Consider the following 57,671-nt stretch of genomic DNA (forward strand, 5'->3'; position numbering starts at 1 on the left):
ATGACGATTCCGAAGCACGACGTACGCGAGGTCTTCGACCGGGCGATAGAGCATACGCGCAGGCTATCGCCGGCCACCTTCGACCAATGGTTTGGCGGGGTGCAGTTTGACGACTTGACCGACGGCGTTCTCAGTCTGCGCGTCCAGAACGAGTTCGTTCTGGAGTGGGTCAGGGACAATTTCCTGCCCACCCTCACCGAGAAGATCCGGGAGCTCACCGGCTGGTCCGTTCAGGTGGCGTGGACCTTGGATCCAGCGCTGGTGACCCCGATCGCGCAGCGCAGCGAGGTTGCCCCCGTGCGTCCGCGTCCCATTGCGCTTCGTCCCGTTCCGACGCCAGTCCCGGCGTCGGGCCCGCCCTCGCCCCGCCTCGAAGTCGTCCGTCGTCCCCCCCCTCCGGACGAGATGAACCCGAAGCACACCTTCGCCAATTTCGTGGTCGGTCCGTCCAACCAGCTCGCCCACGCGGCGGCCATCGCGGCGGCAGGCGGCGGAGGACGACGCTACAACCCGCTCTTCATCTGCGGTGGCACCGGCCTCGGCAAGACCCACCTCGTCCACGCGATCGCCCATCGCGTCTACGAAGAGCGCCCCGAGGCGCGGATCATCTACGTGTCCGCCGAACGCTTCACCAACGACTTCATCACGGCCATCCAGCACCACCGGATGGACGACTTCCGGACCAAGTACCGGCAGAGCTGTGATCTCTTGCTCGTCGACGACATCCAGTTCCTGGCTGGCCGAGAGCAGACGCAGGAAGAGTTCTTCCACACCTTCAACGCCCTCCACGCGCTCGACCGCCAGATCGTGGTCACCAGCGACAAGTACCCGCAAAACCTCGAACGGATGGAAGAGCGGCTCGTCTCGCGCTTCTCCTGGGGGCTCGTCGCGGACATCCAGGTCCCGGAGCTGGAGACCCGGGTCGCCATCGTCCGCAACAAGGCGGCGCAAGAAGGCATCGTCCTCAGCGACGACGTGGCGCTCTACCTGGGTCAGATGATCCGCTCGAACGTGCGCGAGCTCGAGGGCACGCTGATCCGCCTCGCCGCCAAGAGCTCCCTCACGGGCCGCCCGGTCGACCTCGCCTTCGCCCGTGCGGAGATCACGGCAACCTCTCCGCCCCGCGCGCAGACGATCAGCGTGGAGGACATCCAGCGCGCGGTCTGCCATCACTTCCACCTGCGTTCGACGGATCTCACCTCCAAGGATCGCCACAAGAGCGTCGCCTTCGCGCGCCACGTGGCGATGTACCTGTGCAAGCAGCGCCTGAAGTGCAGCTTCCCCGAGATCGGTCGCGCGTTCGGGAACCGTGACCACACCACGGTGATGAGCGCCGTCCGCAAGATCGAGGCACAGCGGGACTCCGATCCGCAGGTCCGCGCACACCTGGAAGCGCTCGAAAAGAAGCTCGCCGCTGACGAGTGACGGCACCGCCCTGACGAAGACGCGGGGCGCATCCGCCGCCGAGGCCGCGCCCCACCGCCGTCACCCCCTTACTGCCATCGTACCCGTCACCCCGGCAGCTCGAGCAGCGCCTCGCGTGCGTCCTCCGCGATGAGCCGGTAACCGTAAGAGAGCGCCATCCGCTGGGCTTCTTCCAGCTCTCGCTGTCCCTCGTCGCCCAGGCCACGCCGCACGAGCAAGGCGCCGAGCAAGAAACGACCTTCGAGAGCATCGGTCCAGTACGCGCGGCCATCGGCGTACCGGATCAGCTCACGGAGGAGCGTGTCGGCGCCCGAGACACCGCTCAGGCCGTCCAGATACGCGAGGTGCATGCGGTTCAAGGACAGGAGCCGCTCGTTGCCGAGCGCCTCGGCGATCTCCTTCGACTCCGTCAGCGAAGCGTAGGCACGCTGGAGATCACCGAGGCGCCGCGCGCCATCGCCCAGGTTGTGGAGGGCGGCCGCGATCTCGTAGCGGATGCCGGTCGCGCGGGCGAGTTCGACCGCCCGCGCCGATGCGTCCATCGAAGCGGCGATGTTCCGCGAGTACGCATAGATCAACACCCGGTGCTTGGCGCGCTCGCAGGCCGCAGCGACGTCACGCGGATCGCTCAACGCCTCCGCGCGATCCAGCGCGGCGAGGGCCGACTCGGCGTCACCGAACGCGGCGCGCACGTCACTGATCGCCATGAGCGTCTCGGCGTCGTGCTCTGGCCCCATCGCCTCCAGCTGCTCCGCCGCCCGGGCTCCCCGGTTGAAGTCACCGCTCCGGGTCGCCATGTTGATCTCGCAGAGGAGCGCGCGCCGGCGAAGCTCGTGTCGCTCTCCCACCAGAGAGAACGCCTCTTCGAGCTGGAGGTAGGCCGCATCGAACAGGTTGACCGCGCCCAGCGCCCGCGTCGCATCCAGCCTGACGACGACCCGCGCCTCGACGTCCCCTCCCGCATCGACGCGGCGGAGGACCCTGGCGAGAAGCTCCGACAGCTCGGGGGAGACGCGGACACGCCCGACCGCGTCGGCGAGGCCGCGAAGCCATGCGGTCAGCTCGTCGACGTCGCGTCGCTCGTGCTCGGCGAGATCGAGCGCCCGGTAGAGTAGCCGCACCGCTGGCTCCACCTGATGCGCGCGGACCTTGTGGAACGCCGCACGCGCGAAGAACGTGGCCGCCCGATCCCGATCCCCTGCGTGGTAGAGGTGCTCACCGACGCGCTCCGCGTGCTCCACTGCCAGCTCGCCCACGACGTCCACGTAGGCCGCCGCCGCCGCCGCGTGCATCGCTCGCCGCGCTTCGGCCGGCATCGCATCGAGGACGATCTCTCCATGGATCGGAGACGCGAAGCTCGCCTGCGCTGGCGCCGTGCTCCGGAGCAGCTCCCGCGCCACCAGCCCCGACACCACCCGGCTCACCGCCGCCACCCGCTTCTGGAGCATCGCCGCCAGCACCTCGATCAGCACGGGCTCACCGAGAATGGCCGACGCCTGGAGCACCGCTCGCTCTTCCACATCCATCCGACGCATGCGCGCCGAGATGAGCATCCGCAGCGAGCGCGGGATCGCGAACGCCCCTTCCAGGCGCGACTTGATCACCCCTCCTGCAGAAGCGATCGCCCCCGAGTCCAGAAGCTCGCGGATCAGCTCCTCCAGAAACAATGGATGACCACCAGCCCGCTGCTGGCAGAAGTTCAGGAGTTCCGGAGGGAGCACCGAGGCTTCCATCCGCGTGGCCAGGAGCCTCGCCGCGTCTTCCTCGGACAGCTCTCCGAGCTGGATGCGATGGAAGCAAGGATGCCCGGCCAGGAGGGGCGAAGCCTCTCCGCACGTCGCCAGGACGAACACGGCGCGCGTGCCCGAACGCGCTGCCGTAGAGGCGATCGCCTCGAGGGTGAGTGGATCCAGCGCCTGGGCTTCGTCCCAGCAGAAGCAGTGCAGCCGATCCTCGCACAGGCTCTGCACCATCCGGGTGAACGCCGTCCGCAGCGCCGCGTGCACCTCGGACGACGACCGCACCGGCTCGCCCAGCTCTGCACCGAGCTGACCCATGACGGCGGCCGCCTCCTCGTCACGCAACCCCAGCGCGCGCAGCCTTGGCAGCAGCGCCCGGATCCGCTCCTCCTCGTCCCCTTCCTGGATGCCACAGAGAACCTGCAGCATCGCGGTCAACCCGCTCCAGGGAGCGTCGACGCCGTTGCCAGGGCACGCCGCACGGTAGAACCCGACGTTGTAGTTCCCCAGCGAAAGACGTCGATCCATCTCGGCGAGCAGCCGGGTCTTGCCGATCCCTCGCTCTCCCTTGATGACGATGATCTGCGAGCGCCTCCGGGTCGCCGCGGCGAGGATGTCTCCCAGGAGCCGCAGCTCCTCCCGACGGCCGACGAACCTCCCGTACGCGACCGACGGCGGGAGCGTACCCGTGACCAGACGGCTGCCCTCCGGCACCGCGAGCCCCGTGCTGGGCAGGTCCTCCGTGACGAACACGCTCCGCACGACCCGCGCTGCCAGACCCGAGATGGCGAGCTGCCCCTCGCTCACTCGCGATAGCGCCTGCGCCGAAGCGACCAACGCGCCAAGGCGCTCGTCCCGGCTCGGAGTCCCCGCGGCATCGACGAGCACGCGCCCCAGGTGAATCCCTGCGGACGTCACCCCGCTCCCACCGCGCAGGAGAACCAGTCCCGCGAGCACGGCCGCCTCCGTGTCCCGTCCGTCGGCATCGCCCAGCCCGAACAGCGCGACCACCTGGCAAGGTTCCCGCTCCATCACGACGGCGCCGTAGCGCGCGAGCACCCCTTCGGTCCGCGCGATCGACTTCGCGGCGGCCGCTTCGTCACCGCGGTCCAGGCCGAGCACCAGCGACGTCACCTCGCGACGCTCGCCCACCGACTGACTCCTCGCGCCGTCGGTCCCCTCCCCGGACGGCGCAGCGCCGCCCCGCGCCCGGCTCCGCGCGCCGGTCGACGTGAGCCCTTCGACCGGCGTGTGCTCGTCCGCGACCGCCGGCTCCTCTTCGAGCACCGCGCCGCCCGCGAACTCGCCGCTCATCGTCGGCTCCCGGAACGGTTCCAGGAAACGCGCCAGATCGCTCGCGCCATACCGCTCTCCGGTCGCGTAGAAATACCCGAGGAGCGCCTCGTGCAGCCGACCGACGTCGGCGAAGCGCGCCTCGACGCTCCGGGCCAGCACCTTCGTCACGATCTCCAGGAGCTGCTGCGGGACATCGGCGCGCACGAGCGAGAGTGGAGGAAACTCGCTCGCCTGGAGACGCCGCGACACCTCGAAGGCCGTCGGCGCCGAGAACGGGTTGCTCCCGGCGAGCATCTCGTAGAACACCGTCCCCAGCGAGAACAGGTCGCTGCGGCCGTCGATCGCGTCCCCTCGCGCCTGCTCGGGGCTCATGTACGCGAGCTTTCCGCGCACCCGTGTCGCGCGCGTCTCGCCGACCTCCTCGTCGGTCATCGACTGCGTCGCCTTGGCGATCCCGAAGTCGGTGACCTTCACCTCGCCCTCCCACGAGATGAGGATGTTTTGAGGCGAGATGTCGCGGTGCACGATCCCGAGCGGGCGAGACTGCTCGTCTCGACGTCGGTGCGCGTGATCCAGCGCCTTCGCCACCTCGGCAGCGATGAACACTGCCATCCCCACGGGGAGCTGACGCCGCATCCTCCGGCAGCGCGACAGGAGCGACGCGAGGTCCATCCCCGGCACGTATTCCATCGCGATGAAGTACGTGGTCGCTTCCCCAGTCGGCGGATCCAGCCGGCCCAGATCGAACACCTGCACGATGTTCGCGTGCGACAGGCGCACCGCCAGCTTGGCCTCGTGGACGAACATGTCCACGAAGCGCGTCTGCGCCGCGAGCTTGGGCAAGATGCGCTTGATGACGAGGACCTTCTCGAAGCCCTCCACACCAAAGCTCTTGGCCTTGAACACCTCGGCCATCCCGCCCTCGCCCAGCCGCTCGAGCAGACGGTAACGACCAAAAGGCTCGGAGTAGGAACTCACCCCGTGGCCTCGTGTGCGGCGAGACCCTCAGGTCTCGATGGCCTCGCTCGCCCCACCCTCATCATCGCCTCCGTAGATCGACTCCGCGATCCGGAACGCTGCGGACTCCAGACGCGCATACGCCGTCCGCATCGCATCCAGATCTCCCCCACCCTCGAGAAGCTTGCGCAGCGCGGCGCAGGTTCCGGAGACTTCCTCGAACAACGCCGGCTCGAGCAGATCGGCATAGCCCTCCATCGCCTGCTCGGTGGTGTACACCAGGGTCTCTGCCTGGTTGCGCAGCTCGACCAGCTCGCGCCGCAGACGATCGGTCTCCTTGAACCGATCCCCCTCGTCCACGAGCCGATCCACCTCGTCCGAAGACAGACCGCTCGTCGGCGTGACCTTCACCTCCTGCTTGCGGCCCGTCCCGAGATCCTTCGCCTCGACACGGACGATGCCGTTCTCGTCGATGCGGAACGTGACCTGGATCTTCGGCACGCCACGGGGCGCCGGCGGGATACCCGTCAGCTCGAAGCGCGCCAGGCTCCTGCAGTCGGCGGCCATCTCGCGCTCGCCTTGCAGCACGTGGACCGGCACGAAGTTCTGCCCGTCCACGCTCGTCGTGAAGATCTCGGACTTCTCGGTGGGGATCGTCGTGTTGCGCGGGATGAGCTTGAACATCACGCCCCCGCCCGTCTCCACGCCCAGCGACAGCGGCGTCACGTCGAGCAGCAGCACCTCGTCGACCTGACCCGACAGCGCAGCGCCCTGGAGGGCCGCGCCCACGGCCACCACCTCGTCCGGGTTCACCCCCTTGTGCGGCTCTCGCCCGAAGAACTCACGCACGGCCGCCTGCACGGCGGGCATGCGGGTCATCCCGCCGACGAGCACCACGTTCTTGATCGCCGTCACGGGCAGCTTCGCGTCCGCGAGGGTGCTCTTGCAGGCGGCGATGGTCCGCTCGACGAGGTCGGCGCAGAGCAGCTCCAGCTCGTTGCGCTTGAAGGTGCGCTCGAGATGCAGCGGACCGCCTCCAGGGCCGACCGCGATGAAGGGGATGTTGATCTCGGTCTCCAGCGACGAGCTCAGCTCGTGCTTCGCCTTCTCGGCCGCCTCCTTGAGCCGCTGCAGCGCCATCCGGTCACGGCGCAGGTCGATCCGGTTCTCTCGCTCGAAGTCGTCGGCGAGCATGTCGATGATGCGCTGGTCGAAGTCCTCGCCGCCCAGGTGGGTGTCGCCACCGGTCGCCTTCACGCTGAAGACACCGCCCGCGATCTCCAGGACGGAGATGTCGAACGTGCCACCGCCGAGATCGTACACCGCGATGATCTCGGCCTCCGCCCGGTCGAGGCCGTAAGCGAGCGCCGCCGCGGTCGGCTCGTTGATGATGCGCCGCACGTCGAGCCCGGCGATGCGGCCAGCGTCCTTCGTCGCCTGCCGCTGCGCGTCGTCGAAGTACGCGGGCACCGTGATCACCGCCTCGGTGACCGGCTCGCCGAGATGACGCTCGGCGATGGCCTTCATCTCCGTCAGCACCATCGCCGAGATCTCGGGAGGGGACGAGCTGCGCCCCTTCACCTCGATCCAGGCATCACCGTTCGGCGCCTCGATGATCTTGTAGGGGGCGAGAAGGATCTGCTTCGAGACCTCTGGCGCCTGGAACTTGCGCCCCATCAAGCGCTTGATGGCGTACACCGTGTTCTGCGCGTTGGTGACCGCCTGCCTGCGCGCGATCTGACCGACGAGGCGCTCACCGCTCGCCGGGAAACCGACGACGGAAGGCGTCGTACGCGCGCCCTCGGCATTGGGAATCACGCGGACCTGAGACGCAGACGCCACCCCCGTCACTTCGACGACGGCAACGCACGAGTTCGTCGTCCCGAGGTCGATACCGATCACCTTCGCCATGTCGGGCCGAGGATACACCAGGAGGTTCCGCGCCTGGCGCGTGCTACGGCGCTCGACGCGAGAAGCGTGCGTGTGCTCTCTCGGACCTCAGGCGGTCGGGGACACGAAGAGCTGGGTCGGTCTCCGGGACGCCGACATCAGAGGTGAGGTCGGGTACACTGCGGCCTGGTTCAACGTCCCCCGCGCTCGTTCCACGGCCTGGTAAGGCGCGCGTCGACGACCTCGAGGGCAGCGACCAACCGAAGCAACAGGGACCGATGGGTCCCCGGTGCCGGTACTACGCAGCGTCAGTTGGCGACGTCGCCGCCAGCAGCGGCGGGAGGCCCTTTCGAGACCACCACCTGAGCTGCCCGGACGAGGTAGTCGCCGAGCACATAGCCAGGCAGGATCTCTGCCATGACCACACCCGCCGCGTGCTCGGTCGACTCGATCTGCTGAATCGCCTCGTGGACGGTCGGATCGAAGGGGTGTCCCACCGACGGGACCCGCTTGATGCCCATCCGATCCAGGGTGTCGGTGAACTGGCGGGTCACCATCCGGATGCCCTCACCGAGGGACTTCACATCGCTGGCCGTGTCCGCGTGCATGGCAGCGCGCTCCAGGTTGTCGAAGACCGGCAGGAGATCCTTCACCACCGTCTCCCGGCCACGCCGCTGGGCGTCATCCACCTCGCGCCGGGTGCGCTTGCGGAAGTTCTCGAAGTCAGCGGCCGTGCGCAGGAGCTGGTCCCGCGTGCGCGCCGCCTCCGCCTGTACCTCGGCCAGCTTGGTCTCCGGGGTCACCGTGGACGCGGCCGGTGGGGTCGACACGACCTCTGCGGCCTCCCCCGTAGCCTCCGTCCCTTGCAGCATGGCGTCCCCGTCCTGCCCGTCACGTTCCGCTTCGCTCATGGTTCGGCGGCACTATAACCACCCCCGATCCAGAGGCAATCGTCCGCGCACCCCGGAGGGTTTGCTCCGGCCTCCGGGCCGGCGTAGATCGGCACCATGACGATCGCCACCCCGGACTTGCTCGCCCTCGGTGAAACCCGGCTCCTCGGGAACTACCGGCAGGCGCCGTTCGTGCTCGAGCGCGGCGCCGGGTGCGAGCTGTTCGATACGGAGGGGCGCCGCTACCTCGATCTCTGCGCCGGCGTGGCCGTCAGCGCACTGGGCCATGCCCACCCGCGCCTCGTGGCGGCGCTGGCTGCCCAGGCAGCGCGCCTCATCCATACGTCGAACTACTTCTACAACCGAGAGAACCTCCTCCTCGCCGAGGAGCTCTGCCAGAAGACCGGCTTCGACCGCGCCTTCTTCTGCAACTCGGGCGCCGAGGCCAACGAGGCGCTGCTGAAGCTCGCCCGCCGCTACCACTTCAGCCGTGGCGAGCCCCACCGCTACCGCGTCATCGCCTTCCACAACGCCTTCCATGGCCGCACCCTCGGCGCCGTCGCGCTCACCGGGACGCCCAAGTACCGCGAGGGCTTCGGGCCGCCGCTCCAGGGCGTGACCCACGTCTCCTATGGAGATGTGGAGGCAGTGAAGGCCGCGATGGGTCCGGACGTCGCAGGCATCCTCGTGGAACCCGTACAGGGCGAAGGAGGTGTCCTGCCGCCTCCCGAGGGGTTCTTGAAGGCGCTGCGCGACATCGCGGACGAGCACGGCGCGCTCCTCCTTCTCGACGAGGTCCAGACGGGCATCGGGCGCACCGGCCACTGGCTCGGCTGCCAGCACGACGGTGTGCTTGGCGACGCGGCCGCGCTCGCCAAGGGACTGGGGGGCGGGTTCCCCATCGGAGCCCTGGTGCTGCGCGAGCACCTCAACGCAGCGCTCCCGCCTGGCTCTCACGGCTCGACGTACGGTGGTGGTCCGCTCGCCTCCACCGCAGCGCGCACCGTGCTCGCCGTCATCGAGGAAGAAGGACTCTGCGAGGCCGCCCGACGCAACGGCGAGCGGCTCGCCCGCGGCCTTGCTGGCATCGCGGCACGCCACCCCCGCATCGCCACCGGCGAGCGCGGCCGCGGCCTCTTGCGAGCGCTCGTCCTCGCCGAAGGCGTCGACCCGCGCAAAGCGCTCGGTGCCGTCCGCGACCGAGGCATCCTGCTCACCGTCGCCGGTGCCGACGCCTTGCGGTTCACCCCACCCCTCGTCATCAGCGAGGCGCAGATCGACGAGGCACTCCACAACGTAGAGATCGCACTCGCCGAAGCATTCGCGTAAGAGAGCCTCGTTGGCCGAAACGCGCGCTAGAGGACCCGCCGTCGATCCCCTCCCCTGCTCGGGCTGCGGCAAGCTCATCGATCCGCTCCGGGCCGGACAGGTCGCGATCTTCGATCTCCGGTTCCATTACTTCTGCACCAGCCACTGCCGCTTCGCCTTCCTCGGCGAGCCGGTGCCGCAGCTCGCGCCGCTCCATCCCCGCGCGCTCCGTGGTGATGAGCCACGCGCCAGCGCGCCCTCCTTCCCGGAGCTGCCCGTCGCCTCTCCCCGGCCGACGATCGCCGCGGCTCCGCTGGACGAAGCGGTCCGCGAGCGCACCACCGACGAGCGCCCATCGCTCGATCGCATCTCCATCGAGCGTGTCTCCGGGCACCGCTTCGATCCCCCCGCGCGCCCTACCGAACTCGACGCACCCATCATCGACGCCTTCCCGCCGGTCCCTCTGGATCAGAGCTTGCCCGAGCCGCCGGTGGTCGACGACGACCGGGCCCTGCTCGAACCGCTCGGTCAGACGATCCTCGACGCGGGCGGCACGGCGATCGTTCCGTTCGGGGACGAGTCCCTGCGCCATGAGCCCGAGCCTCGTGACGTCGGCGCCCTCCTCCTCGTGCTCGCGATCGTCGCCGGTGCCCTCGCCGTGGCGCTCGCGCTCGCCGGAGAGGCGACCATCGTCATCGGCGCGCGCATCGTCCTCGCCGCGGTGAGCGCCGGCATGCTCGTCGGTCGCGCCGCCACCACGCCACGCGAAGCGACCGATCCTCACCCCGCGGCCATCCTCACGCCCGTGCTCACCGGGCTCGTCGTCGCCGCCTGGGCGCTCGTCGGCGTCGACCGGTCTCTCGCGGCCGAGGCGGCCTCGCTCGCTGGCGTCATCGCCACGGCCAGCGCCGTCAGCGCCTGGCTCATCGAGAGCGCGCGACAGCGCATCGCCGCCGAGCGCGCCTGGATCGCCAGCGTCCTCTCCGTCCCAGGACGCCGCCCCATCGACGACCCAGGTGCAGAGACGGCCAAGGAAGAGGTCTGGGATCTCCGCCCCGGCGAGCAAGTCCAGGTCGAGCCAGGCGAGATCGTCCCCGTGGATCTCACCATTCTTTCGGGCGACGTCGAGGTGCTGCCCTGGATCGGCGCGACGACACCCGTGCGCAGGCGCGCCGGGGATCCGGTGATCGCGGGCTCCACCGTCATCCGTGGCAGGCTGCGCGGCGCGTGCACCTGGTCCGGCATGGACCGCGCCATCGCGCGTGTCCTGCTCGATCCACGAAGGCGCGCCGACGCGCTTGCACCGATCGCACACGCATCTCGCGCGCTCACCGAGCGCTGGGCTTTCGCGGCCGCGGCCATCGGCGCGCTCTCCGCGTTCGTCGCTGGACGCAGCCCCGTCGAGATTGCCATGGTCGCGGTGGCCGTCCTCGCGGCGCTCACCACCGCGGTCACCGCAGCGATCACCTCGGTCCATGTCGCGCGCGGCATCCTCCTCGCGCTGCGACGAGGCATCATCTACAAGAGCGCCGACGCGTGGGATCGCGCCGGGCGCGTCACCGTCGCCGTCTTCTGTGCGCGCGGTACGCTCCTCCTCGGTGAGCCGGAACTCGCCGAGCTCGAAGCGACCGGCAGCAAGCTCGACATCGAAGGCATCCTCGCGCTCGCCGCCGGCGCCGAGCGCACCGAGGAGCACCCGGTGGCGACCGCCATCGTCCGCGCTGCGCGGAGCCGAGGCGTGCGACCGGATGGCGTCCGCAACCTGAGCAGCTTCCCGGGGCTGGGCGTCACGGCGGTCACGTCGGCGGGCGAGGAGCTGTGCGTCGGCAGCCGCGCGCTGCTGCTCGAGCAGCGCGTGTCGATCGCTGCCGCGGAAGAGCGAATCGCCGAGCTGGAAGCCCTCGGTCGTACGGTGGTCCTCATCGCCGTCGGCAGTCGCCTCGTGGGGCTCATCGGCCTCCAGGACGGCCTGCGTCCTGGCGCGCGCGCCGCGATCCAGCACCTGCTCGACGCGCAGATCGAGCCGGTGCTGATGTCCGGCGATGCACGCGAGACCTGCGAGGCCATCGGTCGCTCCCTCGACATCGACCACATCCGTCCCGAGATCCTGCCTGCGCACCGCGGGGCAGAGGTGCGTCGCCTCATCGATGCCGGCATGAGCGTCTCGGTGCTCGGTCATGCGAGCGCCGACGACGCCGCGCTCGCAGCCGCCGATGTCTCGGTGGCCCTCGGCGCTGCTGGCTCCACGCCTGGCGACTTCGCCATCGCGCTCGCGTCTGACGACGTCCGTGACGCCGCTCTCTCGGTGGCCCTCGCGCATCGCACCCGACTCGAAGCGCGCGTCGGGCTGTCGCTCTCGGTCGTGCCCGCGCTCCTCGGAGCCGGCGTGGTCGCGGTCGGGCTCTTGCCTCCCGCGTACGCCCCGATTGCATCGCTCCTCGGCGGGATCGTCACCGTCGTCCATGCCCGCGCGCTCGACGCCAAGAGCTGAATCAGGTTCAGGCTCGCTTGGCGTCGAGCCAAAGATCCGAGACGACCTCTGGGAGTTTCCAACTTCGGGGTGAAGAAGGGGCTGACGTCACTGTCCAACAACGGCTGACATCGACCGTGGGAGAGGCGAAAATCGGGATCGCCCCATGTCCTTGAGGCGATGTTCGAACTTCTCCAAGAAGGTCGCCGGACTTCCTCCACGAGGTCGCCGGACTTCCTCCAGGAAGGTCTCGGACCTCCCTCAAACGAGGTTCTCGTGCCTGTCGAGGAGGCTCCCGACCGTCTTCACGGAGGGCTTCCGACCTCTCCGAGGGGCCTCTCGACGCCCTCCGTCACGCATCCCGACCTCACCGCGATGTACTCACGCACACGGCCTCATCGGAACTCCGGCCCCGGCGTGCGTGTGCCATCGGTGTGACCCGCTACTCGTCCAGCTCGTCGAGGTCTTCGCCGGACTCTTTCCGGGCGCGCTGACAGTCCGCACAGTGCCCGTACATCTCGTGCTTGTGCGAGGTGATCAGGAAACCGTACTTCTCGGCGATCTCGTCCTGGAGCTGCTCGATCCGCGGCTCCTCGAACTCGATGATCTTCCCACACCGCAAGCAGATCAGGTGGTCGTGGTGCGCGCTCGCCTCGTCGGCCAGCTCGTAACGACTCAGCCCGTCACCGAACCGACGCTCGGAAGCGACCCCGCACTCCGCGAGCAGCTTCAGCGTCCGGTACACCGTCGCGTAGCCGATGCCCCGATCGTGGTTCCGCACCTTCTGGAGCAGATCTTCGATGGTCATGTGGGGCGCCCCCTCGAAGAACGTGTCGATGATCAGGCGACGTTGCGCGGTCGAACGCAGCCCCTTCTTCACCATGTACGTCTGCAACCGCGTACGCAGCGCCTCGAGGGCGGCCGGATCGACGTGGGCTCCCCGCTCCTCGTTCGGTGCAACGACCATGGGGGGAGTTATCCCGCGGCCGAAGGGCGCGTCAAGAGTGCGTCCGCCACGCTGGGCGCGAAGTGGGGATGCGTGGAAAAACGCCTCAGCTTCCGATCAGCGGAGAAATCTCTCCACGCTCCAAGGAATTCACTCCACGAGCTGCGCCAGGTAGCTCACACGCGCCGCGGTTCCACCGAGCGGATTGAGGATGTTCACGGGCGGACTGACCAGCCCTGCGGCGCTCGTGTTGTCGATCACCACGTAGTAGAGCCCCGGCCGCAGCGGGTATCTCCGGCTGTCCACGGTGCCAGGCTGCAGCGGACCTCCCGCTTGCACCGGCCCCATCGGCGGGCCGAGTGGCTTGCCGGTCTGGTAGGCCTCGCGCCAAGCGTCCCCTGTTCCCTTGTCGACGATCATCACGTCCACGGGCGCGCCCTCGGTGCTGATCTTCAAGAACAAGGACTGCCCGGCCTCCACGATCTCGAACGGCCCCAGGTAGTCGCGCTGCTGCGCGTTCACCTCGATCACCTCGTTCGCAAACGTGAGGTACGAGGTCGAGGTCACGTCGAAAGGTCGGTGCGGCTTCGCTGGTGGAAGGATCGTCCCCAGGGTGAACTCCTTGCCGGTGTCCTCGTTGTAGACCACCGTGAAGCCCTGGCTCAGCATCCCGGCGACCACCTGGTTGCCGAGGAAGTTGGCGATGTTGCCGAAGGGCGTCACGTTCGCCATCACATCCACCACCGGGTTCTCCACGTAGCCGAGCTGGAAGTTGGGGCCCTGCACCACGCGGTTCAGCTTTCCCCAGATGTAGATGTCGTCTCCGGCGATCTGAAAGTCGGGGCGGTACTCCACCGAAGCCGTCAGCGAGAAGCCCACACGCTTCGCGGGCATCACGTAGCCGTAGCCCGTCCCTCCGATGTTCACCGTCACCGTCTTCGTGCTGTCGTCGACGTTGTACGAGCACTGCATCGGGAAGAACCTCCCGATGGCCGGTGAGCGGTCCTGCAGCTTCAGTGACATCCCCGACTTGAGCATCTCGGGGCATATCTTGCTGGCGCCGAAGTTCGAGAACAGGAACCACCGCAGCGCAGGGCTCGCGTTGACCGGGCCGCTGATGCAAGGGCAGCCCGCGAACGAAGTCGCCACGGCCATGGCAGCGATCGTCAGTGCTGCTCCGCGGGTTCGGGAAGACTTTCGGGCGGTCACGCGCGTAAACATAGCCGGCTTACCTCCGATGCGTCACGCCGCTCATCCTTCTTAACGAAGGAGCTCCCATTGGACGCCTGGCGTCACCTCGAGATGCAGGTGGTTTTTGTGCGCTCGATCGTAGTTGGGGGTGAGGATCGAGGTGAACAGGTGGCGCGAGGCCGCCTCACAAACGATGGCCCGCAGCGTTTTTCCCGCTGGAGTGAGCGCATTCTGCCCCGCACCGCAGACCGGCGCCCCGATCACCCCGCCGAAATCGTGCTCCACGTCGAGCCACGCTCGCCCTCCACCCCCCGACGTCCCCCGATGCGACGTCCCACGGCCCGAGGTCTCGTGGACCGAGGTCCCATGGCCCGACGCGCTGCCGCTCGGCCTCCCGTCGTCCGACGCGCTGCCGCTCGGCCTCTCGTTGCCTTCTTCCGTCCCGACACCGAACCGCAGGACATCCACGGCCAACCCGCCTTCGTGCCGCAGCAGGTGCTCGTGCAGCCCCAGGGGGCTCCGGGCTCGGCGTGGACGAAAGGCCGACGCGATCTCCACCTCTCGGATGCCGTGCGCTCGCAGGATGGCGCTGAAATCCTGCAATGCCAGCGCCAGGCGACAGTCCATCACCTCACCAGGGTGACGAGCACGCACATGCGCAGGCGCCCTCGTCCGGTAGAGCACGCCGCCCGCCCCCTCGGGCAGCCGCACGGGCGAGAGCACACCGGGCGCGTCCTCGACAGCGAGCGCGCGCACACCGCGCTGCCTCAAGGTGGCCACACACTGCGGCCCCGCCATCGCTGCGTACCGCGCCCAGGGATGCTCGGCCCAGCCCTCTCGGTAGCGCACCTTGGGTTTCCCCGAGACAGGGAAGGCGCTGACGAGGACGGCCACAACCGCAGCGATGACGAAAACGAGGCGTCCCCTCATGACCTGGACAGGCCAGCTGGAAGAAGCCGGGTGGGTGGGGTCGCATCTCGCGTGTGCCGGACCATCAGCTCATCCACCTCTCCCGGGGTCGGCAGCTCACCGCCAGGTTTGACCTGTACACGGGGAAAGCTATAAAAATCAAAGCACTGAGCGACTCTGTGGCTGCATCATGAGTGACCTGTCGAAGCATGACCTGTCGGTCCGCGCGCGTAAGATTCTCCTCGCTGCGGTGACCGAGTTCATCTCGACGGGCATGCCCGTGGGGAGCAGGACGCTGGCGCGCCGCTACGGGCTGGATCTCTCGGCAGCGTCGATCAGGAACGTCCTCGCCGATCTCGAGGAGGCGGGCTACCTGCAGCAACCCCACACCTCGGCAGGCCGCGTCCCCACCGACAGCGCGCTCCGGATGTTCATCGACACGCTGCTCGAGGTGCGCGCGGTGCAGCCGCAGCAGCAGGCCGAACTCGGGGCGCGCTTCCAGGAGATCTACAGCCACGCCAGCGACCCCCTCCGCGAGACCGGGCGTTACCTCTCCGAACTCTCCGGCGCCGCCGCCGTGATCGCCGCACCGAGCACCGCCGTGCGCGCGCTCTCCACGCTGCGCTTCATCGCCACGCGCCCGAACCAGCTCCTCGCCGTCCTCGTCTTCGCGGACGGGACCGTGGAGAACCGCTTCATCGTCATCGACGCACCGGTGAGCGAGGAGGAGCTGTCGCGCATGCACAACCTCCTCGCCGACGTCATCGGAGGGCGCACGCTCGGCGAGGTCCGCGACATCTTCGCCCGTCGCCTCGCCGACGAACGCCACGAGCTGGATACCCTGCGGCGACGGGCCTTCGAGCTGGGTCAGCTCGCGACCGCGGACATGGTCCGGCGCGGCGAGGTCGTCATCGAGGGACAGAACCGCCTCCTCGATCTGCCGGAGTACGCGGACGTGGAACGCTTGAAGATGCTCATGAAGGCGCTGGAGGAGCGCGAAGAGATCCTCGACCTGCTGGATCGCACCCTTGCCGCGGGCAGCGGCGCCATCGCCGTCTTCGTCGGAAGCGAGGCCGGGATGGCCGGAGGACAGCTCAGCGTGGTCGCGGCTCCTTACACGGAGAACGGTCGCATCGCGGGCACGGTCGGCGTGATCGGGCCGACGCGCATGGACTACGCGCGGGTGATGCCCCTCGTCGACGCGACCGCTGCCGCCGTGAGCGAAGCCCGAGCGCGGCTGCCGCGCTGAACGCCCGCAGCGGGATGCCTCGACGCCCCGGTCGGGTCAGCCCGTCCCCGTCCCTCCCGTCCCTGCCCTGCGCAGCCGCTCGAGGACCTTCACGAAGTCCGGGGGAGGCGGGATGTCGAAGCGCATCGCGCGCCCCGTCGACGGATGCACGAAGCCGAGCTCCGCGGCGTGCAGCATCGGGCGCGGTGCGAGGAGTTTCTCCCCGGGGTAGTCCCGCACGTAGACCTGCTCCCCCACGATCGGATTGCCGCGCTCGGCAAGGTGGATCCGGATCTGGTGTGTCCTTCCGGTCTCCAGCCGGCAGGCCACCAGCGTCGCGCCTCCGGGCAGCACCTCCAGGGCTTCGACGTGGGTCACCGCCACCTGCCCTTCGCGCATCCCTCGCGACGCCGACCCCCGCAGGCCGTCGCCTCGGTTCTCGACGAGGTACGACTTCACCGTGCCCGACCGCACCACGCCGTGCGCGATGGCCAGGTAGCGCCGGTGGGTGGTGTGCTGGCGGAGCTGCTGGCTCAGGTGCTGCTTCGCGGCCACCGTCCGCCCGAAGACCAGCAGCCCACTGGTACCTTTGTCCAGGCGGTGCACCACGCCGAGCGGCGCGCGGCCGCGGATGTGATCCCGATGGGACAGCACGTCGCGCACCAGCGCGTCCAGCGTCATCTCCTCGGAAGGTTCGTCGCCGAAGGGCACGGTGCTGATGCCGGCGGGCTTGTTCACCACCACCACCGCCGCGTCCACATGGACCAAGAGTTCCCCTTCGGCCTGCTTCCGGCGCGTCGTCTCGGGACGCGGCGCCCGCAGCCGGAGCGACAGCGTGGACCCCCGGCCGACGAGGCGTCGCGCGTCCGTGACCACCGCCTCGCCGACCCGGATCTTGCCGGACGCGACCAGCCGCCGCGCCTCTGCCCAGGTCACCCCGAGCAGCGAGCGCACGGCGCCGTCCAGCGGCTTGCCTCCGAGCTCCCTGGGCACGACCCACTCCCCATCCCGCAAGGGGGCCTCCGGATCCCGGGGCGCGCCGGGCAACTTTTCGGCGGCCTCGGTGGGTCCACCGAGCGGCTCAGGCACCGCCTCGGCCTCCTCGGCCTTCTCCCCGGCGGGGAAGGTCTCCTCGGCCTTCTCCCCGGCGGGGAAGGTCTCATCAGGGGTCACCTTGTGGGAGCGATCGGAAGGTCGTCGGCGCATGAATGAAGGGCTCGTGGGACGTCCGGACAGGGAGGGCGAAACACCGCGATGTTGACACATCGCGCGGCAGGGGCCGAAGATAGCGGCGCAGGCTGATTGTCAGGCCGCCTGAGATCAGGCCAACCGAGAGGAGCTCCCTTCGTGCCCAGCACCGTCCTCGCCGTCGACGACAGCGTGACCCTTCGCAAAGTGCTCGAAATCACCTTTGCGGGCCCCGAGTTTCGCGTCGTCACGGCGAACAGCCCCGACGCCGCGCTTCAGAAACTGAAGAGCGACAAGCCCGACGTGGTCATCGCCGACGTCTCCCTGGAGCCGAAGAACGGCTACGACCTCTGCAAGGCCATCAAGCAAGCCTCTCCAGGGACCCCGGTCCTGATTCTCTCGTCCAAGCAGAACCCGTTCGATCAAGGCAAAGCATCGGCGGCGCAGGCCGACGATCACATCGACAAGCCCTTCGACACGCAGATGATGATCGACAAGGTCAAGAAGCTGCTGGGCTCGAAGGGCGAGGCCAAGCCCGCTGCCGCCGCGCCTGCCGAGGCGCCGGCCCGGGCTCCGGCAGCCGCTCCGGCGGCCGCCGTGGCGCAAGCGCGTAGCCCGGCCGCCGCTCCGGCGGCTTCTCCGGGTGCGGGTGCGACGCCCGGGAGCCCCCTGGCCCGCGCGAAGACCCTCATCTACACGGCAGGCGCAGGAACGCCGGCGCCTGCGGCCCAGCCTGCACAGGCTCCTGCAGCAAGGACGGCTCCGGCAGCCGCAGCCGCTCAGGCCCCGGCGCGCCAGGCCGCTCCCGCAGCCGCCGCCGTGGCAGCACCGGTCGCCGCCGTCGCCGCCTCGCTCGCTGGAAATGGTCAGCTCACCTCGCGGCTCGAAGGGCTCGGCCTCACGCCTGCCCAGGTCGATGCCGTCGCTGCCATCTCGCGCGACGTGGTCGAGCGGGTCGTCTGGGAGGTCGTCCCCGTCCTCGCCGAGACGATCATCAAGGAAGAGATCGCGCGGCTCACCAAGTAGTCCTCGCCGCTGTCCGGCGGCCACGCCGACCCTTCGCTCTGCTCCCGTTCAGCCCCGTGGTCCCCAGCTCGCACGAGCCCTGGACGCGACCACGGGCCAGGACGTACACAACGCCCTGCCGGCTTGTCGTCGGCCACGCCGCGCTGTGGCAATCTCCCCCGCACCTCTCGAGGCGGCACCTGCCGCATCCCCTTCGAGGCGGCACCTGCCGCATCCCCCATGAGCACTGATCTCGCAAAAGCCTACGAGCCCAAGGACGTCGAAACCCGCTGGTACGCCTACTGGACGGAGAACGACGTCTTCGCCGCCAGCGACGCCCCGGACGACGATCGCCCGGTCTACGTCCTGCCCATGCCGCCGCCGAACGTCACCGGCTCGCTGCACATGGGGCACGCCCTCTTCTGCACCATCGAGGACATCCTCACGCGCTACCACCGGATGACGGGGCACAACACGCTCTGGCAACCGGGAACGGATCACGCCGGCATCGCCACCCAGACCGTCGTCGAGCGCTTGCTCAAACGAGAGGGCACGGACCGGCACGCGCTCGGTCGCGAAAAATTCATCGAACGCGTGTGGCAGTGGCGGACCGAGGCAGGGGATCGGATCCTCCAGCAGCAGCGCGTCCTCGGCGTGAGCGCCGACTGGAAACGGTCGAAGTTCACGATGGATCCGGATCTGTCGCGCGCCGTGCGCGAGGCGTTCGTGCGCTTGCACCGTGAAGGCCTCATCTACCGCGACACGAAGCTCATTCACTGGGACTGCGAGGCGCGGACGGTGCTCTCGAACCTCGAGGTCGAGAACGAGCCGGCGAACGGGGAACTGTTCGAGTTCGCGTATCCACTCGAGGACGGCTCTGGCGAGATCGTCGTCGCCACGACACGCCCCGAGACGATGCTCGGTGACACCGGCGTCGCGATCCACCCCGACGACGAGCGCTACAAGGCGCTGCACGGCAAGCGCGTGCGGCACCCCTTCGTCGACCGGCTGATCCCGATCGTCACCGACGCCGAGCTGGTCGACCCGAAGTTCGGCACGGGCGCAGTGAAGGTGACGCCCGCGCACGACTTCAACGACTTCGCGACGGGCAAGCGACACGACCTGGAGATCATCTCCATCCTGAACCACGACGGAACGATCAACGAGATCGGTGGACAGTTCGCCGGGATGGACCGCTTCGTCGCCCGCAAGGCGGTGAAGAAGGCGCTCGAAGAGAAGGGGCTCGCCCGTGGCGCGAAGCCGCACCAGCTCATGCTGCCGCGCAGCGAGCGCAACGGCTCCATCGTCGAGCCGATGATCTCCACGCAGTGGTTCGTGAAGACGGCCCCCCTCGCCGAGCCCGCGCTCGCCGCCGTCCGCGAGGGCAAGACCAAGATCATCCCTGAGGAGTGGTCGAAGACGTACGAGCACTGGATGTCGAACATCCTCGACTGGTGCATCTCGCGGCAGCTCTGGTGGGGTCACCGCATCCCCGCGTTCTACTGCGGCGCCTGCGAGCACATCACCGTCACCACGGACGAGTCGCCCGCGGCGTGCGAGGGGTGTGGGTCCAAGGAGATCCGCCAGGACGACGACGTGCTCGACACCTGGTTCTCGTCGGGCCTGTGGCCCTTCTCGACGCTCGGCTGGCCGAACGACACGCTCGCGCTCAAGAGGTTCTATCCGGCCAGCGATCTGGAGACCGGCTACGACATCCTGTTCTTCTGGGTCGCGCGGATGATGATGATGGGGATCCACTTCATGGGGGAGCCCCCCTTCAAGCGGATCCTGCTCCATGGGCTCGTCGTCGACGAGACGGGCGACAAGATGGGCAAGCTGAAGGGGAACGTCATCGATCCCCTCGACCTGATCCACGGCGCGTCCTTCGATCAGGTCGTGGAGAAGGCGCTGCCCGGCGCGCCGATCCAGGACTCGCTCAAGAAGTTCAAGAAGGCGTACCCCTCTGCCTCGCAGATGGGAGAGGGCTTCGCGGCCTACGGTGCGGACGCGCTCCGGTTCACGCTCGCCACCTACTCGCCCCAGGCGAAGCGCATCCCGCTCTCGCCGAAGAAGATCGAGGGCTACCGGAACTTCTGCAACAAGATCTGGAACGCGACGCGGTACGCGCTGCCGTACCTGGAGGGCGCCAAGGTCGGCACGACGGCGCCCAAGGCCACGCTGCTCGCGAACCGCTGGATCCTCTCGCGCCTCGCCGCGGTCACGGCGGCGACGCGCACGGGCATCGACGAGTTCCGCCTGGATGATGCGAGCCTCGGGCTCTACCACTTCTTCTGGGGCGAGCTGTGCGACTGGTTCCTCGAGTTCACGAAGCCGGTGTTCGCCGACAAGGCGAGCGAGGCCGCAGCGGAGACGCGGGACGTGCTCGCGTACACGCTGGAAGCGACGCTGCGCTTGCTGCACCCGTTCGTTCCATTCATCACCGAGGAGCTGTGGCACCGGCTGCCGCGCCCGGAGTCGCCCCCGATCGCGCTGGCGCTCGCGCGCTTCCCCGACGAGACGGTGGCGCCGCGCGATCTCGCGGCCGAGCGAGAGGTCAGCGTGCTGCAAGCGGTGATCGGCGCGGCGCGCAGCGTGCGCAGCGAGCACGGGATCCACCCCGGCGCCGAGGTGCGCGTCACGCTGCGGACCGACGACGCCGAGCTGCGCGCCTTGCTGACGGCAGGGCTCACCGACATCCGCACCCTCGTGAAGACCGCCGGGGATCCGGCGATCACCGCGCGTGAGGCGGAGCGTCCGCGGGGCGCCGTGATGAGCGTGGCCGCCGGCGTGCAGGTGCTCGTCGATCTGCGCGGGCACGTCGAGGGCAGCAAGGAAGCCGCCCGCGTCGAGCGCGAGATCAAGAAGACCGAGAAGGACATCGCCGCGCTCGAGAAGAAGCTCTCGCTCCCCTCCTTCGCCGACAAGGCGCCCCCGGAGGTGGTGGCCGAGTCCCGCACGCAGCTCGCCGAGCTGCGCGACAAGCGCGCGCACCTCGAAGAGGCCAAGGGGATCGCTGCCGAGCTGGACTGAGCAGGAACCCTCCCGCCGACCATGAGCGACCCGCAGCCCCGAGGCGAGCCGGACGACGAGCGCGCAGCATCTGGCAGCACCGCCCCTGATGAGCCTCGTCTCGTTCCGCTGGGCAACCCGCTCCGGCCCCGTGGGCTGGTCGCGACGGCGGTGGGGACCCTGCTCGCGTTCTGCATCATGGCGCTCGCCCCTCAGTTCCGCTTCGGGGTCCCCCTCGGCGCCCTGGGGATCGCCATCGCCACGCTTGGCGTCCTCGATCTGCTGGGGACCTTCGACGACGCCGACACGGTCCGCCTCGCGGCACGCCGCTCGCTGCGTTCTCTGCTCGGGCCGCTCGCGCTGCTCGCCATCACGACCACCGAGCTGCTCCTCCTGCTCGGCTTCGCCGTGGATGGTCGCCTCGCGCCAGGGCTCGGCCAGGGCCTGCTCCGCTCGAGCACGCTCTGGATCCCCCTCGCCTTCCTGGCCACGGTCGTCGCCGCCTACCACGTCGGTGATCGCCTCGGCGTCTACCGCCGTGACGAGCGCGGGGAGCGACGTCCCCTGTGGCGACGCCATGGCTTCTGGCTGGTCACTGCCGTCACCGCGCTCTACCTGCCCATGCTGGGCAGCCACTCCCTGTCGGATCCCTGGGAGACGCACTACGGCGAGGTGGCGCGTGAGATGCTGTCGCGCAACGACTGGATCTCGCCGTGGTGGGCGCAGGAGGGGTGGTTCTGGTCGAAGCCCGTGCTCGGGTTCTGGCTCCAGGCGCTCGCCATGGCCACGCTCGGGGTCCGCTACCAGGCAGGGGCGCTGCTGTCCGCCGCCGAGGAAGGCCGGGAGCCCTGGCCCGAATGGGCGGTGCGGTTCCCGATCTTCCTGCTCACGCTGATCGCGACCTACCTGCTCTACAAGGCCGTCGCTCGGATCTGGGGGCGGCGCGCCGGCCTGCTCGGTGGGCTCGTGCTCACGACCATGCCGCAGTGGTTTCTGGTCTCGCACCAGACCATGGCCGACATGCCGTTCGTCGCTTCCATGTCGGCGACGATGGCGCTGTTCCTGCTCGGCATCCACGCGGACGAGGCCGAAGAGGTCCGGCTCTACCAGATCGACCTCGGCCCACTGCGCCTGCGCCTCTCGGCGTACCATCTGGTGCTCGGCGCGATCATCGCGTGCGCGCTGCCACAGATCCTGTACCTCCTGTCGCGCAACTTCGAGATCCGGCTCCACCCCTTCGATCTCAAGCTCCACGCCGATCTGTTCAGCTCGGGCTCACCAGGGAACTGCGGCCTGCCGGGCAACGATGCGTGCCGGCCGACGGCCCCCTTGATGAAGGGGCTCCAGCCAGCGCTGCAGGCGCTGCTCTGGCTCCAGGCGCTGGGCATCGTCCTCTACGTGAGCTGGGGGGAGCGCCGTGTGCAGCGCCTCCTCTTTCTCTCGGCGTGGTTCTTCGCGGCCCTCGCCACGATGGCCAAGGGACCGGCAGGGTTCGGGCTCCCGGCCCTCTGCGCGCTCGCCTACGTGATCGTCTCCGGCCGCTACCGCGCGCTCCTCAAGATGGAGATTCCGGCCGGTCTGCTCATCCTGATCAGCATGGCGCTGCCCTGGCTCGTGGCGATGTACGCGCGGCACGGACACCCGTTCACCGATCGGCTGCTGGGCCACGACATGTACAAGCGCGCGTTCGCCCACGTTCACGACACGAACGAGGGAGACGACGTGAGCTTCCGCTTCTACCTGTGGCAGCTCGGCTACGCGATGTTCCCCTGGACGGGACTCGTGCCGGTCGCGCTCACGCGCTGGCTGCGCTTGCGAGAGCGCTCGACCAGCGCCCCCAGCCAGGAAGGGGGGGACGATGAGGAGGCCACGCGGAGCGACGCATCGATCTTCCTGGCGATGTGGTTCTTCTTCGCCTTCGCGCTCTTCTCGCTGATGCTCACCAAGTTTCACCACTACATCCTGCCGGCGCTCCCTCCGGCGGCGATGTTGACGGGCGTGCTGCTCGACGACGCGCTCCGCCTTGCGCAGCGCGGTCAAGGGCGCGATCGCAGGGCGGACATGGAACGGCTCCTCCTCGGCGCAGCCGCAGTAGGGGGCGCGATCCTCGTCCTGTTCGTCGGCCGAGATCTCGCCATGGCCCGCGAGGGGCAGCCCAGTCAGGTGCGGCTGCTCCATCTGTTCACGTACAACTACAAGCGCGCTTGGCCGGCGACGCTCGACTTCTCGACGGCGCTCTGGGCTTTCACGGTCGCGGCGGCAGCGCTCACACTGCTCTTTGCGATCGCCCGCTGGCGCCGCCACGTGGTCATCGCGCTGACGGGTCTCGCGGCGCTCTTCACGGCGTGGGGCATCGACGTCTACTTCGTCCGTACATCTCCCCACTGGGGGCAGCGCGAGACGATCCTCGCTTACGTTCGAGCGAACAAAGAAATCCCTGGCCCGATCATCGCGTACCAGATGAACTGGAAGGGAGAGAACTTCTACCGAGGAAACAGCATCCCGGCGTTCGTTTCGAGCGGCAAACGGTTTCAGGAGTACATCAACGAGCAGAAGCGAAAGGGCGTGAAGACCTTCTACTTCGCGACCGAGCATGGTCGCGTCAGCTCACTGTCGAACGAACTCGGCAATCCGCGTGTCCTCGACAGGCTCACGACGCCCGAACTGAACAACAAATTCCTGCTCGTTCGCGCTCGCTTCGAGTGAGTGGCGAGCGCGACCCAGTGCGCTGTCGTCGGCGCTGATGTGCGCGCAGTGTGTCCGCGTTGCGCGCGCTCGCATGATGCAAAACATGCAATCATGTCAGTGGCGCCATGCAGGATTGGTTATTTGCTCCAAATCAGGCCGACAACGAAACATCAGATTCATGGAGCGACGCGACGCAGCTCCATGCCCTCGTCGAAGCGCAGCGCTTACGAACGCCCGATGCGATCGCCATCCGTAACCGTGGGCGTTCCATCTCGTATGCGGAGCTGTCTCGTCGCAGCAATCAGCTCGCGTGGTATCTGCGTGCCCGGGGCGTCGGGCTCGAGACCAGGGTGGGGCTCTGCTGCAATCGTGGCGTCGACCTCATCGTCGCGCTCCTCGGCATTCTGAAATCAGGCGGTGCTTACGTCCCGCTCGATCCATCCTATCCTCGCCCGTGGACCGAGCGTGTCCTGGCGGATGCGCATGCCGCGGTGATCCTCACCGAGAGTGCCCTCGAGGGGAGGCTCCCGACGAGCAATGCCATCGTGCTGCGGGTCGACGCAGACGCGGCAGCGATCGAGGCACAGCCAGACACACCGCTGCCCCCGTTGGCTTCGGATCACGCGCTCGCTTACGTGCTCTACACGTCGGGCTCCACGGGCGCCCCCAAGGGCGTCGCCATCGAGCACGGCACGGCGGTGCGGCTCATCCGGTGGGCGGCGACGGTGTTCTCGGACGAAGACCTCGCAGGGGTGCTGTTCGCCACCTCGGTGTGCTTCGATCTCTCGGTCTTCGAGGTGTTCGCGCCGCTCTCCCGTGGAGGCACGTTGATCGTGGCGCCCGACGCGCTGCACTTGCCAGTGCTCCCGGAGACCTCGCTGGTGACCCTGGTGAACACGGTGCCGACGGCGATGACCGAACTCACCCGCCGTGGCGGTGTCCCCTCCTCGGTGCGGGTCGTGTGCCTCGCGGGCGAGCCTCTCCAGGGCCGGCTGGCCCGCGACGTCTATGCGATCCCCACCGTGCAGCGGGTGCTGAACCTCTACGGACCCACCGAGTTCACCACCTATGCCACGAGCCTCGAGGTCCCTCGTGACGTCACGGGCGCGGTCTCCATCGGGGCGCCACTTCCCCATGCGCACGCGCGGATCCTCGATGCACGGCTCACGCCGGTGCCGGCCGGCGAGGAAGGCGATCTGTACCTCGGCGGAGACGGACATGCGCGCGCTTACCTCGATCAGCCAGGCCTCAGCGCGGAGCGGTTCGTTCCGGATCCGCATGCGACGACCCCTGGCGCCAGGCTGTACCGGACGGGGGATCGGGCCAGGCAGCGAGACGATGGCACCCTGGATTTCCTCGGCCGCTCCGACGATCAGGTGAAGGTCCGCGGCTTCCGGATCGAGCCTGGAGAGGTCGAGGCCATCCTCGCCGATCACCCGGGCGTCGTGCAGGCGGCCATCATTGCCCGAGGAGAGGTGGGCGCGGAGCGACACCTCTTCGCCTACGTGGTGCCGCGGCCGAGCCTCACGCGCGATGCACGCGGCATCCAGGAGCTGCGGCAGTTCCTCCAGCAGCGCCTTCCCCGCTTCATGCTCCCGACACAGTTCATCTGGATGGATGGGCTGCCGCAGACGCCCAGCGGAAAGACAGACCGGCGCAGCCTCCCCGAACCGAACCGACTCGCCCCCCGCTCGCTCCGGGCGCTCCTTCCTCCCCGGGACGACGACGAGGAGCAGATCCTCGACGTCTTTCGAGAGGCGCTCGCCATCGAGCTGGGCGTCACCGACGACTTCTTCGCGCTGGGCGGTGACTCGCTCTGCGGGATGCAGGTCATCGCGCGCGCCCGCGGCATCTTCGGGGTCGACCTCCCGTCCGGCGTGCTGTTCGAGGCACCGACCGTCGAGGCACTCGTGGCGCGGGCTCGTGCAGCGCGATCCCGTACGGCCGCTCCTCTCTCCCCCATCGCGCCCCAGGACACACAGAAGCTCGCCCCGCTGTCCTTCGCGCAGCACCGGCTGTGGCTCCATCACCAGCGCCACCCGGAAAGCACCGCCTATCACCTACCAGCGCTGTTGCGCTTGCGTGGTCCCCTCGATCGGCGCGTGCTCGAGCGCGCGCTCACGGCGCTCGTCGACCGGCATGCGTCGCTGCGCACCCGGTACGTCACGGAGGAGGGAGAGCCATGCCAGCAGCCCGATCCGCCACGGCTCGCGGCGCACACGCAGTCCTTCGGGCTCGACGATCTGTCGCAGGTCGGCACCGGAGAGCGTGAAGCACGCCTCGCCGCGCTCGTCGCCGAAGAGAACGCACGCCCCTTCGATCTGGAGCAAGGTCCCGTGCTGCGCGCGCGCCTCGTCCGTCTGGACGAGGAGGAGCACGCCCTGCTCCTGATCGTGCATCACATCGCCGCCGATGGCTGGTCTCTCGGTGTCCTCACCCGGGAGTTCTGCGCGCTGTACGAGGCGGTACGGCATGCGCCTCCGGCGATGGGAAGCGTCTCCGAGGGACGGCTCGACCTCCTCCCCCCCCTGCTCGTGCAGTATTCCGACTTCGCGCGCTGGCAGCGGCAGTGCTTGAACGCCGCAACGATCGAGGAGCTGCTCGCCTCGGCGCGCCGCGCGCTCGACGAGGCCCCGCGCAAGCTCAGGCTCCCCACGGACCGACCCCATGGGGCGGCCTCGGAGGGGCCGAGTGGTCGTGTGCCGCTCCACCTGGAGCGGTCCACGGTCACGTCGCTCGTCGCCCTGGGACGCGAGGAAGGGGCGACGTTGTTCATGACACTCCTCGCGGGGCTCTCCGCAGTGCTCCATCCGTGGACGGGTCAGGACGACTTCCTCCTGGGCGTCCCCTTCGCCGGGCGCTCCCACCATGCTCTCGAAGGCCTGATCGGGTTCTTCGCCAACACCCTCGTCGTGCGCGCGCAAACGGGTGGGGATCCGACGTTCCGCGCGCTGGTGGCGCGGGCGCGCAGCTGGGCGCTCGGTGCCTATGCGCGGGAAGATCTTCCCTTCGAGCAGCTCGCAGGCGCCCTGGACTCCGAGCGCTCCCCGGGGCGACATCCCCTGGTCCAGGCGCTCCTCGCGCTCCAGGTCGCGCCCACGAGCTGCGCTCTCTCGGGTGGGCTCACGGTGTCACTCGAAGAGCTGGACCCGGGCGCACTCTTCATCGATCTGGCCGTGGAGCTCTGGCCCGACCAAGGGGGACTCACCGGCGCCGTCCGTTACCGGCGTGATCTCTTCGACGAGGACCGCATCGCTCACCTCGCCGAGCGGCTGGTCGCGCTGCTGGAGCACGCGAGCCGTGCTCCGGATGCCTCGCTCTCCACGCTCGCGCCCTGGGCCGAGGACGCATGGCGGGCGCTCGATGCGCAACGCGCCGAGCTCGACCTCATCGCCACTTCCTTGCTGACGGATCCGATGGTGGAGGATTGCGCGGTCCGTGTGCGCGCGGAGGGTCAGCGCGTCGCTCACGTGGTCGCCCCGAGAGAGCCCTCGTCGGCGCGGCTCGGCGCTCGGCTCGCACAGCGCATTCCTGCTCGTCTCCTCCCGGTGACGTGCTCGCTGGTGACCAGCTTACCCCGCACGAGCGCTGGCCGACTCGACGAGGAAGCACTGGAACGGCTCCCTGTGCTCGACGAGGAGCTGGCCCAGCGCTGGGAAGCGCACCTGCGATCGCTTCCTGGTGTCGACAACGCCGTCGTCCTCGTCCGCAACGTCCCCCCCCCCTTCCCCCTGCTCCACCTGAGCGACGTGCTGCCCGGCTGGACCCGGAGCGGCACCGCGCCCACCACCTCGACGCTGGTCGAGGCCGAGACCGCGGCCCCCATCACACCCTCCACGCCAGCGACGCCGCCCGCCTTCGTCGACGGCGGGCCGCTCCTGCTGAGGGGCGACGAGCCCGCAACGCTCGTGGAGGCCGTGCTCCGCATCGCGGGCCATCCCGATCGAGGCATCGTGATGGTCGATCGCCGTGGCGAGACGCACCAGAGCTACGCCCAGCTGCTCGAACGCGCCCGCAAGCTCCTCGCCGGCCTGCAGGGAGCCGGGCTCCGACCCGGCGACAAGGTGATCTTCCAGATCGACGGCATGGAAGAGCAGTTCGTTGCGTTCTGGGCCTGCCTCCTCGGGGGGATCGCGCCGGTCATCGTCACGGTCCCAGCGTCCTACGAGACCCGCAGCGCCGTCCTCGGCAAGCTGCGCGACGGGTGGCTGCGCCTCGGGCGGCCTCTTCTCCTCGCCAGCGACAGGCTCGCCGAGAGCCTGTCCTCGATGCGCGAGGCACTGGGCATGGACGGCCTCCGGATCACCGCGCTCGGCTCGCTGTGGGGGAGCGCGTCTTCCGCCCGCATCCACGTGGGGCGCCCGGACGACATTGCCTTCCTCCAGCTCAGCTCCGGGAGCACCGGGGCCTGCAAGGCCATCCCGGAGACCCACCGCGCCGTCCTGCGCCACGCCCAGGGAGCGCGTCAGTTCCACGGCTACCGCACCGACGATGTCTTCCTGAACTGGCTCCCTCTCGATCACGTCGGCGCGCTGCTGATGTTTCACTCGGCCGCCATCTGCGTCGGTTGCAGCCAGGTGCAGGTCCACCCCGACGTCATCGCCGCCGACCCCTCGACGTGGCTCGATCTCATGGACGCTCACCGGGCGACGCGCACCTGGTCTCCGAACTTCGGCTACAAACTGGTCGTGGAGGCGCTCCGGGACCGCCCGAGAGGTGCGTGGGATCTCTCGTGCGTGCGGAGCTTCTTCAACGGGGGTGAGCAAGCCACGCTGCCGGTGATCCGGGACTTCCTGCAGCTCCTCGCCCCCTTCGGCGTCACGCCTTCCGCGATGTGTCCCGTCTTCGGCATGGCCGAGACGGCGACGGGCGTGGCGTTCTGCGACGGGTTCGATCTGGAGCGCTGCGTGCACCACGTCGCGCCGCCTGCGCGCTACGGCGCGCTCGTCGACCGACCGGCTGGAACGCCGGGGACGACGGCCTTCGTCGAGCTGGGTGCGCCGCTGCCGGGCGCCCAGCTCCGGATCGTCGATGGCGAGGGCCGCGTCCTGCCCGAAGGCTTCGTCGGTCGGCTCCAGATCCGAGGCGAGGTGGTCCTGACTGGCTACCTGAACGATCCCCGCGCGACCGCGGAGGCCCTCGTGGAAGACGGGTGGCTCGACACCGGGGACCTCGGCTTTCTGCGCCACGGGCGGCTCACGCTCACCGGCCGCGAGAAGGACATGATCATCGTCCGTGGCGCGAACGTCTTCTGCCACGAGGTCGAGGATCTCGTCGGCGCGGTGCAGGGCGTCGAACCCGGGTATGTCGCGGCGTGCGGCGTCGACGAGCCCGAGCAAGGGACGGAGGGGCTCGCGGTGTTCTTCGTCCCGCGCGACCCCAGCGCCGGCAGCGCGACGCCGATCGCGCAGGCCGTCCGCGCCGAGGTCACGTCACGGCTCGGGGTGAGCCCCACCTGCGTGATCCCCATCGCGCCCCACGAGCTGCCGAGGACGACGAGCGGGAAGATCCAGCGCGCCCAGCTCAAGCGCGCGCTGGCTGCTGGTCACTTCGACGCCATCTTGCGAGAGATGGAGCTGGAACTCGGAGGGGCCGCCACCATCCCGGCCTGGTTCCACCGCCGCACCTTCGTTCGCGAGGAGCCATGCCTCCTCGCGCCGGAGCGCCGCGGCGCCTGCCTCGTCTTCCTCGACGCGCACGGCCTGGGGGACGCGCTCGTCACGGCGCTCTCTCCCTCGGGGAGGCGGCTGATCCGCGTCGAGCCGGGGGACGCATTCGCTCGCCTCGGCGAGGACCACTACCGCATCGCCCCGCATCGCTCGGAGGATTACCAGCGGCTCCGCGACGTGCTTTTCCGAGGAACCGTCGACGTGCTCGACGAGATCGTCCACCTCTGGACGTACGGCCCCGCCGCGCCGTGGCCGCCGTCGCCTGCGGTCGTGGCCCGGGAGAGCGCCCTCGGCGTCACCAGCGTGCTCCTCCTGGCGCAGGCACTCCTCGCCCGGCCATCTCTCGACGATCCGCTGCGCCTGCTCGTGGTGTCGAGCCACGCGCAACCCGTGACCGACGACGATGCCGTCGCCTGCGAGCGCGCCCCGCTCCTCGGGCTCCTGGCGACGCTGCCCGAAGAGTACCCCGGGGTCATCGGGCAGCACCTCGACCTGCCTGCTGGCGCGCCCAGAGACCAGGCTGCGCTCTTGCTCAGGGAGATGCGGGTCGCGGCGCACGACCAGGAGGTCGCCTACCGCGGAGGGCAGCGGCTCGTTCCGCGGCTCACACGCATCGACTTCACTGCTGCGCATGCCGCCCCCGTCGCGCCGCCCTTCGTGCGCGATGGGTTCTATCTCGTCGCCGGTGGTCTCGGCGGCATCGGACACGCCCTCTGCGAGGAGCTGCTCACGCGCCACCGAGCGACGCTCCTCGTCCTCGGCAGGACATCGCCGCTCGAACCTGGCTCACCGCGTGGCGAGACCTACCAGGCCCTCGCCGCACGCGCCGAACGCACCGGCGGCTCGCTCGACTACGCCGCGGTCGACGTGGCCGACGCGGAGGCCGTCGAGGCGCTCGTCGCGCGAGAGGAGGCACGCATCGGGCGCAAGCTCGATGGCATCCTGCACCTCACCGGCACGTTCGAGGAGCGCGCGCTGGGCGACGAGACCCCCGCTCTCCTCGCGGCCACGATGCGCCCCAAGGTCGCCGGGGGGCTCACGCTCGCAGGGCTTCTGCGGGAGCGGCCTGCGGCGCTGTTCGTCACGTTCTCCTCGGTGAACGGCCAGTTCGGAGGTGCGTCAGCGGGCGCCTACGCGGCCGCCAGCCGTTTCCAGGACCACCTGGTCCACGCGCTGCGCCACGCCGGCCACCACCACAGCTACTGCCTGTCCTGGAGCCGCTGGGACGACACCGGCATGAGCCGCGGCTATGCCTGGAGAGACCTCGCCGAAGCGCGAGGCTACCGCGCGCTCCCTCCGCCGCTCGCGCTCCTTTCCCTGCGCATCGCCTTGCACCAGGAGGAGCCGCGCCTGCTGCTCGGCCTCGACGAGCGCAACCGCCAGATCGCAAGCCGACTCGCCTCCCCCTCCCGGCCCGTCGACGAACTCACGGCCTACGTGGTCCTCGCTCCTGGCGTCGACCTCCCGGATGCGCGCGGCCTCTCGGTGCTCGATCGCGCCGGCGCTCCGAGCCACTGCACCCTGCGCCAGGTCGAGCACATCTTCCGAGACGCGAGCGGTCACCCCGACGAGGCCACCTTGCGCTCCGACGATCACACCCCGCAGCGCGCGTCCGGGCCGGCGGGAGAGGCGCCGCGCGGCGCCGTCGAGCGACGCATCGCCGAGATCTGGCGCGAGCACCTGCGCGTCGACGCCATCTCGGCCCACGACAACTTCTTCGATCTCGGCGGGCACTCCCTGCTCCTCTCCGCGGTCCGCGTTCGCCTGGAGGCCGCCTTCGAGCGCCAGGTCCCGCTCACGGAGATGTTCAGGCACCCCACGGTACGCGCCCTGGCCACCTACCTGGCCCCCGAGAACGACAGAGCCAGCGACGAGGGGGTTCAGGACGACACGATCGACGCTCGCGCAGCGAAGCAGCGGGCACTTCAGAACCGGCGACGTCAACAAGCGCGGCTCCGCGCTGCAGCGCCCCCTCGGGAGGATGAGAAACCATGAGCGAACAGGGAGACGACACCACAGCGAGCGACGCCGGGAGTGCCATCGCGATCATCGGAATGTCCGGCCAGTTCCCCGGAGCCGAGAGCGTGGAGCAGCTCTGGCGCAACGTCCGCGAGGGCATCGAGTCCATCGTCCAGCTCGAAGACGCCGAGCTGCTCGCCGCCGGCGTGGATCCTTCCGACCCGCGCCATGTGCGAGCGCACGGACGACTCGACGGCGCCGAGCGCTTCGACGCCGCGTTCTTCGGCGTGAGCCCACGAGAAGCAGAGCTTCTGGATCCTCAGCACCGCCTGCTCCTCGAGCACGCCTGGGCCGCGCTCGAAGATGCCGGCTACGATCCGGACCGCGTCCGTGGGGCGATCGGGCTGTATGCCGGCTCGGGCTCCGATGGCTACCTGCGCCACCACGTGACCCCGAGCGGGCGCCTCGGGGTCGGGCTCGACGAACTCGCGGCCTTGCTCGCCAACGAGCGTGACCACCTCGCCACCCGGGTGGCCTACAAGCTCGACCTGCGCGGGCCGGCGCTCACGATCCAGACCGCGTGCTCCACCTCGCTGGTCGCGGTCCAGCTCGCGTGTCAGGCCCTGCTCGCCTACCAGTGCGATCTCGCGCTCGCCGGCGGCGTGTCCATCACCTTCCCGTACAACGCCGGCTACCTCCATCAGCAGGGTGGGATCCTCTCGCCGGACGGCAAGTGCCGCGTCTTCGATGCCCGTGGACAGGGCACGGTGAACGGTGACGGGGTCGGGCTCGTGGTGCTGAAGCGCCTCGACGAAGCCATCGCCGACGGCGACACGATCCGGGCGGTGATCCTGGGCGCGGCGATCAACAACGACGGTGCGCACAAGGTCGGCTTCACCGCGCCCAGCGCCGACGGACAGGCCGAGGTCATCGCCATGGCGCACGCCATGGCCGGGATCGACGTGTCGACCATCGGCTACGTCGAGGCCCACGGCACGGGCACCCCCATGGGTGATCCCATCGAGGTCGACGCCCTGAACCGCGCGTTCCGGCGAGGGACACAGCGGCAGGGGTTCTGCGCGCTGGGCTCGATCAAGGCCAACATCGGCCACCTCGCCGCCGCCGCGGGGGTCGCCAGCCTGATCAAGGCCACCTTCGCGCTGCAGCACGGAGAGATCCCGCCGAGCCTGCATTTCGAGCGCCCGAACCCCGAGCTACCGCTCAAAGGCAGCCCCTTCTTCGTGACCGCGGTGCGGACGCCCTGGCCGGTGGAGAGCAGACCACGCCGCGCGGGCGTCAGCTCCTTCGGGTTCGGCGGGACCAACGCGCACGTCGTGCTGGAGGAGCCGCCCACCTCGCCCTCGGACGCGCCGTCGCCGCGGCCCGCAGCGCTCCTCCTCCTCTCCGCGCGCAGCGAGGAGGCCCTCGACGCGGCGTCGCAGCGCCTCGCGACGCACCTCGCGCATCCCCCCCACGCCCGGCAGCCCGCCCTCGCCGACGTCGCCTTCACCTTGCATGCCGGCCGGCATGCGTTTGCCCACCGGCGCGCCCTCGTCGCCCGGGACACCGAGGCCGCGATCGCTGCCCTCCGCGCGGGGGACACCCTCACCGGCGAAGCGCGGGCCGACCGGCGCGTCGCTTTCCTGTTCCCTGGCCAGGGCGCGCAGCGGGTCGGGATGGGACGTGCCCTCTACCAGGTCGAGCCGACGTTCCGCGCCACCGTCGACGCGTGCAGCGATCGCCTGCGCGCGCACCTTGGCCTCGATCTGCGCGCGCTCTTCGACCCAGCGCACGCCACGACCGACTCCCTCCCGACCGACGCGGCACTCCAGCGCACCGCCCTCGCCCAGCCGGCGCTGTTCACCCTCGAACTCGCGCTCGCACACCTCTGGATGTCGTGGGGCGTGGAGCCCGAGGCGATGCTCGGCCACAGCGTCGGCGAGTACGTCGCGGCGCACCTCGCCGGCGTCTTCCCCCTCGACGACGCCCTTGCGCTCGTCGCCGCCCGGGGCCGCGTGATCGACGCCCTCCCTGCCGGGGCGATGCTCGCCGTCGGCCTCGACGAACCCACCCTCGCCCCGCTCGTCCAGGCGCCCCTCGCCATCGCCGCGGTCAACGCCCCCTCGGCCTGCGTCGTCTCCGGCCCGGAAGAGGCCATCGCTTCGCTGGAGCGGCGCCTCTCCGACCGGGGCCTGAGCACGCGCCGCCTCGCCGTCTCCCATGCGTTCCACTCCGCGATGATGGATCCCGCCGTCGAGGGCTTCGCCGACGAGGTGCGCAAGCGCCGACGCCATCCCCCTCGGCTCCGCTTCGTCTCCAGCGTCACCGGCACCTGGATCACCCCGGCTCAGGCCCAGGACCCGGCCTACTGGGCGCGCCACCTGCGCGACACCGTCCGCTTCTCCCGGGGGGTCATGACGCTCCTCGAAGATCCCGACCGGATCCTGCTCGAGGTGGGCCCCGGACGCACGCTCACCGCGCTGGTCACCCAGCACCGCGCATCCACACCCGATCTCCTCGCCGTGGAGAGCCTGCCACGGACGGGGCGTGAGGACAGCGCCGACGTCGAGGAGATGCTGGAGGCGCTCGGAAAGCTCTGGATCGCAGGCGTCTCCGTGGACACCGGCGGGGTCTACGAGCACGAGCGGCGCAGGCGCGTCCCTCTGCCCACCTACCCCTTCGAACGACACCGCGCCTGGATCGACGCACCACGCGCCACGAACCGTCACGCTGCAGCGGGGCCCACGGCGCCTCACGCGGCCACCGATCCCCACCACCCCGTCACGGCGCCAGCTCACCCAGCCGCACGATCGGCGGCCTTACCGCGCATGGCGCGCACGGTGCGTGTCGAGCCCGGCTGGGTCGACGCGCCCCCTCCCGCCCCCGTCCCCCTCTCGTCGCTGCGCGAAACCGTCTGGTGGTTGCTCGGTGACGACGGCACGACGGCGGCGCTCGGCGGCGAGCTGCGCGCGCACGGGGCCGAGGTGATCGCGGTCGAGCGCCCCGAGTCCCTCCTCGCCCACGCGCAGGCCACGATGCGGCGACACCCCTCGACGCCACACCGCCTCGGTCTCGTCAGCTGGGAAGCCTTCCCTGGTGCTCCCGGCGTGCCGGCCTCTCCGGATGCGGCCCTCCTCGCGGGCCTGAGCGCGACCCTGCCACGAGAGTTGCCTGACGCCGTCGTCCTCCACGTCGATCTCGCCACGGACATGGGACACGATCTTCCCCTCGTCACGCGCCTCGCCGCCGAACTCGCGGCAGCACGAGAGGAGCCACGCGTCGCGCTCCGCGGCCCGAGGCGCCTCGTCCCACGCGCCCCCCGCGCGACGCCCCCGCTCTCCGAAATACATCGGCCTCCCACCAGCGCGCCGCGCTCCACCGACGGCGCGTTCCTGGTCCTCGACGACGACGACGGCTCGGGCGCGCTCCTGGCCCGCTGGCTCGCCGGCGCGGCCGAGACGGCCGGGACGAAGGTCGCGCTGCTCACCCCACCGCCACGCCCCACACCGCGAGACGCCACCTCGGCCCTCGCGCTCGCCGAAGCGCGGCTCCGGGACACCCTCACGCTGCATCTCCCCGAGGATCAGCCCGGCCTCATCCCCGCGATGCACGCGCTCTGCACCGCCTACATCACCCGCTACTTCCTGCGTGGCGGCGTCCCCTTGCGCACCGGCGAGGCGATCTCACGCGCCGAGCTCCGGCAGCGCCTCGACGTACAGCCCCGCTTCCACCGGCTGCTCGACGCCATGCTCGACGCGCTCCGCGAGGACGGTCTCGTCCGCTTCGAAGGAGACGTCATCGTCCCCTGCCGCGACGGGAGCGAACTCCCCGATCCCGAGCTGCTCCAGCGCAGCTTCGACGAAGCGCACCCCGGCTTCCGGGGCACCGCTCGCCTGCTCTCCCACTGCGCCCAGCGCTACCCCGACGCCCTCTCGGGCCGGGTCGAGGCCATCAGCGTGCTCTACCCCGATGGCGACAGCGCGTTCCTGGATGGCTGCGAGCGCGACACCGTCGAGCACCGGAGCGAGCGCCTCTACACCCTCCTCCTTCGCGAGGCCGTCGTCCGCTTGATCGCCGCGCGGGATCCGCACGCGGGCCCGGTGCGCCTGCTGGAGGTCGGCGCGGGACGAGGCCTGCTCACCTGGCCGCTCGCCGCCGCGCTCGCGGATCTCGACGTGGAGATCCACGTGACGGATCTCGGCCGCACCTTCGTCGAGGACGCGCGCCGAGAGGCGGCGCGACGAGGCCTCGACCGACGGATGCGCTTCGGCGTGCTCGACATCTCCGGGGAGCCAGCAGCGCAGGGCTACGCCACGCACACCTTCGACCTCGTGGTCGCCCTCAACGTCGTGCATGCCGCGCGCGACGTCCACGTGGCCCTCCGGCACCTCGCGCGCCTCCTCCACCCGGCAGGCATGCTGGCCATGGTCGAGGTGGTCCGCGCCGCACGCTGGGACACGCTCACCTGGGGCCTCGCGGAGGGATGGTGGCTTTACGACGACGACCTCCGCCGCGGCTCGCCCATGCTCTCCCTCGACACCTGGGAGACCGCGCTGCACCGCGCCGGGCTCACCGCCACGCTCGCGCTCCCCGCGGGCGGCGGTCGTCAGCGCAGTGATCACGGCCTGCTGCTCGCCCGCGCCACGTCCCCCGCCCTGCCCACGGTGGAGGCCCCTGGGGCGTTGCGCCGCAGCGAGGCCCAGCGCGCGGGCGTGGTCCAGCTCGACGCCGACCTCTCGGTCTCCGGCGCCCTCGCCAGCGCCTGGCGCGCCGCCGAGGCGCGGGTCGGACCCATCCGCCGGGTGATCGATGCGTCCGGACCGCCACCCCGCACCCGGCCCACCTCCCTCCTCGTCGAAGAACTCGCTGACGTCTCTGCCCGCATCCAGACGGAGCGCGGGGCCCTCACCGCGCTCCAGGAGGAGGTCTCTCGCCACGCCGTCGACGTGTGCGTGCTGCTCTCCGCACCGCCCGACACAGGCCGCTTCGGCCATGCCGCCGCCGCAGCCCGTCAGGGTCTGTGCGACGCCATCGCTGCAGACCGCGCCCACCAGGTCCCCCTCCCCTCGCTCGCGTCACCGCACGTCATGGCGTTCCAGGCGCCCGGCGCGGGCCAGCCGTCCGGGCACCCGACCCGCTGGATCAGCCTCGCCTGGGATCCTGCCGTCGAGCAGGAAACCCATGGCCTCGCCTTGCTGCGTGACGCCATCACCGCAGGCACGCCCCTCCAGATCGCCACACGCCACATCGCGCCTCTCGACGCGCCCACCGATCCGCCTCTCGACGCACCCTTCGGCAGCTCGACCGCACAGAACCCCGCGCGGCCTCCTCCGGACGTCGCGTCGTCACCTCCCGAGCGCCGGGACGTCACCCCAAAGCACCGCCGCTCCCCACGCGCCGCGCCCTACGTCGCTCCCCGCGACGCAACAGAGCAGGCCATCGCGGCGATCTGCCGGGATCTCCTCGGCGTCGAGCGCATCGGGGTGCACGACGACTTCATCGATCTCGGCGCCGACTCCCTCATCATGCTCCGCCTCTCGGATCGCATGCGCCGCGATCTCGGCTGGAAGGTTCCGCCAGAGGCCGTCTTCAAGGGCTCGACCATCGAGCGGCTCGCGCGCGCCATCGAGCAAGTCCCCGCCGCGCCCGCGTCACCTCTCGTCCCCCTCCAGCCCCTCGGGACGAAGCGGCCGATCTACTTCGCCCACCCCACTTCCGGCGTGGTCTTCCCCTACATCGAACTCGCCCGGCGCCTCGGCGACGATCAGCCCGTCTATGGCCTGCAAGCCATCGGCCTCGATGGCGAAGGGCTGCCCGACACCACCATCGAGGCCATGGCCCGCCACTACGTCGAGGCGATCCGCACCCGCCAGCCGCGCGGCCCTTACCGGGTCGGCGGCTACTCGTTCGGGTGCCTCGTCGCCTACGAGATGGCGCAGCAGCTCCGCGACGTCGGAGAGACGGTCGACCTGCTCGTGCTCATCGACGAACCCGCGCCGATCCAGGAGCATCGGTCCTGGTCGCTCACCCTCACGAAGTTCGCGGCGAACGGCCTGTCGCGCGCCCTCTGGCCGCACCTCCACGACTACGCCTACCTGCGCGTGGCCTCCACCGTGGACGACGCTGCTGCCGCCGAGAAGCCCAGCGCGCTCGGTGGCGCGCTCCGCTCGTTCATCGCGCGGTCGGCCCTCGCCAGCATCCTCCCGGCGGACTCCCAGCTCCTCACGCTGCGCCAGCCAGCGGTCGAGCCGATGTTCCGGCTGTTCATGCTCCACCTCCGCGCTTCGCTCGACTACCGCCCGCGCGCGTATCCCGGTCGGGTGATCCTGTTCAGCACCAACAAAGCCAGCCGGCAGCCTGGCCAGGATCCGGAGCAAGGCTGGGGCTTGCTCGCCGCAGGCGGCGTCGAAGTCCACGCCATCCCTGGACACCACCTCACCACGCTGCGCAGCCCTCACGTCGAGATCCTCGCCGGAAAGCTGCGGGCCTACCTCGACAGCACGCAGTCGGACAGCACACAGACCTCCATGCCCGCTGCCCGATGAACCTCATCGTCGCGCCCCCGAAGCGGCGCCGCGCTCTTCGCACCGTGCGGGCTCGACGCGCTCTTCGCTGCGTCTGGAAGTGCGGCACGATGCCCCGGGTCGGTGTCGTCGCTCACGATGCAGGAAGGTTCTGCACGGCGCGCCCGCACCCGCACTGCACGCGCGCGTCCCTCGCGCGCCCCACACCGCTTGTGATGCTCCCGGAGCGCGGCTATCCGTTACCGTTGTCCTCGAACGCCGAGGGACGCTCATGCTCTCGATCGAAGGGTTCACGGTCACCGGCCTGTTCTCGGAGGAGCGAGGGGAACTCGTCTACCGCGCTTACCAGGGCTCGCGACCGGTCCTCCTCAAGGTTCTGATGCGCGAAGGGTTCTCCCAGGAGGATCTGGAGCGGCTGCGGCACGGCCACGAGATCATCAAGGGCATCGCCCCCTCCGACCTGCTCCGCGTCGAGGCGATCGAGCGCATGGGCGGTCGGCTGGTGATGGTGATGGAGGGGTTCGCGGGCTGCACCTTGAAGAGCCTCCTCGCCTCGAGGCGGCTCACCCTCGAAGAGTCCCTGGAGATCGCTTCGCAGACGGCCCGTGCCCTGCACGGGCTGCACCACAACCGCATCGTCCACGGCGCCATCGCGCCCACCAGCATCCTCGTCGACCTGGCGAGCCAGCAGGTGAAGCTCACCGATCTCGAGTTCACAGCGCACCTCGCGCCCGACCGCATCCCCGTGCGCATCGAGGGCGCGCTCCACTACATCTCGCCCGAGCAGACCGGCCGCATCGATCGCGCCGTGGATCAGCGAACCGACTTCTACTCGCTCGGCATCACCCTGTACGAGATGCTCAGCGGGCGCCGCCCCTTCGAGGAGACGGATCCGGTCACCCTGGTCGGCAACCACCTCGCGATGGAGGCGCGGCCGCTCACCGAACTCGTCCCCCGCATCCCGCTCGCCGTCTCCCAGATCGTCCAGCGCCTCATGGCGAAGGACGTCGAGGACCGGTACCAGAGCGCCTTCGGCATCCAGGCCGATCTCCGCGCCTGCCTCGTCCAGCTCCGGCAGACCGGCTCGGTTCCCGACTTGCCCATCGGCCACCACGACAGCGCCGCCCGCTTCCAGATCGGACAGCGCTTCTACGGCCGCGAGAACGAACGCGCCTTCGTCACCGACGCCTTCGCGCGCGCCAGCCAGGGCAGCACCGAACTCTTGCTCGTCGCTGGCTACTCCGGCGTGGGGAAATCGGCGCTGGTCGCGGAAGCCCAGCGCGCGTTCTCCGTGAAGCGAGGCTACTTCTGCACGGGCAAGTTCGACCTGCTCTCGACGGCTCCCTACGGCGCGTTCATCGGCGCCCTGCAGACCCTCATCCGCAACATCCTCGCCGAAGAGGAGCCCACGCTCGCGGATCGGCGGGCGCAGCTCCGCACCGCGCTCGGCTCGAACGCGCAGGTCATCATCGACGTCCTCCCCGAGCTCGAGCTGCTCATCGGACCGCAGCCTCCCGTCCCGCAGCTCGGCCCCTTCGAGTCACAGATCCGCTTTCAGCTCACCTTCCAGCAGCTCATGGGCGCACTCGCGCGCCCCGCGCACCCCCTCGTCCTGTTCCTCGACGACATCCACTGGGCCGACACGGGCTCGCTGCGGCTGCTCGAACTCACGCTGAGCGACGCGAACACCCAGCATCTGCTGATCATCGGCGCCTACCGTGACAACGCCGTCGACGAGACCTCACCCCTCGCCTCCACCCTCACCACGCTCCGCGAGCAGCGTGTGAAGCTCGAGGAGCTCTCGCTCCAGCCGCTCTCCTCTCTCCTCGTCTATCGCCTCATCGAGGACAGCCTCGGCGGCGACAAGGAGGTGGCCGCCGAGCTGAGCCCGGTGGTCTTCGAGAAGACGCAAGGCAACCCCTTCTTCGTCAAGCAGTTCCTCACCTCGCTCCACCAGCGGGGCCTGATCGAGCACGACGCCGAGCGGGGCGGCTGGCACTTCGACACCGAACGCATCCAGTCCCTCGACATCACCGACAACGTCGCCACCCTCATGGCCGACAAGATCCGCAAGCTCTCGGCGCGCACCCGCCGCGCCCTGGAGCTCGCGGCGTGCATCGGCGGCGTCTTCGATCTGAAGACCCTCGCTGGCGTGCTCGACAAGGGGCTGCGCGAGGCGTCCGCCGATCTGCGGGAGGCCATCCGGGAGGGGCTCGTGCTCTCCCTGGACGAGCCCTTCCACCTCGCGAACACCGCGGGCTTCCGGAAGGACGATCTCTCGACGGCGCGTTACCAGTTCCTGCACGATCGCGTCCAGGAGGCAGCCTACGCCCTCCTCTCCGCACCGAGCCGCAAGGAGCTGCACCTGACCATCGGCCGGCTGCTCCACGCGGCCACCCCACCCGAGCGCCTCGACGCGCGCATCTTCGACATCGTGAACCAGCTCAACCTCGGCGCCGAGCTGATCGCCATCCGCGACGAGCGCATGGGCCTCGCGCGCCTCAACCTCCTGGCCGGGACGCGCGCCAAGGACTCGAGCGCCTTCGCCTCCGCCGCGAGCTACCTCACGCTCGGACGTGGCCTCCTCGACGAGGAGGCCTGGCGCGACGATCACGACACCGCCTCGTGCATCCACCGCCAGCTCGCGGCCTGCGACTTCATGCTCGGCCGCTTCGAGGCCGCCGATGCCGGCTTCGACGTGGTGCTCGAGCACGCCACCTCGGCCACGCAGAAGGGCGCCATCTACGGGCTGAAGCAGGCGCTCTACAGCAGCCGCGGCGAGTACGAGCAGTCGATCCGGATGGCGCGCGAGGCGATGAAGCTCTATGGGCTCGCGCTGCCCGACGACGACGGGCTGCAGCAGGCCATCGAAGAGCAGACGATGCGGCTCCAGGGTGCGCTGAAGACGAGAGACATCAGTTCCCTCTCCGCGCTGCCGGCCTCCGACGATCCCTTGCACAAGGCGCGGATGTCCCTCCTCGCCCACGCCACCATCTATGGCGGTGGCCTCTACCCCCAGCTGTTCCACCTCCTCGCGCTCACCTCGATCAACCTCTCCATCGAGTACGGCAACGTGGAGGGCTCGAGCCAGGGGTACTGGAACTACGGGCTGATCCTCATCGATCACTGCGGTGACGCCGCCACCGCGTACCGCTTCGGGAAGGTCGCGCGCGAGCTGACCGAGCACCTCGACGGGCCGACCATGCGGCCCACCGCCTTGTGGGGTCTCGCGAGCTACCTCAACCCCTGGCACGAGCCGATCCGGCGCTCGCTGCCGCTCCTCGAGCGCGCGCATGTCGACAGCCTCGCGTCGGGCGCACTGACCATCGCCGGCTACAGCTCACTCCTCTACGTGTGGCTGTCGTATCTCTCGGGCGAGGAGATCCGCGGCGCGACCGAGCGCGCCTGGAAGCACCATGGCCTCGCGGACCGCACCGGCCTCGTCGACATGACGAACGGGATCTGCATGTTCCTCCGCGGCTGGACGATCTTCCAGCATGGAGCGATCTCGCCCGAAGACGAGGAGCTGCTCGGCGAAGAAGCGCTCGACCGCAAGCTCGCGCACTACATCAACATCGTCCCGTGCAACGGTGTCATCAGCTTGCAGGTGGCGGTGGCGTTCCACGATCTCGCGGCGATGCGGCCGCTGCTGGAGAAGGGCGGCCGGGCGCTCCGCGGCATCTTCGGTCACGTCATCATCGCCGAGTTCATCTATTACCAGGGCCTCGCCCTGGCCGCGCTCCATGGCACCCCGGTCGACGTGGACGAGGGCGTGGATCTGGACGGCGAGCGGCTGATGCTCTCGCTGTGCTGCGACGAACTCCGCATCTGGGCGGAAGAGGGGCCCGCCAACTTCCTGCACAAGCACCTCCTGCTCAGCGCCGAGGTGGCCCGCGTCGAAGGGCGGAACGAGGAGGCGACGGACCTGTACGAGCGCGCCATCGAGGAGGCGGTCCGCAGCGAGTTCTTGCAGGACGCGGCGCTCGCCAGCGAGCTCTGTGCGCGCTTCTACCTGAAGCTCGGGCGCAAGCGCCTCGCGCGCGCCTGCCTCGCCGACGCGCGCGCGGCCTGGGCACGCTGGGGCGCCGACGCCAAGGTGGCCGACATCGACCACCGCTACGGCGACGCCTTGCCGCCCCCGAGCACTCAGGGAGAGCACGACGCCGAGTCGCTCGACCTCGCCGCCGTGCTCCGGGCCTCGCAGGCCATCTCCGGCGAGATCGTCCTCGATGATCTCCTGCGCAAGCTGATGACCACCATCCTGGAGAGCGCTGGCGCTCAGCGCGGCCTGCTCCTGCTCCGCGGCGACAGCCAGGGCGTCGTCGAGCTGGATCGCAGCAGCGACACCGCGGGTCCCGTCGTCATGCACGGGCCTCACAGCGAAGCCCAGGTCGCGTTCGCGCAGTCCATCGTCCGGTACGTCGAGCGCACCCGCGAGCGGGTGGTGCTGAACGACACCAACGAGCCCGGTCAGTCCCGCAGCGATCCCTACCTCGAGCGGGTACGGCCCCGGTCCATCCTCTGCATGCCCGTCGTCAAGCAGAAGAAGGCGGTGGCCGTCCTCTACCTGGAGAACAACCTGGTGACCGGCGCGTTCACCCCGCGCCGCTGCGAGGTGCTCGATCTGCTCGCCGCCCAGGCAGCGATCTCGATCGAGAACGCACGCCTCTACGACACGCTCGACCACCGCGTGCAGGAGCGCACCCTCGCCCTCGACGCCAGGAACGAGGAGCTGAACCTGACGGTGAACCGTCTCCAGGACACCCAGACCCAGCTCATCGCCCAGGAGAAACTCGCCTCCCTCGGTACGCTGACGGCCGGCATCGCCCACGAGCTGAAGAACCCGCTCAACTTCATCAACAACTTCGCCGAGCTGGTCAATGAGATGGCCCGAGATCTGGATGTCCTCCTCGACAAGGAGCGCGAGCGGATCGACGCGGACACGCTGCAGGAAGTCGACGGCACGCTGACGGAGATCCACAGCGCCGCGTCGAAGATCAACCAGCACGGCAAGCGGATCAACCAGACCATCAACGGGATGCTCCTCCACGCCCGCGGCTCGGCAGGGGTGCGGGAGAGCGTCGACCTGAACACGCTCGTGTCGGAGAGCGCCACGCTCGCCCACCACGGGATGAGCAGCACCCAGAACGGCCTCTCCATCACCATCGACGAGCACTACGATCCGGAGGTGGGGAGCATCGAGGTGTCGCCGCCGGAGCTGACCCGCGTGTTCATCAACCTCATCAACAACGCCTTCTACGCCGTCTGCGAGAAGCGGAGGACGAGCGACGAGTCCTACACGCCGGTCATCGAGATCCGCACCCGCTCGCTGGAGCGGAGCGTCGAGATCCTCATCCGCGACAACGGCACGGGCATCCCTCCGGACATCGTGGACAAGGTGTTCAACCCCTTCTTCACGACGAAGCCCCCGGGGGAGGGAACGGGCCTGGGCCTCTCGATCAGCCGCGACATCATCCGCGGCCACCGCGGCGACATCCTCATCGAGACGCGCCCCGGCAAGTTCGCCGAGTTCATCGTCAGCTTGCCGAGGATCTCGCGGCGCCCTGCGATGTGACGAGGTACGCCTCCACGGCCTCGATCAAGCGCGCCACGGTGCTCACCTCCGCCGTCAGCGCGACGTTCAGACCGCGCCGCATCGCCGCCGCGGTGGTGATCGGACCGATGCTCGCCAGGAGCACCGGCGCGAGCAGCTCCGGAGCGCGCGCGCCGAGCAGCTCGCACAAGCTGTCGACGGTGCTGCTCGACGTCAGCAGCGCGACGTCGATGGCACGTGCCTCCAGCGCCGCGATCAGCGCGCCCTGCTGCGCCGCCGGGACGGGGTGCGTCTCGTAGACCGGGACCACGTCGACCTCGCACCCCACCTGCCGCAGCCTGTCCGGGAGCAGCTCCCGGGCGACCAGCGCCCTCGGCAGCAGCACCCGCACCGGCGCCAACGCGTCCGGCGTCGTAGCGTTCGGTGCCGTCGTGTTCGGTGCCGTCGTGTTCGGCATGTGCTGCGCATGGCGCGCATGGGCGCGCAGCCGTGCCGAGAGGAGCGGATCGTCGAGGAGCGCCTGGACGAGCCCCTCGGCACGGAACTCGGTGGGCACGATGTCCGCCTTCACCCCCCGCGCTTCGAGCGCCGCGGCCGTCCCGGCGCCGACCGCAGCCACGCGCGCGGTCCCGAAGGCGCGGGCATCTCGACCGAGCTGCGTCAGCTCGGCGAAGAACCGCTCCACCGCGTTGTCGCTGGTGAAGATCACCAGATCATGAGTGCCCACTGCGCGCGCGGCCGCCGTCACCCGCGCCGGGTCGGGCGAAGGCCCGATCGCGATCGTCGGCAGCTCCACCGCCTCTGCGCCGCGCAGCCGCAGCTGCCGCGCCGCGCCGCCGGACTGCCGTCGTGGTCGGGCCACCAGCACCCGCTTGCCGAAGAGTGGGCGATTGTCGAACCAGCGCAGCGTCTCGCGCAGCCCGACCACCCGGCCCACCACGATGATCGCCGGACTCCCGAGCTGCGCCTCGCGCACCAGCGCCGGCAGCTCGGCGAGCTGCCCGGTCACCACCCGCTGCTCGGCCCGCGTCCCCCACTGGATCACCGCGACCTTCGCGTCCGGCGCGCGCTTGCCGGGGCCCAGCAGGCCGGCGACCACCGTCTCGACGGCGTTCATGCCCATCAGCACGCAGATGGTGCCGCGCACGCTGGCAAGCTCGCTCCAGTCGTAGGGGGCGCCAGCGCGGTTCACGGCGCTGACCATGATCACGCTCGACGCCAGATCGCGGTGCGTGAGGGAGATGCCCGCATACGCCGCAGCGCCGAGTGGCGAGCACACGCCGGGCACGATCTCGAAGGGGAGCCCGGCCCGGGCCAGAGCCTCTGCTTCCTCGGAGCCGCGTCCAAAGAGGAACGGGTCGCCGCCTTTCAACCGGACCACGCTGCGGCCAGCGCGTGCGAGCACGCAGAGCTCGGCGTCGATCGCCGCCTGCTTCGCGTCCTTGGACATCCGGTCATGGCCTCGCTTGCCCACGTACCGCACCTCGGCGTCGGGCCTGACCTGCGCGAGCAGCGATGGGTGCACCAGCTCGTCGTGCAGGACCACGTCGGCCGTGGCGAGCAGCTCCACCGCACGCACCGTCATGAGGTCTGGATCACCAGGACCCGCCCCGACGAGATACACCACACCAGCGCGCGCCTCCCCCGATGTGCTCGGGATGCGCGCCCCCTTCCCGAGCGCGTCAATTTCCTGCTCACGGCCCATCGTGTGCGCCTGGCTCCTCTTGCAACCCCTGCAGTGTGCGCATAAAGCCCGCTGCTCCCTGGTTGACGCCATGCATTACGAACCACCGATAGCACCCACCGGGTGGTGGGAAGGGCAACCAGAGGAGGCAGCGTGTCTCATGCGCTCGGTCAAGCTGCTGACGGGGGCGGTGTCCGGGGGAATCTCGGATCGGTGGTATGTCGCCACGGAGGACGGCTCCGTCGGTCCGGTGAGCATCGAGCTGCTCGCGCGAGGCATCGCGAGCGGGAAGGTGCCGCTGGATTGCCAGGTCCGCAATGAATCGTGGACGGTGTGGTGCCCGCTCTCCGACATCGCGCTGGTGACGGTGGCCCCGCCCCCCCCGGCCACGGACGAGGTGCCCACGGCGCAGTTCCGGGGGAATGCCGCCGTGCAGCTCCCGGCCTTGACCTGGACGGGCCCTCCGCCTGCGGAGGCCCAGGCCCTGCGGGAGACACGGCTCCCGCCGCCTCCGGACACCATCGACACGGTCGAGGAACCGCACGGGCAGTCGTTCGACGACGCCGCGCCGAGGTCCCGTCTCGCCGACGGCTCCGAGCCTGCCGCGCGCTCCTCCGAGGGCTCCGAGCCTGCCGCGCGCTCCTCCGACGACTCGGGGCCGGAGGCGTCCCTCTCGGACGACTCCGAGCCGGACACACGCCCCACGCTCCCGCACATCCCCGCCTGGATGGCCGGGCCGCCGTCCGAGCCCGGACGCGACTCACGTCCCACCTTGCCGAGGTACGTTCCCACCGCCACCTACCGCTCCTGACGGGTGGCCTCCGCTCTCGCTTGAGAGGCTTCCGCCAGCGTGATACCGGCCCGAGGCCTGCATGGGCCTGCTCCAAGGCTACCTGTCCGCGCTCAAGCCGCTCGACGTGGAGGAGCCGATCGACGTCTACGTCCATCGGCCGCCCGCCTACCTGCTCGCCCGGCTCTTGCTGCCGACGCCCGTCACGCCCGACCAGGTGACGATCGCGTCGATGGGGGTGGGCGTGCTCGGCGGGGTGCTGATCGCCTGGCCTTTCCCCGGGCACCTCACGCTCGCCGCACTCTGCATCTTCGCGTCGACCGTGCTCGATTGCGCCGACGGGATGCTGGCGCGCCTCCGCCGGAGCTCGTCGGCGCTCGGCCGGATGCTCGACGGCATCGCGGATCTGGTGACGATCTCCGCGGTGGTGGCGGGGCACGTGGTGCTCGTGGTGTCGCAGCGCGCGAGGGCACCGTGGGAGATGGCGCTCGTCCTCGTGGCGATGGGTGCGACCGTGTTCACCAGCGCGCGGCACACCGCAGGCTACGATCACTACAAGAACGTCTGGCTGCGCCTGACCACCCCGCGCGCCGGCGAGGCGGAGGACCTTCCGCGAGCGCGAGCGCGCTTCGAGGCCGAGCGCGCCCGAGGTCTGGGGCTCGTCGGGTACGTCGCCTGGCGCATCTACCTGGGTTACCTGAGTGGCCAGCGCGCCTGGGTGAAGCGCTTCGATCCCTTCACCGTGCAGGATCTCGCCGAGGTCCCCGCCGGAGAGCCGGCATGCGCGGCGCGCTACCGTCATCATGGTGCGCGGGCCATGAAGCACTGGCGCAGCGTCTTCGGGGTCGGCTCGCTGATGGCCGGGCTCACCGTGGCGACCGCCCTGGGATGGCCCGAGCTGCTGGTGGGGTTCCGGCTCGTCGTGCTGAACGGTGTGCTCTACCTGATCTTGCAACCGATCCAGCGCCAGGCGTCTCGAGAGGCCTTCGCTGGCGTCGCCAACCACGCAGGACGGAATCCCTGAAGGGCGCGGCGACGCCCACGCTCCAGGGAGCCGAGCCCCAAGTGCTTGGTCTCACTCGGGAAAGCCGGCATCCGAGCGGTTTCCATTCCCGACGTGTCGGCAACAGCGCCCCCCTCTTTCGGAAGGCTCCAGCGACATTTCGCTAAAGGCGCCAAACCCTTTGCGCGCCTTCAGTGACATTTCGCCAAAGGCGCCAAACCCTTTGCGCGCCTTCAGTGACATTTCGCTAAAGGCGCCAAACCCTTTGCGCGCCTTCAGTGACATTTCGCCAAAGGCGCCAAACCCTTTGCGCGCCTTCAGTGACATTTCGCCAAAGGCGCCAAACCCTTTGCGCGCCCTCAGTGACATTTCGCCAAAGGCGCCAAACCCTTTGCGCGCCTTCAGTGACATTTCGCCAAAGGCGTCAAACCCTTTGCGCGCCCTCAGTGACATTTCGCCAAAGGCGCCAAACTCTCTGCGCGCCTCCAGCGACATTTCGCTAAAGGCGCCAAACCCTTTGCGCGCCTCCAGCGACCTTCCGCTGACCGAACCGATCGGCTTGCGCGCCTCCAGCGACCTTCCGTGAAGAGCACCGAAGCCCGCGCGCTCGGTGAGAAGTCTTCCTTTCGACGAGCTCTGGCGATGGTGCTCCACGAAAGACGTTCCAGCAGCATCCTTCCCCCCTCGAAGGCAGCGCCCCACCGAGACGCCAATGAGTTCAAACGAAGCCCGACCCTTTCCCGGAACGCCACACGCCTCGACCGCTCCTGCGCGCCCATCCTCCCAGCCACGCCACCCGCGCGCCTCACCCCTTCGTCGCGTCACGGCTCCCCCACCCCCAGGTCACCGAGCGAACGCCGCGGCGCCTGAGGTCGTGAGCCCCCTCATCCCCCTTCACCTCCAGATTCCGTGAGGGCAGCGAGGCGAGCCCAGGAGCACACGGCCGCTTCCGCCCGGACGCGCCGCACCACCTTCTCCGCGTCCAGGGACGCTGGGATGTCGCGCGAAGCTGGCTCCGCCTCCGTGCATCCCCGGTGCGGGTGGTATGCTCGGGCCGTGTTTCCGACCAAGCGGCCCCGCAGGCTCCGGCGCACCCCCGCCATCCGCGCGCTCGTGCGCGAGACGACGCTGACGCCGACGGATCTGATCCTCCCTCTCTTTTTTCACGAGACACTCACCGAGCCCCGTCCGATCAGCACCATGCCCGGGGTGGCCCAGCTCCCGGTCGCCGAGGCGGCAGCGCAGGCCCGGCTCGCGAAGGAGCACGGGATCGGCGGCGTGATCCTGTTCGGGCTGCCGAAGGAAAAGGATCCCATCGGCGCTGCCGCCTACGATCCGAACGGCCCGGTGCCGCGGGCGGTGAAGGCGATGAAGGACGCCGTGCCGGAACTCCTGGTGATCACCGACGTGTGCGTCGACGAGTACACCGACCACGGCCACTGCGGGGTGTTGAAGCCCGATGCGCGCGGCGAGATGGACGTGGACAACGACGCGACGCTGGAGGTGCTCGCACGGGCAGCGGTGGTCCACGCGCAAGCAGGCGCGGACGTGGTGGCACCGAGCGACATGATGGATGGACGGGTGGGCGCGCTCCGGCGCGCGCTCGACGCGGAGTCACTGACGTCGACGGCGATCCTGTCCTACGCGGTGAAGTACGCTTCGAGCTTCTACGGCCCCTTCCGCGAGGCGGCCGACTGCGCCCCGAAGTTCGGCGACCGCGCCGGCTACCAGATGGACCCGGGCAACGCCCGCGAGGCACTGCGGGAGGCCGCGCTCGACGAAGAGGAGGGCGCGGACATGCTGATGGTCAAGCCCGCGCTGACGTACCTGGACATCCTCGCCAAGGTGCGCGAGGCGTCGCCGCTGCCACTCGGCGCGTACAACGTGAGCGGGGAGTTCGCGATGATCAAGGCCGCGAGCGAGCGGGGGATGATCGACGAGCGCCGCGCGGTGCTGGAACTCTTGACGTCGATCCGGCGCGCCGGAGCCGACTTCATCCTGACCTACCACGCGCTCGACGCGGCCCGATGGATCGGGTGATGCGCGAGGGAAGCGGTCCGGTGGAGGGTTCGAGGAGCAGGTGGCGCAGCACGGGTAGCACCGGCTCGCGCTCGCTCCTGGGTGCGCTCGCGTCGGGGCTCAGGTGTCATGGCGCCGCCGTGGCGGTGACGATGGCGCTCACGCTGCCGGGCCTCGGCTGCAACGTGCTCTCGAAGCTCGGGCCAGGGAACTGCGACCGCTCGATCGATGCGAACCCGGCGATCGGGTACAGCGAGGGCTCGGTCGAGGCGGGCGTGTACATGAGCGCGACCTGGGATCTCGACGCGCCGAAGCGAGACCAGGAGCTGCTCTTTTTCCCGGGGGGCATGCGCTACGAGATCCAGCACAAGCTCGGCGAGATGCCGCGCTGGTGGCTGGCGTATCTGTCGTTCGATCGGTACGGCGCCGATACGGAGTCGATCGCGATCGCCGCCGGCAACCAGGTCGAGGTGAAGGACGTGAACGACCGGACGATCACGCTCGTGAACGCGAGCTGCTCGGACTACTGGCTGCTCCTCGTGGTGGGCGGCGTGGACGCGGACCCACCGGAGGGGCTGCCGGACTAGTCCTGCGCACCCTGACTCAGGGGCGGGCCGAGCCGGAGAAAGGTGACGGTCGGATGGCGCTGTGACGTCTTCCAGTCGGCGCCCGGATACGGCTCGACCCAGGCGATGGCGCTCATCCCCTCTGCGGTGCGCAGGTCGTAGCCAGGGTCACAGAGAAAGGTCCGCTCGGGCTCGGCGACGAAGATCTCGGTGAAGATCAGGTGCCACTCGAGGGCGCTCAAGTCGTCGTCCCGCTTGAACGCGGTGAGGAGGCGTTCTCCGAGCACACCCATCCCGCCGCGCTTTCCCTCGAGGATGAACTCGAACCGCGACCAGCGCGTTCTTCGTCCGACGGCAGCGGATGGAAGCACCGCGACCGCCGTCTCCCACGCTTTCCGGATGAGTTCTCCCTCGCGGTCCCGAGTGTCTTCGTCGTCTCGCGCCTTCTCGAGCGAGTCGCTCTCGATCTCGATTCCGAGCAGGGCCCCCGCGCTCCGAGCCTTCGCGAGCCCGTCCGCTGCGGCCCGCAGATCACCACCGTTGTGCTCCCAGCGTGTCACGTCACCGCTCCTCGGGCGAACCTTCGGCCACGCGCGCGGCGCGGACCAGGAGGTAGTTGCGTTCGGGGAGACTCGTGGCGCGCTCGGCGCCGCGCCTGTAGTGCCTGATGGCCCCCGCAGGATCGCCCGCGCGCTCCAGCAGGTGCGCCCGGACCGCGTCGAGGCGATGGTGTTCACGAAGGCGAGGATCGTCGGCGATGGCGTCGAGACAGGAGAGGCCCGCCGCCGGGCCGTGGACCATCGCCGTGGCGATGGCGTGGTTGAGCGCCACCATGGGGTTCGGGGTCATGCGCTGCAAGAGCTCGTACAGGCCGAGGATCTGGGGCCAGTCGGTGGCGTCGGCGGTGGGCGCCTCGTCATGCACGGCGGCGATCGCGGCCTGGAGCTGGTAAGGGCCGACCGCGCCGCGCGGCAGGGTCGCAGAGAGAAGCGCGACACCCTCGCAGATCGCGTCCTGATCCCAGAGGGCGCGGTCCTGTTCGTCGAGCGGGACGAGTTCGCCCTCGGCGGTGGTCCGGGCGGCGCGCCGCGCGTCGGTCAGGAGCATGAGCGCGAGCAGGCCGGCCACCTCGGTGTCGTCGGGGACGAGGTGAAGGAGCATGCGCGCGAGCCGCAGCGCTTCGCTGGAGAGGTCGGTGCGGTGAAGCGCGGGGCCGGCGCTCGCGGTGTAGCCTTCGTTGAAGATCAGGTAGAGCACGTGGGTGACGGCGCCGAGCCTCGCGGCGCGCTCCTCGGGCGTGGGCACCAGGAAGGGTACGCCGGAGGTCTTGATGGTCTGCTTCGCGCGGCTGATGCGCTGGGCCATCGTCGCCTCGGGCATCAGGAAGGCCCTGGCGATCTCGGCGGTGGTCAGGCCGCCGATGGCGCGCAAGGTGAGCGCGATGGCCGAGGAGGGAGAGAGCGCCGGGTGGCAGCACATGAAGAGGAGGTCGAGGGTGTCGTCGCGCGGTTGGGCGTCGTCTTCGTCCGGCGCGAGGGCGAGCTGATCTTCGAGGGGGATGAGGCTGACGACGAACGCTTCGCGGCGGCGGCGCGCGGACTCGGCGCGGACATGATCGGTCATGCGCCGGGATGCGACGTGGACGAGCCAGGCGCGCGGGTTCTCGGGCACGCCCTCGCGTGGCCACTGGGTGGCCGCGGCGATCAAGGCTTCCTGAGCGGCGTCCTCGGAGGCGGCGAAGTCGCCGAACCTCCGGACCACCGCACCCAGCACCTGCGGCGCGAGGTCACGCAGGAGGTGCTGGACGGGCTGGGCGGCAGGGGTCGTCACGTGAGGTCGGGGGGCGGCGCGCTCATGACCTGGCGCACCTCGATGCCCATGTCGAGGGGAACGCCGCCCGGTCCAGGCGCAGCAGAGGCCTCCGCCGCGATGGCGTAGGCGCGCTCGGGGCTCTCGACGTCCACGATCCAGTAGCCCGCGAGGAACTCCTTCGTCTCGGGGAAGACGCCATCGGTGATGGGCTCGCCGTTCTTGCCGGCGCGCACGAGCTTGGCTTGCTCCGGTCCCGCCAGGCCCTCGGCCGCCACGAGCTCACCCGAGGCGCCGAGCTTCTGGGCGAAGTTCATCATGAAGGCGATGTGGGCCTTGATGTCCTGCTGAGGCCAGCTCGCGATCTGGTAGGCGCCGCCGGTCGGGGTGTTCATCATCAGGATGTATTTCATGGTCGTCTCCTTGGTCTCACTGCGAGGGGCGCGCTGCCGTGGAGCGCGCTTTCACCCCCCAGTCGGAGCCCGGCGGCTGCTCTCGACATGGGCGACGCACTTCCTGTGATTTTTTCTCGGGCCGCACGCAAGTTGTTGAAACCCTCGAGGTCCGGCGGGAACGCGGTCACGCGACCGGACGAAGCGCCCGCCTGTCGGGATGCGCCAGCCTGCCGCGCAGTGCAACCCTGCATGTCGAAGCACGACCGAGGAGGCAGAAGGAACCATGCGGAAGATCGTGATGTTCAACCGGGTGACGGCGGACGGGTACGTCGCAGGGGCCGACGGGGGGCTGGACTGGGTGGTGCCCGATGAGGCGATCGATCGGGCGGGCGTGGAGAGCATGCCAGCGTCCGACACGATCCTGTTCGGGCGGCGGACGTACGAGATGTTCGAGAGCTTCTGGCCCAACGCCCTCGGGGATGCCGCAACGGCGCCTGATCCTCACGCCGAGGGGCGACGCACCGAGGGGCTGCACGCCATGGCGGTGTGGATTCAAGAGGCGACCAAGATCGTCTTTTCGCGTACCCGGAAGGAGGTGACGTGGAAGAACTCGCAGCTCCTTCACGAGTTCGATCCAGAGGCCATCGCGGCGCTGAAGCAGCAGCCAGGCAAGGACATGATGGTCTTCGGGAGCGGCGCGATCGCGTCGCAGCTTCTCGAGCACGGGCTGGTCGACGAGGTTCACTTCGTCGTCGGTCCGATGCTGCTCGGGAGCGGTCGCAGCTTGCTCGGTGGGGTGACGAGACGCACGCCGTTGAAGCTGCTGGAGGCGAAGCCTTACCCGTCAGGGAACGTGGTGCTGCGGTACGCTTGCTCGGGGTAGCGTCGGGTTTTTCGAGGGCGCAGCAGGGATTTCACGGGCTGCGCAGCAAGGGGAGCGCTCGTCACGCCAGGTCGGCGGGCGGAGCGTCCAGGATCTGCCGCACCTCGATGCCGAGGTCGAGGGGAGCGCCGCCGAGTCCAGGCGCGGCGGAGGCCTCCGCGGCGATGGCGCAGGCGCGCTCGGGGCTTTCGACGTTCACGATCCAGTAGCCCGCGAGGAACTCCTTCGTCTCGGGGAAGACGCCGTCCGTGATGGGCTCGCCGTCCTTGCGGGCGCGCACGAGCTTGGCTTGATCCGATCCGGCCAGGCCTTCGGCCACCACGAGCTCTCCTGCGGCCCGCAGCTTCTGCGCGAGGCGCGTCATGTGGGCCATGTGCGCCTCGACGTCTTGCCGAGGCCAGCTCGCGATTTGTTGAGGCCAGCTCAGGCGATGGTCGGGGCCGCCGTTCGGGATGTTCATCATCAGGAGGTATTTCATGGTCGTCTCCTTGGTCCTTCTGCGAGGAGCGCGCCGCGATGGCGTGCGCTTTCACCCCGTGGTCGGAGCCTGGGGGCTGTTCTCGACAGCGGCGATGCGCTTTGTTTGTTTTTCTTTTTCGGTCGCGCGCAAGTGCTCGAAAGGATTGCGGACAGGTCGCACGCGCCGGGCTCGTCCAGGGATCGGCGGACCGCCAGCACGCGGCCCCGAAGGGTCGAGCGCCAGGGTGGATCGAGCCGCGGAGGAGCGGCAGCGCGCTCAGGGCACGGGAGTCGACGAGGCGGGGGCGGTGGCTTCCTGTGCTTCGCGCGCGAACTGGAGGCGGTAGAGCCGGCTGTAGATGCCGCCGAGGGCGAGCAGCTCGTCGTGGGTGCCCTGCTCGACGACGCAGCCTTTGTGGAAGACGACGATGCGGTCGGCGGCGCGGATGGTCGAGAGGCGGTGGGCGATCATCAGGGCGGTGCGGCCGACCATGGCGCCTTCCAGGGCGCGCTGGAGCTTCGCCTCGGTGTCGCTGTCGATGTTCGCGGTGGCCTCGTCGAGGATGAAGATGGGCGGATCGCGGTAGAGGGCGCGCGCGAAGGCGATGAGCTGGCGCTCGCCGGCGCTGAAGTTGTGGCCGCGTTCGAGGACCTGCGCGTCGAGGCCTCCCTCACGGCGCTCGAACAGGTCCAGGGCGCCGATGCGCTGGAGCGCCTGGATGGCGCGGGCGCGATCCGGGTCGGCATCGCCGGCGGCGATGTTGCTGAGCACCGTGCCAGGGAAGAGGAAGACGTCCTGGGGGACGACCGCGAACTTCTTCCGCAGCTCGTCGCGCGGGTAGCTCCGGACGTCGCGCCCGAAGACACGCACGCTGCCGCTCTGGACTTCGTAGAGGCGGAGCAGGAGGGAGGCGACGGTGCTCTTGCCCGCGCCCGTCGCGCCGACGAGGGCGACCTTGTCACCCGGGCGCGCGGCGATGGAGACGTCGTGCAGGACGTCGAGGCCGGGCTTGTACGAGAAGGTCACGCCGTCGAACTGGAAGGCGAGGCTCGCGTCGCCCGCCGTGGCGTCGGCAGGAGGCTGCGCCGATGTGGCGGGTGGCGCGGCGGCGTCTTCGTCCTGGTTGTCGAGCAGCTCGAAGACGCGCTCGGCGCCGGCCATGGCCGACTGGAGCAGGGTGTACCGGGACGACAGGTCGCGGATCGGGACGAAGAACATCTCGATGTACGCGACGAAGGCGAACAGGGTGCCGAAGGAGACGTCCTTGAGGCTCTCGACGCCGGCGTAGCGGCCGGCATACCAGAGGGCCATGGCGACACAGACGCTGGAGACCATCTCGATCGCGGCGTCGAGCGTGGCGTCGTAGACGATGGAGCGGTTGTTCGCGCCGCGGTAGGCGCGGTTGATCTCGTCGAACTCGGCGTCGGAGCGGTCCTCGCGGGCGTAGGCCTGGACGACGGCCATGCCCGAGACCTGCTCGTTCAGGTAGGAGTTCATCCGCGAGGTCTTGGAGCGGACCTCTCGGAAGGCGTCGCGGATCCGCCGGCGCGTCCAGTTCACGCCGACGGCGACGGGGATCACGGCCGCGAAGGTGAGCAGCGACATGTGCCACTCGAGCGAGACCATGATCGCGATGATGACGACCAGGCGGATGAGGTCGCCGAAGGCGTTCAGCGCGTTGGAGGCGAAGATCTCGTTGATGGCGTCGACGTCGTTCGTCACCCGCGTGACCAGGCGGCCGACGGGGGTGCGATCGAAGAAGGCGAGGCGGCGCGTGTGGAGGAAGGAGAAGATGTGCGCGCGCAGGTCGGCCATGGCGCGCGCGCCCGCGAGCTGCATCGAGTAGAGCTGCGGGAAGGAGAGGAACTGCTCGGTGAGCAGCACGCCCGTGAGCATCCACCCGGCCCGGGTGAGGTGGGCGAGGCCGTCCGGTGTATCGATGGCGTCGAGCGCGCCGCGCATGATGAGGGGGCGGAGCATCGCCAGGAGCGCGGTGACGATGAGCAGCCCGAGCGAGAAGAGCAGGTAGCCCGCGTGGGGCTTGATGAAGGGCCAGAGGCGCAGGAGGTTGCGCGCGTCGTAGGCCTCGCCGAGCTTGGACTCTTCGTGGAAGCGGCTCAACGCCTCCTCGGTGCGGCTCGCGCGTGAGGACCTGCTCTGGGCCGCCGCGGTGGTCGCTGGTGTGCGCGGGCGCTGGGGCTCGGGGCTCACGCCGGTCACGCCATTTCCTGTGGTCACGGGACCTCCGTGGACGCGTCGGGTCCGCGCGAGGAGGAGGGGGGGGCGAGCGCCGCGAGGTCCTCCTCGATGCGCTGCTCCTCGGCGAAGGAGGCGTAGAGGCCGCCAGTGCGAGTCAGTTCGTCGTGCGTTCCGGTCTCCAGCACGTGGCCGTTGTCGAGGACGACGATCTGGTCACACCGGCGCGCGGCCGCGACGCGGTGGGTGATGAGGACGACGGTGCGGCGCGCAGCCTGGCGATCGATGGCGGCGAGGATGGCGGCCTCGGTCTTGGCGTCGACCGCGGAGAGCGGGTCGTCGAGGACGAGGATCGGTGGCTCGCGCACGAGGGCGCGGGCGAGGGCGAGGCGCTGACGCTGGCCGCCGGAGAGCTGTACGCCGCGCTCGCCGACGACGGTGTCGAACTGATCCGGCAAGGAGAGCACCTCGGAGAGGACCTGCGCTTCCTCGGCAGCGTGCTCGATGCGCTCGTGGGCCTCGGGGGCGTCGGGGTCGTCGAGGGCGTAGCCGATGTTCCTGGCGGCGGTGGTGGAGAAGAGGAAGGCGTCCTGCTGGGCGTAGCCGATGCTCTCGCGCACCGTTTCGAGGGGCAGTTCGCAGATGTCGGTGCCGTCGAGGAAGACGGCGCCCTTCGGCGTCGGCATCAGGCGAGCGAGCAAGGTGGCGATGGTGCTCTTGCCGGAGCCGGTGCGGCCGACGAGGGCGAGCGAGGAGCCCGCGGGCACCTCGAAGCTCACGCCGTCGACGACCTTGCGCTCACCGTACGCGAAGGAGAGGTCTTTCACGGAGAGGGCGCCGCGCACACGCTCGGGCGGCGGGAGCGGGCCTCCCACGACGTCGGGTACGGCCTCGTAGATCACCTTGAGGCGCGCGTAGCCGGCGCGGCCACGCTGCACGATGCTGGCGACGAAGCCGATGGCGAGCATCGGCCAGGTCAGGCGGAGGAGGGCGAGCCAGAAGGAGACGAAGTCGCCCTTGCTCATCTCCCCGGTGAGGACGAGCTTTCCGCCGTACCAGAACACGACGAGGATGCCGATGGAGATGGTCGCGCCCGCCATGGGGCCCATGAAGCCGCGCAGGCGGGCGAGGCTCAGGCCCTTCTCCAGGTAGTTCCTGTTGGATTCGTCGAAGGAGTGAAGCTCGGCCTTCTCGAGGGCGAAGGAGCGGACGACGCGCACGCCGGCAAGGCTGGCGAGGACGCGGTCGCTCATGCTGCCGAGGGCCTCCTGGTTCTCGCGGAGGCGGCTGAACATGTGCGTGGAGAACCAGCGGGTGATCAGCATGAGCGCCGGCATGCTGACCAGGGCGGCCGCGGTGAGCTTCACCGAGACGTCGAGCATGACGTAGAGGGCGCTGGCGAGGGCGAAGAGGGAGCCGACGACGTTGAGGACGCCGAAGCCGAGCAGGAGGCGGACCTGGCCGAGGTCGTTGGTCGCGCGGCTCATGATCTCGCCGGTGGGCATGCGGCGGAAGAAGGCCGGTCCGAGCTGGTGGAGGCGGTGAAGGAGGACGGCGCGCAGCTCGTACTCGACGTTGCGACCGCCGGTGAACATGGTGATGCGCGAGAGGACGCGGACGATGGCGGCGCTCACGCTGACGGCGAGCATCAGGAGCGCGGCCGTGGCCGCCACGTCGGGCAGCTTCTGCGCCGCCGCGTCGACGGCGTCCCGCACGAGGAAGTCGCGCTTGGCCATGAGAAACTGCTGGATGGCCAGGAGGACTGCACCGCTCAGGTAGAGGTGCAGGTTGCGGCGAAACTGGGCGGAGAGAGAGGTGGGGTAGTCCCCGGGATCGCGGTCTGCCGTCATGAGGGGTAGAGGGGGCCTCTACCGGGGCTTGCGAGAGGCCGGGAGGGGCGGGTGGCGGTGGGAGGTGCCCAGCACGGGGCGCTCCTGGGTTTCGTTGACGGGTTCGAGATCAGCGAGCTCCATGCGGGTGGAGAGGAGGCCGAGGAGGACACGCGCTCCCCCGCGACCATC

31 protein-coding genes (1 of these 31 running past the window's edge) are annotated in these 57,671 nt (G+C 69.7%); 15 read left to right on the forward strand and 16 right to left on the reverse strand.

Annotation, left to right across the window (positions count from 1 at the left end; genetic code table 11):
- On the forward strand, positions 1-1,425 hold the full coding sequence (gene dnaA / locus CMC5_RS00005) for a chromosomal replication initiator protein DnaA (protein WP_050428487.1): 1,425 nt from the start codon (positions 1-3) through the stop codon (positions 1,423-1,425).
- An 86-nt stretch (positions 1,426-1,511) separates the two neighbouring features.
- Here dnaA and CMC5_RS00010 read toward each other — a convergent pair whose 3' ends face one another.
- From CMC5_RS00010 to CMC5_RS00020, 3 genes are all read right to left on the reverse strand, one after another.
- The gene (locus CMC5_RS00010; protein ID WP_050428488.1) at positions 1,512-5,438 is read right to left on the reverse strand and encodes a serine/threonine-protein kinase; all 3,927 of its coding nucleotides are present in this window, start codon (positions 5,436-5,438) and stop codon (positions 1,512-1,514) included.
- A gap of 27 nt (positions 5,439-5,465) precedes the next feature.
- Positions 5,466-7,328 (reverse strand): molecular chaperone DnaK, encoded by a 1,863-nt coding sequence (dnaK, locus tag CMC5_RS00015; protein ID WP_050435602.1) that lies wholly within the window; start codon positions 7,326-7,328, stop codon positions 5,466-5,468.
- Between the two features lie 287 nt (positions 7,329-7,615).
- On the reverse strand, positions 7,616-8,218 hold the full coding sequence (locus CMC5_RS00020) for a nucleotide exchange factor GrpE (RefSeq protein WP_050428489.1): 603 nt from the start codon (positions 8,216-8,218) through the stop codon (positions 7,616-7,618).
- Positions 8,219-8,314: 96 nt separating this feature from the next.
- On the opposite strand from CMC5_RS00020, the gene CMC5_RS00025 reads away from it, so the two are divergent.
- Complete coding sequence (locus CMC5_RS00025; RefSeq protein WP_050428490.1) at positions 8,315-9,526, forward strand: aspartate aminotransferase family protein; 1,212 nt, start codon at positions 8,315-8,317, stop codon at positions 9,524-9,526.
- Positions 9,527-9,536: 10 nt separating this feature from the next.
- The gene (locus CMC5_RS00030) at positions 9,537-11,996 is read left to right on the forward strand and encodes an HAD-IC family P-type ATPase (RefSeq protein ID WP_050428491.1); all 2,460 of its coding nucleotides are present in this window, start codon (positions 9,537-9,539) and stop codon (positions 11,994-11,996) included.
- 421 nt (positions 11,997-12,417) lie between these two features.
- Here CMC5_RS00030 and CMC5_RS00035 read toward each other — a convergent pair whose 3' ends face one another.
- The 3 genes from CMC5_RS00035 to CMC5_RS00045 all read right to left on the reverse strand — a co-directional run bounded on the left by CMC5_RS00035 (position 12,418) and on the right by CMC5_RS00045 (position 15,042).
- Entirely contained in the window at positions 12,418-12,942 is a 525-nt protein-coding gene (locus CMC5_RS00035) for a Fur family transcriptional regulator (protein WP_245678185.1), read from the reverse strand.
- A 129-nt stretch (positions 12,943-13,071) separates the two neighbouring features.
- Positions 13,072-14,076, reverse strand: a complete 1,005-nt coding sequence (locus tag CMC5_RS00040; protein WP_245678187.1) for a hypothetical protein — start codon at positions 14,074-14,076, stop codon at positions 13,072-13,074.
- A 105-nt stretch (positions 14,077-14,181) separates the two neighbouring features.
- A complete protein-coding gene (locus CMC5_RS00045) occupies positions 14,182-15,042 on the reverse strand; it encodes an extensin family protein (RefSeq protein ID WP_063796186.1) in 861 nt (286 codons plus the stop codon).
- A gap of 169 nt (positions 15,043-15,211) precedes the next feature.
- On the opposite strand from CMC5_RS00045, the gene hrcA reads away from it, so the two are divergent.
- Entirely contained in the window at positions 15,212-16,270 is a 1,059-nt protein-coding gene (gene hrcA / locus CMC5_RS00050) for a heat-inducible transcriptional repressor HrcA (protein WP_050428494.1), read from the forward strand.
- 36 nt (positions 16,271-16,306) lie between these two features.
- Here hrcA and CMC5_RS00055 read toward each other — a convergent pair whose 3' ends face one another.
- Complete coding sequence (locus CMC5_RS00055) at positions 16,307-17,455, reverse strand: RluA family pseudouridine synthase (protein ID WP_050428495.1); 1,149 nt, start codon at positions 17,453-17,455, stop codon at positions 16,307-16,309.
- Positions 17,456-17,596: 141 nt separating this feature from the next.
- Here CMC5_RS00055 and CMC5_RS00060 point away from each other — a divergent pair, with 141 nt between their 5' ends.
- The 6 genes from CMC5_RS00060 (at position 17,597) to CMC5_RS00085 (ending at position 43,866) form a co-directional block, all read left to right on the forward strand.
- Positions 17,597-18,463: a response regulator gene (locus CMC5_RS00060; protein WP_050428496.1), complete on the forward strand. Its 867-nt coding sequence runs from the start codon at positions 17,597-17,599 to the stop codon at positions 18,461-18,463.
- A gap of 219 nt (positions 18,464-18,682) precedes the next feature.
- Positions 18,683-21,472 carry a valine--tRNA ligase gene (locus tag CMC5_RS00065; RefSeq protein ID WP_050428497.1) on the forward strand — a complete coding sequence of 930 codons (2,790 nt, stop codon included), beginning with the start codon at positions 18,683-18,685 and terminating at the stop codon, positions 21,470-21,472.
- 21 nt (positions 21,473-21,493) lie between these two features.
- Entirely contained in the window at positions 21,494-24,157 is a 2,664-nt protein-coding gene (locus CMC5_RS00070; RefSeq protein ID WP_082362112.1) for an ArnT family glycosyltransferase, read from the forward strand.
- A gap of 107 nt (positions 24,158-24,264) precedes the next feature.
- The gene (locus tag CMC5_RS00075; RefSeq protein WP_050428498.1) at positions 24,265-31,803 is read left to right on the forward strand and encodes a non-ribosomal peptide synthetase; all 7,539 of its coding nucleotides are present in this window, start codon (positions 24,265-24,267) and stop codon (positions 31,801-31,803) included.
- Positions 31,800-38,312 carry a type I polyketide synthase gene (locus CMC5_RS00080; protein ID WP_050428499.1) on the forward strand — a complete coding sequence of 2,171 codons (6,513 nt, stop codon included), beginning with the start codon at positions 31,800-31,802 and terminating at the stop codon, positions 38,310-38,312. Before CMC5_RS00075 ends, CMC5_RS00080 begins: the two co-directional genes overlap by 4 nt.
- A gap of 250 nt (positions 38,313-38,562) precedes the next feature.
- On the forward strand, positions 38,563-43,866 hold the full coding sequence (locus CMC5_RS00085) for a trifunctional serine/threonine-protein kinase/ATP-binding protein/sensor histidine kinase (RefSeq protein WP_050428500.1): 5,304 nt from the start codon (positions 38,563-38,565) through the stop codon (positions 43,864-43,866).
- Here the strand turns inward: CMC5_RS00085 and cobA are convergent.
- Positions 43,829-45,550 carry a uroporphyrinogen-III C-methyltransferase gene (gene cobA, locus CMC5_RS00090; protein WP_050428501.1) on the reverse strand — a complete coding sequence of 574 codons (1,722 nt, stop codon included), beginning with the start codon at positions 45,548-45,550 and terminating at the stop codon, positions 43,829-43,831. The two genes, CMC5_RS00085 and cobA, sit on opposite strands and share 38 nt — an antisense overlap.
- A gap of 139 nt (positions 45,551-45,689) precedes the next feature.
- Here cobA and CMC5_RS00095 point away from each other — a divergent pair, with 139 nt between their 5' ends.
- Positions 45,690-46,340: a DUF4339 domain-containing protein gene (locus tag CMC5_RS00095; protein WP_050428502.1), complete on the forward strand. Its 651-nt coding sequence runs from the start codon at positions 45,690-45,692 to the stop codon at positions 46,338-46,340.
- Between the two features lie 61 nt (positions 46,341-46,401).
- On the forward strand, positions 46,402-47,343 hold the full coding sequence (locus CMC5_RS00100) for a CDP-alcohol phosphatidyltransferase family protein (RefSeq protein WP_050428503.1): 942 nt from the start codon (positions 46,402-46,404) through the stop codon (positions 47,341-47,343).
- 51 nt (positions 47,344-47,394) lie between these two features.
- Here CMC5_RS00100 and CMC5_RS43815 read toward each other — a convergent pair whose 3' ends face one another.
- Positions 47,395-47,976: a hypothetical protein gene (locus CMC5_RS43815; protein ID WP_156337971.1), complete on the reverse strand. Its 582-nt coding sequence runs from the start codon at positions 47,974-47,976 to the stop codon at positions 47,395-47,397.
- A gap of 402 nt (positions 47,977-48,378) precedes the next feature.
- On the opposite strand from CMC5_RS43815, the gene hemB reads away from it, so the two are divergent.
- A complete protein-coding gene (gene hemB / locus CMC5_RS00105; RefSeq protein WP_050435604.1) occupies positions 48,379-49,362 on the forward strand; it encodes a porphobilinogen synthase in 984 nt (327 codons plus the stop codon).
- Positions 49,363-49,493: 131 nt separating this feature from the next.
- Complete coding sequence (locus tag CMC5_RS00110; protein ID WP_156337973.1) at positions 49,494-49,928, forward strand: hypothetical protein; 435 nt, start codon at positions 49,494-49,496, stop codon at positions 49,926-49,928.
- On the opposite strand, the gene CMC5_RS00115 is transcribed toward CMC5_RS00110, so the two are convergent.
- Genes CMC5_RS00115 through CMC5_RS00125 form a run of 3 tightly spaced genes read right to left on the reverse strand, consistent with a single transcriptional unit; the run spans position 49,925 to position 52,129 of the window.
- Complete coding sequence (locus CMC5_RS00115) at positions 49,925-50,467, reverse strand: hypothetical protein (protein ID WP_050428505.1); 543 nt, start codon at positions 50,465-50,467, stop codon at positions 49,925-49,927. The genes CMC5_RS00110 and CMC5_RS00115 overlap by 4 nt on opposite strands.
- A gap of 1 nt (position 50,468) precedes the next feature.
- Complete coding sequence (locus CMC5_RS00120; RefSeq protein WP_050428506.1) at positions 50,469-51,737, reverse strand: RNA polymerase sigma factor; 1,269 nt, start codon at positions 51,735-51,737, stop codon at positions 50,469-50,471.
- The gene (locus tag CMC5_RS00125) at positions 51,734-52,129 is read right to left on the reverse strand and encodes a YciI family protein (protein WP_050428507.1); all 396 of its coding nucleotides are present in this window, start codon (positions 52,127-52,129) and stop codon (positions 51,734-51,736) included. Before CMC5_RS00125 ends, CMC5_RS00120 begins: the two co-directional genes overlap by 4 nt.
- A 265-nt stretch (positions 52,130-52,394) precedes the next feature.
- On the opposite strand from CMC5_RS00125, the gene CMC5_RS00130 reads away from it, so the two are divergent.
- Entirely contained in the window at positions 52,395-52,994 is a 600-nt protein-coding gene (locus CMC5_RS00130) for a dihydrofolate reductase family protein (protein ID WP_169796412.1), read from the forward strand.
- 61 nt (positions 52,995-53,055) lie between these two features.
- Here the strand turns inward: CMC5_RS00130 and CMC5_RS00135 are convergent, their stop codons facing one another.
- The 4 genes from CMC5_RS00135 to CMC5_RS00150 form a co-directional block, all read right to left on the reverse strand.
- A complete protein-coding gene (locus tag CMC5_RS00135) occupies positions 53,056-53,472 on the reverse strand; it encodes a YciI family protein (protein ID WP_050428510.1) in 417 nt (138 codons plus the stop codon).
- A gap of 258 nt (positions 53,473-53,730) precedes the next feature.
- Positions 53,731-55,692, reverse strand: coding sequence for an ABC transporter ATP-binding protein (locus CMC5_RS00140; RefSeq protein WP_245678188.1), 1,962 nt, complete (start codon positions 55,690-55,692; stop codon positions 53,731-53,733).
- Positions 55,689-57,500 carry an ABC transporter ATP-binding protein gene (locus tag CMC5_RS00145; RefSeq protein ID WP_050428511.1) on the reverse strand — a complete coding sequence of 604 codons (1,812 nt, stop codon included), beginning with the start codon at positions 57,498-57,500 and terminating at the stop codon, positions 55,689-55,691. The genes CMC5_RS00140 and CMC5_RS00145 overlap by 4 nt, the downstream gene beginning before the upstream one ends.
- A gap of 18 nt (positions 57,501-57,518) precedes the next feature.
- A protein-coding gene (locus tag CMC5_RS00150; protein WP_050428512.1) for a KOW motif-containing protein crosses the window boundary here: on the reverse strand, positions 57,519-57,671 show its 3' portion. The gene runs 1,266 nt beyond the window's last position; 153 of the gene's 1,419 nt are visible here — the last part of the coding sequence; its start codon lies beyond the right edge, outside the window — the gene reads right to left on this strand; it ends in the stop codon at positions 57,519-57,521.

This window comes from Chondromyces crocatus (assembly GCF_001189295.1).
GTDB classification, from domain to species: domain Bacteria; phylum Myxococcota_A; class Polyangia; order Polyangiales; family Polyangiaceae; genus Chondromyces; species Chondromyces crocatus.

What these genes read in the sequence shown, in the direction of transcription:
- CMC5_RS00020 (WP_050428489.1), bottom strand. Translation starts at nt 8,218, where the DNA reads ATGAGCGAAGCGGAACGTGACGGGCAGGACGGGGACGCCATGCTGCAA.
- cobA (WP_050428501.1), bottom strand. Translation starts at nt 45,550, where the DNA reads ATGGGCCGTGAGCAGGAAATTGACGCGCTCGGGAAGGGGGCGCGCATC.
- CMC5_RS00035 (WP_245678185.1), bottom strand. Translation starts at nt 12,942, where the DNA reads ATGGTCGTTGCACCGAACGAGGAGCGGGGAGCCCACGTCGATCCGGCC.
- CMC5_RS00085 (WP_050428500.1), top strand. Translation starts at nt 38,563, where the DNA reads ATGCTCTCGATCGAAGGGTTCACGGTCACCGGCCTGTTCTCGGAGGAG.
- CMC5_RS00080 (WP_050428499.1), top strand. Translation starts at nt 31,800, where the DNA reads ATGAGCGAACAGGGAGACGACACCACAGCGAGCGACGCCGGGAGTGCC.
- CMC5_RS00135 (WP_050428510.1), bottom strand. Translation starts at nt 53,472, where the DNA reads ATGAAATACCTCCTGATGATGAACATCCCGAACGGCGGCCCCGACCAT.
- CMC5_RS00100 (WP_050428503.1), top strand. Translation starts at nt 46,402, where the DNA reads ATGGGCCTGCTCCAAGGCTACCTGTCCGCGCTCAAGCCGCTCGACGTG.
- CMC5_RS00130 (WP_169796412.1), top strand. Translation starts at nt 52,395, where the DNA reads ATGCGGAAGATCGTGATGTTCAACCGGGTGACGGCGGACGGGTACGTC.
- CMC5_RS00125 (WP_050428507.1), bottom strand. Translation starts at nt 52,129, where the DNA reads ATGAAATACATCCTGATGATGAACACCCCGACCGGCGGCGCCTACCAG.
- CMC5_RS00070 (WP_082362112.1), top strand. Translation starts at nt 21,494, where the DNA reads ATGAGCGACCCGCAGCCCCGAGGCGAGCCGGACGACGAGCGCGCAGCA.
- CMC5_RS00045 (WP_063796186.1), bottom strand. Translation starts at nt 15,042, where the DNA reads ATGAGGGGACGCCTCGTTTTCGTCATCGCTGCGGTTGTGGCCGTCCTC.
- hrcA (WP_050428494.1), top strand. Translation starts at nt 15,212, where the DNA reads ATGAGTGACCTGTCGAAGCATGACCTGTCGGTCCGCGCGCGTAAGATT.
- CMC5_RS00065 (WP_050428497.1), top strand. Translation starts at nt 18,683, where the DNA reads ATGAGCACTGATCTCGCAAAAGCCTACGAGCCCAAGGACGTCGAAACC.
- CMC5_RS00040 (WP_245678187.1), bottom strand. Translation starts at nt 14,076, where the DNA reads ATGGCCGTGGCGACTTCGTTCGCGGGCTGCCCTTGCATCAGCGGCCCG.
- CMC5_RS00055 (WP_050428495.1), bottom strand. Translation starts at nt 17,455, where the DNA reads ATGCGCCGACGACCTTCCGATCGCTCCCACAAGGTGACCCCTGATGAG.
- CMC5_RS00110 (WP_156337973.1), top strand. Translation starts at nt 49,494, where the DNA reads ATGGCGCTCACGCTGCCGGGCCTCGGCTGCAACGTGCTCTCGAAGCTC.
- CMC5_RS00145 (WP_050428511.1), bottom strand. Translation starts at nt 57,500, where the DNA reads ATGACGGCAGACCGCGATCCCGGGGACTACCCCACCTCTCTCTCCGCC.
- dnaA (WP_050428487.1), top strand. Translation starts at nt 1, where the DNA reads ATGACGATTCCGAAGCACGACGTACGCGAGGTCTTCGACCGGGCGATA.
- CMC5_RS00075 (WP_050428498.1), top strand. Translation starts at nt 24,265, where the DNA reads ATGCAGGATTGGTTATTTGCTCCAAATCAGGCCGACAACGAAACATCA.
- CMC5_RS00095 (WP_050428502.1), top strand. Translation starts at nt 45,690, where the DNA reads ATGCGCTCGGTCAAGCTGCTGACGGGGGCGGTGTCCGGGGGAATCTCG.
- CMC5_RS00025 (WP_050428490.1), top strand. Translation starts at nt 8,315, where the DNA reads ATGACGATCGCCACCCCGGACTTGCTCGCCCTCGGTGAAACCCGGCTC.
- dnaK (WP_050435602.1), bottom strand. Translation starts at nt 7,328, where the DNA reads ATGGCGAAGGTGATCGGTATCGACCTCGGGACGACGAACTCGTGCGTT.